This window comes from Rhizobium sp. RHZ02, assembly GCF_014851575.1.
Classification (GTDB): domain Bacteria; phylum Pseudomonadota; class Alphaproteobacteria; order Rhizobiales; family Rhizobiaceae; genus Rhizobium; species Rhizobium altiplani.
Genome location: NZ_JACUZX010000007.1, coordinates 173,015 through 230,152, shown reverse-complemented (window position 1 = coordinate 230,152; position 57,138 = coordinate 173,015). Strand labels below are relative to the sequence as shown.

At 58.8% G+C, this 57,138-nt stretch carries 53 protein-coding genes and 4 pseudogenes (1 of these 57 running past the window's edge); 34 read left to right on the top strand and 23 right to left on the bottom strand.

Translation table 11 applies throughout. The features are described 5' to 3' along the window. The 5 genes in view from IB244_RS14350 to iolE are tightly spaced (at most 23 nt apart) and all read right to left on the bottom strand, a layout consistent with a single transcriptional unit that may run on beyond the window. On the bottom strand, window positions 1-163 hold the 5' end (the start) of the coding sequence (locus IB244_RS14350; RefSeq protein ID WP_025659235.1) for a carbohydrate ABC transporter permease. The gene continues 656 nt to the left of window position 1, outside the view; only the first 163 of its 819 coding nucleotides appear in the window; the start codon lies at window positions 161-163; the stop codon falls past the left edge of the window. Continuing rightward, entirely contained in the window at window positions 160-1,068 is a 909-nt protein-coding gene (locus IB244_RS14345; protein ID WP_169680680.1) for a carbohydrate ABC transporter permease, read from the bottom strand. Before IB244_RS14345 ends, IB244_RS14350 begins: the two co-directional genes overlap by 4 nt. Before the next feature lie 23 nt (window positions 1,069-1,091). Beyond that, window positions 1,092-2,420 (bottom strand): extracellular solute-binding protein, encoded by a 1,329-nt coding sequence (locus IB244_RS14340; protein WP_025659233.1) that lies wholly within the window; start codon window positions 2,418-2,420, stop codon window positions 1,092-1,094. Next, window positions 2,417-3,517 carry an ABC transporter ATP-binding protein gene (locus IB244_RS14335; RefSeq protein ID WP_025659232.1) on the bottom strand — a complete coding sequence of 367 codons (1,101 nt, stop codon included), beginning with the start codon at window positions 3,515-3,517 and terminating at the stop codon, window positions 2,417-2,419. Before IB244_RS14335 ends, IB244_RS14340 begins: the two co-directional genes overlap by 4 nt. Before the next feature lie 10 nt (window positions 3,518-3,527). Further along, window positions 3,528-4,460, bottom strand: coding sequence for a myo-inosose-2 dehydratase (gene iolE / locus IB244_RS14330; RefSeq protein ID WP_192304655.1), 933 nt, complete (start codon window positions 4,458-4,460; stop codon window positions 3,528-3,530). Window positions 4,461-4,815: 355 nt separating this feature from the next. Here iolE and IB244_RS14325 point away from each other — a divergent pair, with 355 nt between their 5' ends. Then, on the top strand, window positions 4,816-6,303 hold the full coding sequence (locus IB244_RS14325) for a PLP-dependent aminotransferase family protein (RefSeq protein WP_169680682.1): 1,488 nt from the start codon (window positions 4,816-4,818) through the stop codon (window positions 6,301-6,303). Window positions 6,304-6,404: 101 nt separating this feature from the next. Next, entirely contained in the window at window positions 6,405-7,640 is a 1,236-nt protein-coding gene (locus IB244_RS14320) for a DegT/DnrJ/EryC1/StrS family aminotransferase (protein ID WP_169680684.1), read from the top strand. A 40-nt stretch (window positions 7,641-7,680) separates the two neighbouring features. Here the strand turns inward: IB244_RS14320 and IB244_RS14315 are convergent, their stop codons facing one another. Then, window positions 7,681-9,156: a PLP-dependent aminotransferase family protein gene (locus IB244_RS14315; RefSeq protein WP_246733607.1), complete on the bottom strand. Its 1,476-nt coding sequence runs from the start codon at window positions 9,154-9,156 to the stop codon at window positions 7,681-7,683. A gap of 141 nt (window positions 9,157-9,297) precedes the next feature. Here IB244_RS14315 and IB244_RS14310 point away from each other — a divergent pair, with 141 nt between their 5' ends. The 6 genes and pseudogenes from IB244_RS14310 to purU all read left to right on the top strand — a co-directional run. Further along, complete coding sequence (locus IB244_RS14310) at window positions 9,298-10,413, top strand: Gfo/Idh/MocA family protein (RefSeq protein ID WP_169680688.1); 1,116 nt, start codon at window positions 9,298-9,300, stop codon at window positions 10,411-10,413. A gap of 140 nt (window positions 10,414-10,553) precedes the next feature. Beyond that, a complete protein-coding gene (locus tag IB244_RS14305; protein WP_025659226.1) occupies window positions 10,554-11,576 on the top strand; it encodes an extracellular solute-binding protein in 1,023 nt (340 codons plus the stop codon). Between the two features lie 103 nt (window positions 11,577-11,679). After that, window positions 11,680-12,849, top strand: a complete 1,170-nt coding sequence (locus tag IB244_RS14300) for an ABC transporter ATP-binding protein (protein WP_169680690.1) — start codon at window positions 11,680-11,682, stop codon at window positions 12,847-12,849. After that, the gene (locus tag IB244_RS14295; RefSeq protein WP_169680692.1) at window positions 12,846-13,685 is read left to right on the top strand and encodes an ABC transporter permease; all 840 of its coding nucleotides are present in this window, start codon (window positions 12,846-12,848) and stop codon (window positions 13,683-13,685) included. Before IB244_RS14300 ends, IB244_RS14295 begins: the two co-directional genes overlap by 4 nt. Window positions 13,686-13,687: 2 nt before the next feature. Beyond that, a complete protein-coding gene (locus tag IB244_RS14290; RefSeq protein WP_169680694.1) occupies window positions 13,688-14,491 on the top strand; it encodes an ABC transporter permease in 804 nt (267 codons plus the stop codon). 342 nt (window positions 14,492-14,833) lie between these two features. Beyond that, window positions 14,834-15,096 (top strand): annotated as a pseudogene (gene purU, locus IB244_RS33110) (formyltetrahydrofolate deformylase); the annotation flags it as partial. Between the two features lie 112 nt (window positions 15,097-15,208). On the opposite strand, the gene IB244_RS14285 reads toward purU, so the two are convergent. From IB244_RS14285 to IB244_RS14260, 7 genes are all read right to left on the bottom strand, one after another. Continuing rightward, a complete protein-coding gene (locus IB244_RS14285; protein WP_192304653.1) occupies window positions 15,209-16,387 on the bottom strand; it encodes a sensor domain-containing diguanylate cyclase in 1,179 nt (392 codons plus the stop codon). A gap of 218 nt (window positions 16,388-16,605) precedes the next feature. Beyond that, window positions 16,606-16,758, bottom strand: coding sequence for a zinc-binding dehydrogenase (locus IB244_RS33105; RefSeq protein ID WP_409564066.1), 153 nt, complete (start codon window positions 16,756-16,758; stop codon window positions 16,606-16,608). A 175-nt stretch (window positions 16,759-16,933) separates the two neighbouring features. Beyond that, window positions 16,934-17,710 (bottom strand): MetQ/NlpA family ABC transporter substrate-binding protein, encoded by a 777-nt coding sequence (locus tag IB244_RS14275; protein WP_062375259.1) that lies wholly within the window; start codon window positions 17,708-17,710, stop codon window positions 16,934-16,936. A gap of 41 nt (window positions 17,711-17,751) precedes the next feature. Then, a complete protein-coding gene (locus IB244_RS14270; protein WP_192240476.1) occupies window positions 17,752-18,420 on the bottom strand; it encodes a methionine ABC transporter permease in 669 nt (222 codons plus the stop codon). Further along, on the bottom strand, window positions 18,410-19,441 hold the full coding sequence (locus IB244_RS14265) for a methionine ABC transporter ATP-binding protein (RefSeq protein WP_169680978.1): 1,032 nt from the start codon (window positions 19,439-19,441) through the stop codon (window positions 18,410-18,412). The genes IB244_RS14270 and IB244_RS14265 overlap by 11 nt, the downstream gene beginning before the upstream one ends. Before the next feature lie 382 nt (window positions 19,442-19,823). Next, the gene (locus IB244_RS33100) at window positions 19,824-20,174 is read right to left on the bottom strand and encodes a VOC family protein (RefSeq protein WP_348648526.1); all 351 of its coding nucleotides are present in this window, start codon (window positions 20,172-20,174) and stop codon (window positions 19,824-19,826) included. Between the two features lie 5 nt (window positions 20,175-20,179). Then, window positions 20,180-20,692, bottom strand: a complete 513-nt coding sequence (locus IB244_RS14260; protein WP_192240475.1) for a helix-turn-helix domain-containing protein — start codon at window positions 20,690-20,692, stop codon at window positions 20,180-20,182. A 637-nt stretch (window positions 20,693-21,329) separates the two neighbouring features. On the opposite strand from IB244_RS14260, the pseudogene IB244_RS14255 reads away from it, so the two are divergent. Then, a pseudogene (locus IB244_RS14255) lies at window positions 21,330-21,973 on the top strand (glutathione S-transferase family protein). Window positions 21,974-22,071: 98 nt separating this feature from the next. On the opposite strand, the gene IB244_RS14250 reads toward IB244_RS14255, so the two are convergent. Next, window positions 22,072-23,091, bottom strand: a complete 1,020-nt coding sequence (locus IB244_RS14250) for a LacI family DNA-binding transcriptional regulator (protein WP_192240474.1) — start codon at window positions 23,089-23,091, stop codon at window positions 22,072-22,074. A 142-nt stretch (window positions 23,092-23,233) separates the two neighbouring features. Between IB244_RS14250 and IB244_RS14245 the strand changes: the two genes are divergently transcribed. The 5 genes from IB244_RS14245 to IB244_RS14225 all read left to right on the top strand — a co-directional run bounded on the left by IB244_RS14245 (window position 23,234) and on the right by IB244_RS14225 (window position 29,649). Continuing rightward, window positions 23,234-25,567, top strand: coding sequence for an alpha-L-rhamnosidase (locus tag IB244_RS14245; RefSeq protein WP_169680702.1), 2,334 nt, complete (start codon window positions 23,234-23,236; stop codon window positions 25,565-25,567). Window positions 25,568-25,636: 69 nt separating this feature from the next. Further along, entirely contained in the window at window positions 25,637-26,917 is a 1,281-nt protein-coding gene (locus tag IB244_RS14240; protein WP_409564064.1) for an ABC transporter substrate-binding protein, read from the top strand. A 63-nt stretch (window positions 26,918-26,980) separates the two neighbouring features. Beyond that, window positions 26,981-27,844, top strand: a complete 864-nt coding sequence (locus tag IB244_RS14235; protein ID WP_018856326.1) for a carbohydrate ABC transporter permease — start codon at window positions 26,981-26,983, stop codon at window positions 27,842-27,844. After that, on the top strand, window positions 27,841-28,665 hold the full coding sequence (locus tag IB244_RS14230; RefSeq protein WP_169680704.1) for a carbohydrate ABC transporter permease: 825 nt from the start codon (window positions 27,841-27,843) through the stop codon (window positions 28,663-28,665). Before IB244_RS14235 ends, IB244_RS14230 begins: the two co-directional genes overlap by 4 nt. Before the next feature lie 3 nt (window positions 28,666-28,668). After that, window positions 28,669-29,649 (top strand): ABC transporter ATP-binding protein, encoded by a 981-nt coding sequence (locus tag IB244_RS14225; RefSeq protein ID WP_192304651.1) that lies wholly within the window; start codon window positions 28,669-28,671, stop codon window positions 29,647-29,649. Between the two features lie 216 nt (window positions 29,650-29,865). Here the strand turns inward: IB244_RS14225 and IB244_RS14220 are convergent, their stop codons facing one another. Beyond that, a complete protein-coding gene (locus IB244_RS14220; protein ID WP_169680708.1) occupies window positions 29,866-31,053 on the bottom strand; it encodes a galactarate dehydratase in 1,188 nt (395 codons plus the stop codon). Window positions 31,054-31,065: 12 nt separating this feature from the next. Next, window positions 31,066-32,280, bottom strand: coding sequence for a mandelate racemase/muconate lactonizing enzyme family protein (locus IB244_RS14215; protein ID WP_192304649.1), 1,215 nt, complete (start codon window positions 32,278-32,280; stop codon window positions 31,066-31,068). A 446-nt stretch (window positions 32,281-32,726) separates the two neighbouring features. Here IB244_RS14215 and IB244_RS14210 point away from each other — a divergent pair, with 446 nt between their 5' ends. The 8 genes from IB244_RS14210 (at window position 32,727) to IB244_RS14175 (ending at window position 40,520) form a co-directional block, all read left to right on the top strand. Then, on the top strand, window positions 32,727-33,440 hold the full coding sequence (locus IB244_RS14210; protein ID WP_192304647.1) for a ribonuclease activity regulator RraA: 714 nt from the start codon (window positions 32,727-32,729) through the stop codon (window positions 33,438-33,440). Next, the gene (locus IB244_RS14205; protein ID WP_192304645.1) at window positions 33,437-34,156 is read left to right on the top strand and encodes a FadR/GntR family transcriptional regulator; all 720 of its coding nucleotides are present in this window, start codon (window positions 33,437-33,439) and stop codon (window positions 34,154-34,156) included. Before IB244_RS14210 ends, IB244_RS14205 begins: the two co-directional genes overlap by 4 nt. Before the next feature lie 118 nt (window positions 34,157-34,274). Then, the gene (locus IB244_RS14200) at window positions 34,275-35,225 is read left to right on the top strand and encodes a dihydrodipicolinate synthase family protein (RefSeq protein WP_192304643.1); all 951 of its coding nucleotides are present in this window, start codon (window positions 34,275-34,277) and stop codon (window positions 35,223-35,225) included. Window positions 35,226-35,285: 60 nt separating this feature from the next. Beyond that, window positions 35,286-36,872 (top strand): ABC transporter substrate-binding protein, encoded by a 1,587-nt coding sequence (locus tag IB244_RS14195; protein ID WP_169680715.1) that lies wholly within the window; start codon window positions 35,286-35,288, stop codon window positions 36,870-36,872. Between the two features lie 6 nt (window positions 36,873-36,878). Next, window positions 36,879-37,976, top strand: coding sequence for an ABC transporter permease (locus IB244_RS14190; protein ID WP_192304641.1), 1,098 nt, complete (start codon window positions 36,879-36,881; stop codon window positions 37,974-37,976). A 5-nt stretch (window positions 37,977-37,981) separates the two neighbouring features. Next, window positions 37,982-38,917, top strand: a complete 936-nt coding sequence (locus IB244_RS14185; protein ID WP_169680717.1) for an ABC transporter permease — start codon at window positions 37,982-37,984, stop codon at window positions 38,915-38,917. Then, a complete protein-coding gene (locus IB244_RS14180; RefSeq protein WP_192304639.1) occupies window positions 38,914-39,771 on the top strand; it encodes an ABC transporter ATP-binding protein in 858 nt (285 codons plus the stop codon). Before IB244_RS14185 ends, IB244_RS14180 begins: the two co-directional genes overlap by 4 nt. Then, the gene (locus IB244_RS14175) at window positions 39,768-40,520 is read left to right on the top strand and encodes an ABC transporter ATP-binding protein (protein WP_169680721.1); all 753 of its coding nucleotides are present in this window, start codon (window positions 39,768-39,770) and stop codon (window positions 40,518-40,520) included. The genes IB244_RS14180 and IB244_RS14175 overlap by 4 nt, the downstream gene beginning before the upstream one ends. Window positions 40,521-40,632: 112 nt before the next feature. Here the strand turns inward: IB244_RS14175 and IB244_RS14170 are convergent. Then, window positions 40,633-40,797: pseudogene (locus IB244_RS14170) on the bottom strand (GntR family transcriptional regulator); the annotation flags it as partial. Between the two features lie 422 nt (window positions 40,798-41,219). On the opposite strand from IB244_RS14170, the gene IB244_RS14165 reads away from it, so the two are divergent. Then, a complete protein-coding gene (locus tag IB244_RS14165) occupies window positions 41,220-42,284 on the top strand; it encodes an AraC family transcriptional regulator (protein WP_113470372.1) in 1,065 nt (354 codons plus the stop codon). Between the two features lie 158 nt (window positions 42,285-42,442). On the opposite strand, the gene IB244_RS14160 is transcribed toward IB244_RS14165, so the two are convergent. Beyond that, the gene (locus IB244_RS14160) at window positions 42,443-42,694 is read right to left on the bottom strand and encodes a hypothetical protein (protein ID WP_169680724.1); all 252 of its coding nucleotides are present in this window, start codon (window positions 42,692-42,694) and stop codon (window positions 42,443-42,445) included. 745 nt (window positions 42,695-43,439) lie between these two features. Here IB244_RS14160 and IB244_RS14155 point away from each other — a divergent pair. Next, window positions 43,440-43,736, top strand: a complete 297-nt coding sequence (locus IB244_RS14155; protein ID WP_246733608.1) for an ATPase inhibitor subunit zeta — start codon at window positions 43,440-43,442, stop codon at window positions 43,734-43,736. A gap of 258 nt (window positions 43,737-43,994) precedes the next feature. Continuing rightward, complete coding sequence (locus tag IB244_RS14150) at window positions 43,995-44,234, top strand: hypothetical protein (RefSeq protein WP_169680726.1); 240 nt, start codon at window positions 43,995-43,997, stop codon at window positions 44,232-44,234. 57 nt (window positions 44,235-44,291) lie between these two features. Here the strand turns inward: IB244_RS14150 and eutB are convergent, their stop codons facing one another. Both eutB and adhP read right to left on the bottom strand, forming a co-directional pair. After that, entirely contained in the window at window positions 44,292-46,646 is a 2,355-nt protein-coding gene (gene eutB / locus IB244_RS14145) for an ethanolamine ammonia-lyase subunit EutB (RefSeq protein WP_169680990.1), read from the bottom strand. Between the two features lie 208 nt (window positions 46,647-46,854). Further along, a complete protein-coding gene (gene adhP, locus IB244_RS14140) occupies window positions 46,855-47,880 on the bottom strand; it encodes an alcohol dehydrogenase AdhP (RefSeq protein WP_169680728.1) in 1,026 nt (341 codons plus the stop codon). Window positions 47,881-48,195: 315 nt separating this feature from the next. Between adhP and IB244_RS14135 the strand changes: the two genes are divergently transcribed. The 7 genes from IB244_RS14135 to IB244_RS14105 all read left to right on the top strand — a co-directional run bounded on the left by IB244_RS14135 (window position 48,196) and on the right by IB244_RS14105 (window position 52,375). Next, window positions 48,196-48,408 (top strand): cold-shock protein, encoded by a 213-nt coding sequence (locus tag IB244_RS14135; RefSeq protein WP_169680992.1) that lies wholly within the window; start codon window positions 48,196-48,198, stop codon window positions 48,406-48,408. 457 nt (window positions 48,409-48,865) lie between these two features. After that, a complete protein-coding gene (locus tag IB244_RS14130) occupies window positions 48,866-49,315 on the top strand; it encodes a BA14K family protein (RefSeq protein WP_169680730.1) in 450 nt (149 codons plus the stop codon). A 15-nt stretch (window positions 49,316-49,330) separates the two neighbouring features. Beyond that, window positions 49,331-49,537: a hypothetical protein gene (locus tag IB244_RS33095; RefSeq protein WP_409564063.1), complete on the top strand. Its 207-nt coding sequence runs from the start codon at window positions 49,331-49,333 to the stop codon at window positions 49,535-49,537. A 192-nt stretch (window positions 49,538-49,729) separates the two neighbouring features. Then, on the top strand, window positions 49,730-50,647 hold the full coding sequence (locus IB244_RS14120; protein ID WP_169680732.1) for a hypothetical protein: 918 nt from the start codon (window positions 49,730-49,732) through the stop codon (window positions 50,645-50,647). Then, complete coding sequence (locus tag IB244_RS14115; RefSeq protein ID WP_169680734.1) at window positions 50,619-51,155, top strand: DUF4334 domain-containing protein; 537 nt, start codon at window positions 50,619-50,621, stop codon at window positions 51,153-51,155. The genes IB244_RS14120 and IB244_RS14115 overlap by 29 nt, the downstream gene beginning before the upstream one ends. 633 nt (window positions 51,156-51,788) lie before the next feature. Then, the gene (locus IB244_RS14110; protein WP_062375180.1) at window positions 51,789-52,061 is read left to right on the top strand and encodes a BON domain-containing protein; all 273 of its coding nucleotides are present in this window, start codon (window positions 51,789-51,791) and stop codon (window positions 52,059-52,061) included. Between the two features lie 107 nt (window positions 52,062-52,168). Next, window positions 52,169-52,375 carry a DUF72 domain-containing protein gene (locus IB244_RS14105; protein WP_210258192.1) on the top strand — a complete coding sequence of 69 codons (207 nt, stop codon included), beginning with the start codon at window positions 52,169-52,171 and terminating at the stop codon, window positions 52,373-52,375. 27 nt (window positions 52,376-52,402) lie between these two features. Here IB244_RS14105 and IB244_RS14100 read toward each other — a convergent pair whose 3' ends face one another. The 3 genes from IB244_RS14100 to IB244_RS14090 all read right to left on the bottom strand — a co-directional run bounded on the left by IB244_RS14100 (window position 52,403) and on the right by IB244_RS14090 (window position 55,957). Beyond that, window positions 52,403-53,755: a Do family serine endopeptidase gene (locus IB244_RS14100; protein WP_246734414.1), complete on the bottom strand. Its 1,353-nt coding sequence runs from the start codon at window positions 53,753-53,755 to the stop codon at window positions 52,403-52,405. 205 nt (window positions 53,756-53,960) lie between these two features. Further along, window positions 53,961-55,589 (bottom strand): chaperonin GroEL, encoded by a 1,629-nt coding sequence (gene groL / locus IB244_RS14095; protein ID WP_192304635.1) that lies wholly within the window; start codon window positions 55,587-55,589, stop codon window positions 53,961-53,963. A gap of 53 nt (window positions 55,590-55,642) precedes the next feature. Further along, a complete protein-coding gene (locus tag IB244_RS14090; protein WP_058325139.1) occupies window positions 55,643-55,957 on the bottom strand; it encodes a co-chaperone GroES in 315 nt (104 codons plus the stop codon). 344 nt (window positions 55,958-56,301) lie between these two features. Here IB244_RS14090 and IB244_RS14085 point away from each other — a divergent pair. Together IB244_RS14085 and IB244_RS14080 are read left to right on the top strand one after the other, a co-directional pair. Then, window positions 56,302-56,694 (top strand): annotated as a pseudogene (locus tag IB244_RS14085) (Hsp20/alpha crystallin family protein); the annotation flags it as partial. Between the two features lie 65 nt (window positions 56,695-56,759). Then, a complete protein-coding gene (locus IB244_RS14080) occupies window positions 56,760-57,026 on the top strand; it encodes an NADH dehydrogenase ubiquinone Fe-S protein 4 (RefSeq protein ID WP_113472164.1) in 267 nt (88 codons plus the stop codon). The last annotated feature ends 112 nt before the right edge of the window (window positions 57,027-57,138 follow it).

The window sequence follows — 57,138 nt, the reverse complement described above, 5'->3', positions numbered from 1 at the left end:
GCCGCAGATAATTGTCGAAGGTCGGTACATGGGGGTAGAGCGTGCCTTCCTGCGTGATTTCCTTGTTGGACTTAAGCGATGTCGAGACCAGCCAGTAGATTGGCACCAGGACGATGAACACGATGAACGACGTCACACTGGCCCTTGCGAGACGGGAATTCATTCCTGAGCCTCCTTCTGAAGAAGACGAACGGCCGTAAGCGCCATGGCGAGCACGATCAGTCCGACAGTGACGAACATTGCCGAGGCGTATCCGGTTTGTTGAAACTTGAAGGCGGTATCATAGCCGTAGATCGAGACGAGCTTGGTCGCTTCGCCGGGGCCGCCGCGGGTCAGCACGAAGACTTGGTCGAAGGTCCCGAAGGCGTCGATCGTCCTGAGCACGATGGCGATAGCTAGCACCGGTCGCATCATCGGCAGCGTCAGATCGACGAAGCTGCGCCAAGCGCCCGCACCGTCGACGCGGGCCGCTTCGAACGGTTCCTGCGGCAAGGATTGCAAACCTGCGAGCAGGATGAGGAACATCAGCGGCGTCCATTCCCAAACGTCGAGAACAACAAGACCGATGAAGGCGTTGACCGGATCGCCAAGGATCTGGACCTGACCGCCGCCAATCGCCACGGAGAGGGCCGTGATCATGCCGGCGTCGCTGGCATAGATCAGACGAAACAGGATCGCCACCACGACAGGTGTGATCACCATCGGTATGATGAGTACCGTTCTGAGAAGTCGGATGCCTTTGAATTCGCGGAGGCAGAACAATGCCAGCGCAAAGCCGAGCACGGTCTCGATTGCCACCGCCAGGAAGACGAACCTGATACTCACCCACAGAGCGTTGAGGAACTGGTCGTCGCTCCAGAGGCGCACATAGTTATCCAGCCCGGCCCAGCCAACCGCCGTGCCGTAGCGGTAGGCTTGCACGCTGGCGCGCAAGCCGTCCCAGAATGGATAGACCAGGACGCAGAGCACGACCAGGACCGCGGGTGCCAGCATCAGGTAGGGCAAGGCAAGATCTAGTCCGGCGCCCTGAAGCCGTTGTTTGGTCAGGATCTGGCCCTTCGGGTTCATTGATAGTATCCCGCCCTTCGGGTTCATTGATAATATCCCGCCTGAGCGAGGTATTCCTTGACCTCATTGGCCGCTGCGTCCATCGCGGCTCCGCCGCCAGAGCCGGCCTGAAGCGCTTTGTTGAGCTCGATGCCGAGCAGCTCCTCAACCTTTGCCCATTCCGGCATACGCGGCCGGGGCAGCGCGCCGGCGTCAAGCTGCTGGAGCGCGACCGGGATCAAACGATTGCCGGGCTTGGCGATGCCAAACGCGCTGCGCTTGACCGGGATCATTCCGGCTTCGGCGACCTTCGCCTGGGTATCTGCGCTCGTATACCACTTGAGGAATTCGATCGCGTTCGCCTTGTTCGGCGCCGACTTCGGTACGCCGGCTATGAAGATCCCGAGCTGTGAAATGGCCTTCACCTGCTTCGGAACAACCCCGAAGTCGAGTTTGCCGACCACCTTGGACTGGGCCGGATCGTCGGACTTCAGTGCATTGCCGGAATATTGGATGATCGCGCCGGCATCGCCGCCAAGGATGGCCGCCCCTTCCTGATCGGAGTCGAATTCGACCACGCCCGCCGGAGCGTTCTGCTTCATGGTGCCGACGAAGAAGTCAGAGGCGGCCTTACCGGCTTCCGAGTTGAACGTCGGGTTCCACTTGTCATCGAAGAACTCGCCGCCGAACGACAGGAAGATCGAATACCAGCTGGTGACGATCGAGTTGCCGGCGACGCCGCGGAAGACGACCGGATACTTGATCTTGCCCGACGCGACGCCTTCCTTACCTTTGGAGATCACCTCGTCCCAGGTCTTCGGCGCTCCGTTGGTATAGACATCGTTGCGATAGGTCAGCGTCTGCAGATCGCCGATGAAGGGCGCGCAGATCAGGGTCGGCGTTGCATCCTTGAATGCGGCGACACGCGGGCCGCTTCGTGGCGGCCAGAAACCCATATCGATTAGCGGGCCGATCCAGTCCTTGTCATCGACGCCAAGGCCGGCGGCGCCCAGATCCTCGAGCACATTGGCTGCGCCGAATTGCGGTACCCACGGATCGTCAAGCAGATAGAGGTCGTATTGCCCCGCGCCGTTCTGGGCGTCGGCGAACCACTTCTCGAGGGTCACGCCGTATTCGTCTTCCAGGAAGTCGATGTCGAAGCCTGCTTCCTTGGCAAGCGGGATGATTTTCTGCTTGAAGGGGGTCAGGCCGCCATCGGCGAACGCGCCGATAATAACTTTCTTGCCGGCAGCCTTAGCAGGCGCCGGAATGATCAAGGTACCGATGCTGGTGGAGGCGAGTGCCAGCAAAACCGTTGCCTTGAGTAGGGAACGGCGGGATGTCGTCAGGTAGGATTTCTTATCGTCCGTCATGCTCTGTTCCTCTCTGTTTTTTCCACTCTATGAACAGCGGTTTTGCCAGCCGTATCGAAGAAGCAGGCATTGCCGACATCGAAGGAGACGCCAATGTGGTCTCCCACCGACGCCCGGAAGCCGCGATCGGCGCGCACTGTCAGCCGCCCGCCGTCGACACGCACATCGACCAGGGTTTCGTTGCCCATCGGTTCGACCACGTAGATTTCACCGGCCATCGAGCCCGTGACACCTGGCTCAGTTAAATGCAGATCTTCCGGCCGAATGCCGAGTTCGGTAACACTGGCTGCGCGGCAGGCCTCAAAGCGCTCACCCCTGATCGCGAGGCGGGCGCCGCCGACCCGGATGTCTGTTCCGTCCGCCTTGACCGGCAGGACGTTCATCGGCGGATTGCCGACGAACGTGGCGACGAAGCGGTTGGCCGGGCGGTCATAGACTTCGGCTGGCGCCGCCAGCTGCTGCAAATCACCACCGTGCATGACGGCGATCAGATCTGCCATCGTGAGGGCTTCGGCCTGGTCGTGGGTAACGTATATCGTCGTTGAGCCGAGGCGCTGGCAGAGCCGTTTAATCTCGCCGCGCATGGTCAGGCGCAGACGGGCGTCGAGATTGGACAATGGCTCGTCCATTAGGAATGCCGTCGGATTGCGGACAATTGCACGGGCAAGGGCAACACGTTGCCGCTGGCCGCCGGAAAGCTGGCGAGCGCGCCGGGTCAGTAGATGGTCGATCTCCAAGATCGCGGCAACCTCAGCGATCTTGGCCTTGCGCTCGTGATCGGGCATGCCGCGGAGCCACAGTGGGTAGCCGATGTTTTCCTCAATTGTCATCTGCGGGTAAAGCGCATAGCTCTGGAACACCATGGCGATGTCACGATCGCGCGGCTGCAACCGCGTGACATCGCGTTCGCCGATCAGCACCTGGCCGGCGGTCGGCATTTCGAGGCCAGCGAGAATGCGTAACGCCGTAGTCTTGCCGCAGCCCGACGGACCTAGCAGTGCAAGGAAGGCGTGGTCGGGCACGCTGAGGTTGAGGGATTTCAGGACGTTGAACGCCCCGAAGCTCTTGACGACACCGTTGTAGCGAACGGAACTCATGGCCACCTCGTCAGGTTGTTTGGCAATTGGAAGCCGGGATACCTCGATCCGCGACGGTAAGCCCGGCCTCGATCGCCATGGCGCGAAGGTTGCGGTAGCCCATCGTTGCATAGGTGAGGGGATGGGCCTTGGCGGGATCCTGTTCAGCCTCGACAACCAGCCAGCCGGAGTAACCGGCATCGGCCAGGATCTTGAGTAGCGTCGGATAATCTTGCGCGCCGTCTCCCGGCACCGTGAAGATGCCTTCCATCACGGCGTGCATGAAGCTCCAGTCTTCGGCGCGGGCGCGCTTCAGGATCTCTGGCCGGACATCCTTGCAGTGCACGTGGACGACGCGGGCGAGGTGGCGCTGCAGCAACGCTTTCGGGTCGCCACCGGAAAAGGCGCAGTGACCGGTGTCGTAGAGCAGGCCGAAGGCCTCGCCGGTATTGGCCATCAACTTGCCGATCTCGTCGTCGGTTTCGACGATCGTGCCCATGTGATGGTGGAAGGCCATCCGCACGCCGAAATCGGCAAAGCGTTCCGACAGCGTGGTGATCTTGGCGCCGTAAGCTTTCCACTCGTCGTCGGCGAGATGCGGACGTTGCGAGATCGGGTCGTGGATGGCGCCGTGGCGGCCACGCGAGGTGTCGGCGTAGACCACATGCTTGGCGCCGAGGTCGCGCAGCAGCGTCAGATGCGGTAGGATCGCCTCGAATTCCTGATCGATGTCGTGGTCGAGGATGCGGCCATCGTACCAGCCGGAGACGAGGTCGAGCTGATGCTGCTCGAGGATCGGGCCAAGCTCAGCGCTCTTGCGCGGGAACTTGCCGCCGAGCTCCGTGCCCGCAAAACCCGCCTTGCGGGTTTCCGACAGGCACACCTCCAGGGGGGTGTCTCCACCGAGTTCCGGCACGTCGTCATTCGTCCACGTGATCGGATTGATGCCAAGCCTTACTGTCATACGAGTTGTCTTTCCAATAATAGATGCTTCACTTGACGCTCCCTCTTCCTCGCGGTTGAGGGTCGCCCTACTACGCTGGCCGGAGCGCCGCATATCGAAACCCGGTGCGATTCGACCAACTGCAGGCAAGGATGGTGGGGAGATACATCTGAAGGTGCACGCCGAACCCTCCCAGCCGCGCTACCTCAATGCGAGTGTAGATCCCCCTCCAGAAATCACCCTCGATCTGCGGTTAGACTACACCTATCTGTAACCTGCACGAGTTCCAGTTTGGCGGAAAAATTAGGAACCAGTTGTCAGTGGTCGTCGGAAGACGTAGCGTGGCACATCGTCTGGTCCACGTCAGGAAACGCCTGTGTCATCCGCACGCTGTCTCCGCCAATCTTTTCCCCTCGACATGATTGCTGTCGATCGAACCAGCGAGATGTCCCTGCATCGGCAGCTGCACCGCGCGCTGGTGAAGATGATCCAGGACAGGACGCTTGCCGCCGGTACGGCCTTGCCGTCGACGCGCGAACTCGCTGCCGATCTGGCTTTGGCCCGCAACACTATCATCGCGGCCTATGACCAGCTCGTCACCGAGGGCTATCTCGTCAATCGACAGGGCGCTCGCTATGTCGTAGTGGATCTCCCTCTGTTGCCGAAATTGCAGACCCCGTCGCTGATCATCCCAAGCGAGCGGACTCTGTCGGTGCGAGGCATGGCATTGATGCACCAGCCGTTCCACCATGGATCGCCGGGATGCTTCGCCTTTCATCCGGGCATGCCCGACGCTCATAACTTTCCCTTTGGCGTCTGGGGTCGCCTGCTGGCGCGGCGGGCCAGCTTCGCCGGAGACAGCTTGTTCGGGACCTACCACGTAACAGGCTTGCCTGAACTGAAGGAGGCGATCGTCGGCTACCTGGCCTCCTCGCGCGGTGTCATCTGTACCAAGGAGCAGATCGTCATAACCACAGGCGCACAAGCGGCCTTCGATCTTCTGGCGCGCCTGCTGCTCGATCCCGGCGATCGGGTGTGGATGGAAGAGCCAGGCTACTACGGTGCCAAGGCGGCCTTCACTGTCGCTGGCGCCGATGTCCGTCCCATGCCGGTCACCCTCGAGGGATGGCAGATGGGCCGGCCTCCGAAAAACATCCGGTTGATTTATGTGACACCGGCCTGCCAGCATCCCCTTGGAACGTCAATGCGCATGGAGCAGCGGCTGCAGCTGCTGGAGCTCGCGGAAAGAAGCAATGCCTGGATCATTGAGGACGATTTCGACGGCGAATATCGGTTCCAGGGCCGACCGGTTCCCGCCGTGCATGGAATGGATCGCTCCGGCAACGTCATCTACGTCGGCACCTTCGCAAAACTACTCTTTCCGGCGCTTCGTCTCGGCTTCATGGTCCTACCACCGGGCCTCTGCGATCGCATCCACCCCGCCCTCAGCACAACAGGACAGTTTCCGCCGCTCTTCCTGCAGGCAGCGCTCGCTGACTTCATCGTCGAGGGACACATGAGCCGACACCTGAAACGCATGCGGCGGATCTATGCTGGCCGCCGGCAATTCTTCTATTGGATCTGCGAGGAGCGGCTTTCCGACTACATGCAGTTGCTGAACGCCGAAGCGGGCATTCAGGTCGTTGGGCACTTGCGCAAGGGCCTGAGCGACATCCAGATCGGCGAAGCCGCGACAAGGCTCGGCATCAATGTATCACCGCTGTCGAAATACTATCAGCATGAGACACCCATCCAAGGGCTCGTGCTGGGATACGCCGCCTGTAACAAGTCGCAAACGGAACTGGGGATCGGCCAGCTGGAACGAGCGTTCGAGGAACATGTCGGCGTTCCGTCCCATTCCTAGTGATAGTGGTACCATCAAACTTGTTTGAAACGGCACTTCTGAAGATACCGAAATCTGAGTAGCTTTCCTTCAACAGCAGTCGCTTACATGGGAGAGTTGCGATGTACTACTATGGGCAGGAAGAAATCGATGCACTGGCAAATGTCATCCGATCCGGCGTCCTTTTTCGGTATCACGAAGGTAGCCAGTGCGAGAAGTTCGAGAGCCGTTATTCCAACTTTCTCGGGGTCAAGCATTTCTCGTTGGCGGTGAGTGGCTCTTATGCGCTGTCGGCCGGACTGATGGGCCTCAACATTGGTCCGGGTGATGAGGTGATCATTCCCGCCCACACCTATATGGCGACCGCAACGTCGGTTCTCGCCGTTGGCGCGATCCCGGTAATCGTCGACATCGACGAGAGCGTGACGATCAGCCCTAAGGCCATCCGCGCAGCCATTGGGCCGCGAACGAAGGCCATCATCCCCGTACATATGTGGGGCGCCGCCTGTAACATGGATGAGATCATGGCTATCGCGGAGGAGTTCAACCTCTTCGTGCTGGAAGATTCGTGCCAGGGCGTCGGCGGCTCTTACAAAGGACGAAAGTTCGGCTCGATCGGCCATGCTGGCGCATTCAGCTTCAACTACTTCAAGAACATGAGTTGCGGCGAGGGTGGTGGTCTTGCCACCAACGATCCCCAGGTCGCCGAAAGGGTGCGATGCGCCATCGATCCGTGCCACTACTATTGGCAGGGCCGAACCGACAGCATAAAGCCGTTTGCAAGTAATGGCGCCCGTGCCTCGGAATTCATGGGGGCGCTCCTCAACGTTCAACTCGACCGCATCGACGGGTTGATCTCGAGCATGCGCAGGGAGAAGAAACGCATCATCGCCGGTACTGCGAGCCTCGACAATCTCGGCCTCAGATTAAGCCCGATGAACAGTCCGGACCACGATTGCGCAACACACGTCATGTATCTTCTGCCTAACGCCGAGGCAGCAAACCGGTTCGTCGAGGTCTTCCCGGCCGTAATCGCCGGTAAGACCGGCCGCCACACCTACACCGAATGGGACCAGGTACTGCAGCACGAGGGCGCTTTCCACCCGGTCCTCAACCCCTACAATCTGATTGAAAACCGCGAATGCCGTCGTGAATATTCGCGAGACATGTGTGCCTCGTCGCTGGATATCCTGGCTCGCACGGTCATGGTCCCGACCGATCCGCTCCGAGTACCGGAAAAGACCGCCGATATCATCCATGACATTGCGGAAGCTGCACGTATCGCACTCACCAACGCTGCCCCGGCGTCTGCCACCGTTCGCACGTCCGGCGCCGTCGACATTCAGAAATACACCTGACGGGGCTGCATTCCAGCGGGGCTGCGTTGCTTAATCACATTCATGCAACGCAGCCCCTGTCTTTTGACCGCAGGCTTTCCTGGAACGCGGCCCTAAGCCGCTCCAATCCTTTTTGCCGTTCGGTTGAGCCAACACCGGTATAGCCCATGATGATGCCCTGTTCCGGCGGCGAATGACGGTAATGCGGCGAAAGCGGGCTGACGTCGACCGCGTGCGCGGCCGCCAACCCGCAGAATTCCACGTCCGACATCGGCATCTTGAACCGGCCCACAACTTGCATGCCGGTATCGATCTGTTCGACCGACAGCCATTCGCCGAGATAGGCGTTGCATTCCCGGACGAATTCGGCCTGACGCTCGGCATAAATGCGTCGCATCTTTGCGAGGTGCTTTGCAAAGAAGCCCTCCTCGATAAAATCCGCAAGTGTCGCCTGCAGCAGAAGAGGCGGGTGTTTGCCGGTAATGCTGACGGCCGCGTCGAACGCTTGGCTCAGGCGCGCCGGCACGACGACAAAACCGATGCGGAGAGCAGGGAACATCGTCTTGCCGAAAGTGCCGACGTAAAGAACCGTGCCGTTTTTGTCGAGGCCCTGCATGGCAGGGATCGGTTTGCCGCGATAGCGATACTCGCCGTCATAGTCGTCTTCAATAATCCACGCGTTCAGGTTTTCTGCCGCGTTCAACAACTCGAGGCGATTTTCAAGACGCATCGCGAGCCCCATCGGCCATTGACAGGATGGCGTGACAAAGAAGAGCCTCGGATTCAGCTCGAAGGCGGTGCGAACGGACCATCCATCGCGGTTGACGTAGAGCGGGATCGGAACACCGCCGGCCGCCAGCATCGCGCTGAAGGCGCCGGAATATCCGGGCTCCTCGTAGCAGAAGGCGTCACCTTCATCGAGGAGAAGGCGCGCGCAGAGGTCGAAGGCCGACTGCGCCCCGGTAACGATGATAACTTGCGACGGCGTGCACTCGACGCCGCGCGAAACCCCAAGATAGTTGGCAATTGCCGTTTGTAGTCTCGGGTGACCCGAGAGCGAATGATAGCCAAAGATCTCCTCGTGGGGGTAACGGGCATGCCTCTTCAACAGGCGGGCCCAAGTGGAAAACGGAAACTCCCGAATATCGGGAAAGCCCGGATGAAAAGCGATTTGCCCGGGAACGGTCTGATCCTTCGGCTGGCGGACAATGACGTTGCCGCGCCGCGACAGTTGCGGAAGATGCAGTTCGTCCTGCTGGGAGTCCGGTTTCTTGGTCGGTTCCGGCAGATCGCTGATCCACGTTCCCGAGCCTGACCTGCATTCGACATAACCCTCCGCCAGCAAGGCGTCATAGGCGGCGATCACAGTATTGCGGCTGATGTGTAGCTCGTCGGCAAGCGTGCGGCTGGAGGGCAGCCGCGTGTTAGCCTTGAGCTTCCCGCTCAGGATCAGACGGGTTAGTTCGTTGTAAAGCTGGCGGTGGAGCGCCGTCTCGGCGTCGGCGTCAAGCGTCAGCAGATCTAGGGAAAACTGCATTCGCTTTCGCATGAAGTGGCACCATCAAAAATCGCGAATTTGTCCCTTTTGCTGGGGTCATTATCGACGTTAAATTTTCTACGTCAACTATTCAGGTCCCGCCCAGCGCCGAGCCGGGTCGGCAAAGCCGGGGGGTACAAAATGAAAGTAGCCATTGTCGGGACGGGCGGCATTGCCAAGGTCCACGCACGTGCGATCCTGCATCTTGGTGGAGAAATCGCCGGCGTCTGCGGCAGTTCACTGGACTCGGCCAAGTCCTTCGGCCATGGCCGGCCTTACGGCGACATCGAACAAATGCTAGCCGAGGTAAAGCCTGACGTCGTTCACATCTGCACGCCGAACCACCTCCACAAGATTCAGGCGATCGCTGCTTTCGAAGCGGGGGCGCACGTTCTATGCGAAAAGCCCATCGCTGCTTCTATCGACGACGCCTCGCTGATGATCGAAGCTGCCGCACGTGCGGGCCGCGTCGGTGCCATCATGTATCACAATCGTGGATATCCGCTCGTGCAATTGATGCGCGAGCGCATTGCCTCTGGGGAGGTCGGGCGGCTGCTTCGCGTCGGCGGATGCTACATGAACGACGAAGGCTTGTCCCCCGATCGGTTCACCTGGCATTTCGTTTCGAAGCAGGTCGGGCGCTCATTCGCGATGATGGATATCGGCGTCCATTGGCTGGATCTAGTCGAGCATGTGACCGGCCGCTTTATCTGTGAGGTGACCGCACAGTTCAGCACCCATCACCCGAAACGCGTCTGGTCCGGCCACCCGGGGCAGGGACCGCGCCCACCCGGACGGGAGCTCGAGAACGGTGTTGAAGTGGACGTGCAAGTGGAGGATCACGCCGAGATCATGGTGCGCTTCGATAACGGCGCCTCCGGCAGTGCCACAATCAGCACGGTGTCGGCCGGCTACCCCAACCGGCTGGCGATCTCGGTGGACGGCACCAATCTCGGTTTGGATTGGACGCAACAGGAACCGGAGTGGTATCTGGAGCGGCGAGGCGAGGGCCTTTTGAAACGCTTCCGTACGCCTAACGACCTTTCGCCTGACAAATCCTACATGACGTTCCTGCCGGCGGGCCACGCCGAGGGACACGGGGAGGCGTTCAGAAACGTCATTTCGCAAGCATGGCGCGGCATGCGGGGAAAGCCTGCGGAATTTCCAAGCTTCGAGGATGGGCTGCGGGGCTTGCGTCTCGTCGAAGCCGCAATTCGGAGCGCTGCGGAACGTCGCACCATTGCGGTCGCGCCATGAGTGGCAATCTGAGGGTCGGCAAAGTGGCACCATCAGGATTGATGGAAGCGGTGCTTTGCTGCGAATGCGATGCCTCTAAAGTACCGGCATCGAGATGAACGAAGTCCAACTGAAGTCACGCAGATACTTGGGAGGGTAGCATGATGAATAGACGACAATTTCTCGGTTCCACGGCGGGTTTTGCGCTGCTCGCGAGCCCGTTTGTAGCCAGAGCTGCCCAGCGGGAGCTTCGGATCGCGGTCTGGCAAGGCTATGCCGAGCCCGAATGGGTCAAGCCCTTTGAAGAAGCAAACGATGTCAAGGTCAACATCACCTACTTGACCTCCGACGAAGAGTTCTTTGCCAAGATGCGCGGATCGCAGGGAGCGGGTTTCGACGCTTTCTCCATCAACACGTCGCTGGTGCCGCGCTATCAGAAACTCGGTCTCGTCAAGCCGATCGACCCCACCAAGGTTGCGCGCATGGACCGCCTGAGCCCGGTCTACAAGAACGTCACTGACTTGAACATCGACAGTCAATTGTGGGGCATTCCCTTTGCCTGGGGCTCGCAGCCGCTAATCTACGACACAGCGCAGTTCGACCAGGCTCCCGACAGCTGGCACGTGATGTGGGATGAGGGCAATGCTGGGCAGCTCATTAACTTCGACGATCCGGGTACAATCACACTCGCTGCGTTGCTGCTCGGCTTTCCGAATCCTTACAAGCTCGAGCCCGATCAGTTGCAGGCCTGCAAGGCGAAACTCATCGAGCAGAAAAAGCTCCTAATGACCTACTACACCGGCTTCGACGACGGCGTGAAAATTTTTGCCGAGAATAAGATCAAGGCGATGCTGTCGATCGGAGAGCTGCAGCTCGTCAACCTCAAGAAGCTCGGTGTGGACGCCATGCTCACCATCCCGAAGGAAGGGGCAACCGGCTGGCTCGACTGCTGGGTCGTTTGCAATGGGGTCAAGGACGTCGATCTCGCGCACGCCTGGATCAACAACTGCATGGCCGACGAGGTTGGCACGGTACTTTCCACCAAGTTGAAATACGGCAACACGACCAACCAGAAAGCCAATGAGGACAATGGCCTGACCTACGCCGACAAACTGTTCTTCGCGCAGCAGGCGGAAAACCAGGAGGCGCGAACAGCCTTGTGGAACGAGATCAAGGCGGCTTAGAAAATCGACGGGGGGTGATGCTCATGCATCGCCCCCGATCCTCTTTCGCAATACCGCTCGGCGGTGCACGTGGTCGTTAGACGCAAGAAGGGAAAGCGGCGCGATGTCGTCTCTTGAAGGAGAGCAGGATCTTGTCCTGCGCGGAGTGAGCAAAAGATATGGACATTTGCAGGTCCTGCAGCCGACCGAGCTTCATGTCCGATCGGGTGAATTCCTGACGATCGTCGGATCTTCGGGGTCCGGCAAGACGACCCTCTTACGGATGATCGCAGGCTTTACCAACAATACCTCCGGGGAGATTCTTTTTCAGGGACGCGACATCACCAATGTGCCGACCCACAAACGCCCCTTCAACACGGTCTTCCAGGACTACGCGCTTTTTCCGCACATGACGGTAGCCGAGAACATCGGTTACGGGCCGATGATCCGCCGCCAGCCGCGCGAGGCGATCACCCGCAAGGTCAACGAGGCGCTGTCGATCGTAGGCTTGCAGAAAATGATCGACCGTATGCCGTCGCAGCTCTCTGGCGGGCAGAAACAGCGTGTCGCGCTTGCCCGTGCACTCGTTTGTGAACCTAAGGTGCTGCTGCTCGACGAACCTCTTTCCGCCCTCGATGCCGAAATGCGCTATCAGATGCAAACCTTCCTCAAGGATCTGCAGCGTCGTGTTGACACCACCTTCATTCTCGTCACACACGATCAGGAGGAGGCGATCACGATGTCCGATCGCATTGCGGTGATGAGCGCAGGCCGGATAGAACAGGTCGGCGACCATCGCGAAGTCTACTACGCGCCGAAAACGCCGTTTGTCGCGAGCTTCTTCGGCGATACCAATCTAATCGCCGGGACCTTGACTCCCGATGGTGGCCTTCAGACGCCGCTTGGACTGCTTGCCGACGTCGCCGCAAGGGGACCGCGCAAGGGAAAGGTAATCGCCTCCCTGCGCCCAGAGGCCATCCAGCTTAGCGCGGCAGGCAGAAGGGATGCTGGTATTCAGCGCGAAGGCGAGAGAATCTGTATTTCCGCGCGGATTCAGAGAACCATCTTCGCAGGCCCGCTGACACGCGTCGTTGCAACCTGCGACGATCATCCCGAGATCGAATTTCTGGTCAAGGTCACGAGCGGCGATTTGCCGGTGTCGAGCGTGCCGGGGACTTCGGTTCGACTTCGCTTTTCTGCGAAGGATCTGGCAATTGTTCCGGTCGACGGTGACGAAGCCGCATCCGCTCCCGGACATCTTAAACTTGTCGCGGCTTCGGAAGGTGCGAGATGAGGTTGGGAGCACGCCTTTTCCTGTTTCTGATCGCCGCGGCAGGACCGGTTCTGTTGGTGCTGCTGCCGCTCAGTGGCTTTGTCTTGAATTCGTTCTATTCGATGAACGGCAGCGAAATCGTGCGAGGTTTTTCGGCCGGCAACTACGCCGAGTTCGCCAACAACAAGGCCTATGTCGGGGTCCTTTGGCACACGATCTGGCTTTGCGGCCGTGTCGCCCTAATCTGCCTATTGCTGGCCTATCCGCTGGCCTGGTACGTCTGGCAGCAACCGGAGGCCAAACGCTTTCCATTGTTGCTGGTGATCATCTTGCCGCTGTTCATGAGCTATATTGTCAAGCTGTTCACGATGCGCTCGCTTCTAGCGGTAACCGGGTTAATGAATGAGCTGTTGCTCGACGCCGGTTTTCTCGCCAAGCCGACGACGGCGTTTATGTTTAATGAAAACGCTATCCTCCTGACGATGGTCGCGATGTACCTGCCGTTCGTGTTCCTGCCGATATATCTGGCCTTGGAACGCATTCCCGAATCTCTTGTACAGGCATCGGCCGATCTCGGCGGCACGCAGGCGACTACCTTCCGCCACGTGGTTTGGCCGCTCTCCGTTCCTGGCGTCATATCCGGAGCAATCTTCGCTTTCGTCCTGTCGCTCGGCGATTACGTGACACCGCAGATGGTCGGTGGTCCGAACGGCTTTACCTTCGGACGCGTGATCTTCTCTCAGTTCGGTGCCGCCTATAACTGGCCGCTGGGTGCTGCACTCGCGGTCGTCCTGGTGATCGTCAGCGGTGCGGCCATCCTGTCGGCAGGGCTAGTTTCCAAGAAGGGTGAGGCATAGCAATGAGGTCCAGCGGAGGAGAGAAATTTGTCTACGGGCTTTGCGCGGTCCTGTTTGCATTGACGGTGTTGGTTCTCTATGCGCCGATCCTCGTCAACGCGTTGCTTTCGGTGGTGCCGCGCAAAGCTGGCTCGCTGCATTGGGCGGAAGCCGGCGGCGGTGCCTATCTTGAGCTCTTCGGCAACGTTGACCTCATGCAATCGCTGTTTGCCAGTGTCATCGTCGCGGTTTCGGCTTCGGTCCTGTCGAGCGTGATCGCGGTCGTGATGGCGCTCTATCTCGACAGCAGGTTCGCTTTCGGTCGCCGGGCCATCGAGACGCTGATCTATCTGCCCTTCATCATGCCGTCGATGATCACCGGGCTGGCGCTTCTCATCTATTTCACCGCTTTGAAGGTGCCGCTCAGCCTGGCGACAGTCACTCTCGGGCACACGATATTCGTCCTGGCAATAGCCTATCGCCTGACAAGTGTGCGGCTCACCAATCTGTCACCTTCGTTGCGCGAGGCGTCAATGGATCTCGGCGCCAATGGCTGGCAGACCTTCCGCCATATTATCTTCCCACACCTTCAGCCTGCCATCCTGTCGGGCGTGCTATTCGCAGCGGCGATCTCCATCGACGAAACCCTGATTACACTGTTCCTGTCTGGGGATCGCATGACGCTTCCCATCCGTCTTTGGTCGATGCTACGCGTCGGCTTTACGCAAGAGATCAACGCCTTGGTAACACTCGTCATCGCGGGCACACTTGTGGTGGCACTGTTCGGCCTGCGCGTCTGGAAGAAGGACGGAAAGCTTGAATTTTGAGACTGAGTGGACCTGTTCCTCCTTTACGGTCCATTCACGTCCGGTATCCATCGTCGCGACCGTCAAGCGATGACCTGTATTTTGTGAGCGCGAAACACGGCACAATCGATACTCTATGACTGCTCGCCAGCGAGATCGGGCGGCGGGTCGTTCCGAGGCTTGGCGCCGACTACCGAAGCGGTCAAATATGAAAAACAGCACGCGGGGCTATGTGCCCGCTCAAGCACCGTTACTTGTTTTCTGATGGGACGACTATCCAATTTGATTGTGTCTACACGTGTAATTGGAGCAGGCTCTGCGCGCTGGTTTGTCACCGGAGGATGCTACGAAGCCTAACCGGTGGAAGTTGGCGCGTTGCCGATTGATATCGTTGGCGTCGTGTCGAACCACACTCGACTACCCGACGAGGGGCAGATCATCGAACAGGATGCCGCCGCGTCATCCCATGCCGGATCGTCGTGCGACCAGGTAGTGATCGGCCGCCCTGCGAGAGCCAGTTCCTGGCGCGGGCAATCCATGCACCTCCATCACAGTCTCTTCATGAACGGGAAGAAAAAGACAGTCTTTCCGCCAAGCCCGGATCCTTCAACGAAGAGCGTATGAGGTGGGGGGCCGCGCCTCCTCGGATTTTGCGATATAGTCTCACGGAGGAGGTGAAGCAGCCGTTGCTCTGGATGCCGAGTAAACTGAAAATCCGTCCGGTCCGAAGGCCTGTTCTCATGTCACCAACCGAATATCCGGCGACGCAGAGCGGGCTTGTCTAACGCAATCTCTCCCGGCTCGCTTTGCTTCGTAAAGCGCCATGTCGGCCCGGCGCATTGCGTCGTCAAGGCTTTCTCCGACGGGAATTTCGGCAACACCGAAGCTGGCACTGACGGTCAGTGTTGGAGGCAACCCCTCCACAGTGATCCCCGTCGCTCCGCGTCGTACAGAGCTGGCAAACAGCATGGCCGTTTCGACCGTTGTGTTCGGCATGAACACGGCAAACTCCTCGCCTCCAATGCGCCCGACGATGAAATTCGGCGCGGCGCCGGATTTCAGGAGGTCAGCAAAGGCGCGGATCACCTTGTCTCCGGCATGGTGACCGAACGTGTCGTTGATGCTTTTGAAGCGATCGATATCGCAGGTCATGACGGAATGCCGGACGGCGGGGGCGACAAGGCGGGCAGCGGCGACACCGTTCTCGAAACCGCGGCGGTTGGCAAGATCCGAAAGTACATCCCTTTCGGAATTGCTGCGTTCATCGGCCATGATATCGAGGACGAGGACCGAAAGCAGTGTCAGACCAACTGCCACGATCAATACGGCAGTCGATCCCTGTGAAATCAATGCGTAGTTTGTATGAATATAGTCAGTTGCCGCCGCGCCGGCACCGGCGGTCACTGCCAGACCAGCCTTTGCAAAGAAATGTAGACCGGTTGCGGTAAGCAGATAGCCGAGGACCCGATCGATTCTTGCGCGGCGCCGTGACGCGAAGACCGCAGCAGCGCTGGTGAGAATGACCAGCGCAAAAGGTGTTTGATAAGATAAGGCGTGCCGAAGCGTGCTACGCGGCAGGCCATAGATAAACAGATCAAGTAAGATGCAAAGGGTGAAAAAAGATATCGCCCAGAATGGCGCGATCCGCACGCCGTAAAGCTCGCCAATACCAAAGCGCAGCAGGATCATGCCACCAAGCACAGTTGCAAATGCCAAAACGGCGAAGAGCTTCGACAAATCTGTATACGCAACGAAGAGTTCACTGATGGCAGAAAGAGAGGCGACAGCAAAACCTGCCGAGAACCATAGCGCAGCCTGGCGCGACTGGCCGCGCACCGCCACGACGGCGAACACCAGCGCAAAGCAGATTGCGATGATGAAATTCACCACAAGGAAGAAAACTGCTCCATTCACCATTGCACAAGAATCCGCTGCCAATCCCGCCGAAGCTTCAGTACAAGTGTCTTAATAAACTGTGAAACGCGACATTGTTAAGTGGGTGGCTTTCCGGACATTCTCGGCGTGACCTGCGATCCGCCTCACGATACCTGAGCTCTGGCGAAGATCGACCCGATCACCAGTCGGGGTGGGGGGCGATGCCCCCGGCTAGAAAACCGGCAACTATGGGGACCGTTTCAAGGTTTCGCAGGTCCGATGATGATGATCTTCCCAACGACAGTTCCCCGCTCCAGAGCGATATGAGCTTGCGCCGTTTGGTCCAGCGGTAGAGTGAGCCCGATCATCGGGCGGCAGGCATCATCTTCAAGACAGTCTGTAATGTCGGCGATCGCGGCTTCCTTAAATGTGATCGGACTTTACCGCCCAACATCGATCTTCGTCACGGTAACACAGCCTTCGGTGAACGCCGGTCCTATTTTGGCGAAGACAAAATGCCCCTGATCAACGAAAAACGGCCCGGCGGAGCCGAGCCGTTTCACTGTGTTGGCCCGATAAAGCAGGATCTTACCAGGACGGGATCAGGGCGCCCTTGAACTGCTCGTTGATGAACTTGCGGATGCTTTCATCATGGTAGGACTCGACCAGTGTCTTGGCCCAGGGCGCGTCCTTGTCGGCGGCGCGGACGACGATGACGTTGGCATAGGGTGACTTTTCGCCTTCGATGGCGATGGCGTCGGTCTTGGGATGCAGGCCGGCTTCCATGGCGTAGTTGGTGTTGATGACGGCGGCATCGACGTCTTCAAGCGAACGCGGCAGCTGGGCGGCATCGATTTCGGCGAACTCGATGTTCTTCGGGTTCTCGACGATATCGGCAACCGTCACCTTGATGCCCGGGTTTTCCTTGAACTTGATCAGGCCCTTGCTAGCCAGAACCAGAAGCGCACGACCGCCGTTGGTCGGGTCGTTCGGGATGGCAACGGTAGCGCCGTCCTTCAGTTCGTCGAGGCTCTTCACCTTCTTGGAGTAGACGCCCATCGGCGTGGTGATGGTCGTGCCGATGCTGACGAGATCGAACTTACGGTCGGCAATCTGGTTGTCGAGATAGGGCTGGTGCTGGAACGAGTTGGCCTGGATGTCGCCGTCGGCCAGCGCCTGGTTCGGCACGACATAGTCGGAGAACTCGACGATCTCGATATTCAGACCCTTGGTCTTGGCGACTTCGGCGACCTTTTCCATGATCTGGGCGTGCTCGCCTGGCGTGACGCCGACCTTGATATCCTCGGCGAAGGCCGAGCCGGCTGCAAAGGCCGCAATCGCGGCAGCGATGATGAACTTTTTCACGGGAGTCTCCTTGGTATGTTATTGGATATGCGAACTAGAGATCAGTTATTCCGGTTACGCTTGTCGAAGCGGCGGGCGAGCCCGTCGCCGGCGCTTTGCACGACCTGCACGAGCACGATCAGCACCGCGACGACGAGTACCATCATCTCCGGATTGAAACGCTGGTAGCCAAAGCGGATGCCGAGGTCGCCCAGGCCTCCGCCGCCGACGGCCCCGACCATGGCCGAGTAGCCGATCAGACTGACGATGGTCATCGTCAGCGCCATCAGGATGCTGGGTCGCGCCTCTGGAAGCAGCACTTTGTAGACGATCTGGGATGGCGTTGCTCCCATGGCGCGGGCGGCCTCGATCAGGCCCTTGTCGACCTCGCGGATGGCAGATTCAACGAGGCGCGCGAAGAACGGAATGGTGGCGATGGTCAGCGGCACGATCGCTGCCCAAGTGCCGATAGAGGTACCCGTCAAAAGGCGTGTCAGCGGCACGATGGCAACGACCAGGATGATGAACGGCGTCGAACGAGCGGCGTTGACGACGAGGCCAAGCACGCGATTGGTTTTCGGTGCCGGAAACAGCTCACCCTTGCCTGATGTGGCGAGAAAGACACCGATCGGCAGGCCGATGATCGAGCCGACGATGCCGGCAACGAGGACCATTTGCAGGGTCTGCATCAGCGCCTTGGAGAGGAGGCCGAAAATCATATCAGGCGACATAGCCGAGCACCTCCGTTGTAAGGCCCGTTTCGGCATAGAAGCGGTTAGCCCGGGCGACGACATCCGGCTCCGCCGAATAGGAAACGACAAGTGAGCCAAAGGGCTCGCCCGATATCTCCTCGATCGCGCCAGCGAGAATATTGACGTCCGAGCCGAGCTCGGCGACAAGCCGGCCGGTCAGAGGTTGAAAGGCCGTGTCTCCGAAGAACACCAGCCGGACGAGCACACGGTCGCCGGCCGATGGCTGCGACTTGACGGCGGAGCGCAGCCAGTTCGGCAGTTTCAGGGCCGAGGCGAGCAGCGTGCGCGTCGTCTCGTGCTGCGGGTTGGTATAGACGTCGAAGGTACGGCCGGATTCGACGATGCGGCCGGCATCGATGACAGCCACATGGCTTGCGATGGTTTTCACCACCTCCATCTCGTGGGTGATCAGGAGAACGGTGAGACCGAGATCGGCATTGATCCGCTTCAGGAGCTCGAGGATCGACTGCGTTGTCTCCGGGTCGAGCGCCGAGGTCGCCTCATCGGAGAGCAGCAGCTTGGGGTCCGTCGCCAGCGCGCGGGCAATGCCGACGCGCTGCTTCTGGCCGCCCGAGAGTTCGGAAGGATAGCTGCCGGCCTTGTCACCGAGGCCGACAAGGTCGAGCAGCGGCCCGACCTTGGCACGGATCGCCTTCTTTTCGACGCCTGCAATTTCCAGCGGCAGCGCCACATTGTCGAAGGCGGTGCGCGACGACAGTAGATTGAAATGCTGGAAAATCATGCCGATCTGGCGGCGCAGGCCACGCAGACCGTCCTCACCAAGCGCGCCGACGTCGACACCATCGACGAGCACCTTGCCCGACGTCACGCTCTCGAGCCCGTTGACCATGCGGATGAGCGTCGATTTGCCAGCGCCAGAGCGACCGATTATCCCGGTGATGGCGCCGCGTTCAACTGTCAGATCGACGCTTTCGACGGCGGTGAAACCACCTTCGCCCGCGGGCCCGTAACGCTTCCCGGCGCCCTGGAAGGCTACCATCGGTACCGAATGTGCCACGGCGACCGGATCGCTTCCGGTTTGGCCGTCCGGCGCGGCGTATGTAGCGCCTGCGCGGCCCGCATGTTGGCTTGTCATGCTATGCTCTCAGATGTTGGTCTTCACAAACTGGGGGCTCTATAACCGCAAATGTACAAATTAGCCAATCCGCTGCACCTTCGAATACAAACACGTTCTGACAGATGGTTTCAGCAATGAGGATGCTGTTTTCTTCTGAAGTCGAGGCCGAAAGCTTAGGTTTCGGCGTCTCGGGATGGCGCCCAGACTTTACCGGCACGGTGCCTAGCCGCGTTGGCCGCCACTAGCAAATGGACGAGATATCGCTCGCGCATGTGAAATTGCGCGAGCGGACGTTACTCGAACTCTACGCCTCAAGTAGTTCGATCTTATGACCTTCAGGGTCCCTAATAACGCAACTGGTGCCCCAATCAGATTTGGAAGGGGGAGATATTATATCCACGGCGCTGCCCAGATTACTCAAGACTTTTGAGATCGAAGGGACTCGAAACCCTAGGCGAACCGCGGTCGTGTCTAAGCTCTCGGTGCCTTTGGGATAGATTTCAAAGACCGAGCCACCTGTCTTCGACGCGAGATGTTCGGGGCCTGAACCGTGCTTCTCCCTTTGGAACTGAAAACCAAGAGTTTGGTAAAACGAAGCGAGAGAACCAGGCTCGCTTGCCCTGAGGACGACTAGATTTAAAGTTGGAGCCTGCATTGGCATCATCCTACCTGGGAAGTTGGAATCTCTAGCCGGGCTTCCATTTCGTCGAAGACAACGCGCATCTCAAGGCGGCCACCCATCGCGGCCACATGCTTCGCCAGAGTTTCGAACTTGATGTTTTCCCGCTTCTCGATTCTGTTGACCGACGGTTGCTTGATCGAAAGAGCCTTAGCGAGCTCTACCTGCGACAGGTTGTTGAGCTTCCGCATGTCCACGAGAGTGAGGTATCCAATAGATCCCGACTTTTCGAACTGTCTGAATAACTGATCGACCCGATTAGCAGCCTTTTCCGCGTTTCGGTAGACCTCATCAGGTCTCTGTCCGTACGCATCGTCGGAAATGAATAGCCCTAGTCCAGCATGCGGGCGGAAGGAGATTTGCGTGGAGAAATCGTTCCTTGTGATGTCCAGAAATGTCTCGCCGTTCGGATCATCAGGAGCGTCAGTTTCAACGGCGAACCCAAGCTCTTGGAGGTGAGCGACTGTATCAGTCAAAAGGCTAGTTGCTGTCATATCGCCAATCCTTCTCCATTCGCGCCCAGCTTTTCGAGAATTACAGTTTTTTGAAACCCTATTGTTTCAATCCGTATAGCGCCATTTGCTCCGATGATCGTGTTGTGTGCTCTGGATCGATACTGGATGGCCCGGTACTTTCCGGGCGTTGTCAGCTTGTGGAGGGTACATTCGTCCATCCGTCTGAAAAGCTGAGGGGTTGGAGGCAATGCCGGAAATCTCGTCTTCAACGCCGTCGAGGGTCTCGCGGATAAGTTCAAACGCCTCATCATGTGTTCCTGCTGCCTCCGCGCCGGCCAGCCGCTCAACGAAGAGCGTGAATCGCTCTTGCTTAGTCCTCATATAATGCCATCAAATATACTCTGCAAGGTATAATATGGTTCTTTTCTTAATGTGCCTACAGCGCGGGCGATAGGCCTAACGCGCTAAACCTGACCTGGCCGCGCCTCGCCGGACGAGGACAAAACCCTTGTGCCATTGGCTCCCCAGGGCGGGCGGAGGAGAAAACGTGCTTCGCGCCGTCACTACACTTCTGTGGGATAGCTATGTCGCGGGCCCAGCAGAATTTTCATCGCCATGTCGAAAGGCTCGGTCGTCGTTCGTCTTTTGCTATGAAGACGGTGGAGGCAAAGACCTAATGAAGATTTATTTCAGCAGAAACCCCAATCCGCGACTCGCTGTCGCCGTGGCGCGGTTCTTAAAAATGGACGTGGAATTCGAGTTTGCCGCACCAATGGCCCCAGGGCAGTCGGAGCGATTTTCTTCACTCAACCCAAACCTTCTGTTGCCTATCTTGGAGCATAGCGGTCGCACACTTTGGGAGACCGATGCGATCGCGTGCTGGTTTTCCCGTCGTGTCGGCTCGAATTTCTGGAGAACCGACGATCTGAGCCGGAAATGATACGCTGGATCAGCTGGGCGAAGGAGAATTTCGTCAAGGCCTGTGACGTCGTGCATTGGGAGCGAGGCACGAAGTTGCGTTATCGCATCGGAACCTGTGACGAGAGGATGGTTGAAGAGGGTCTTGGACGATTCCACAAGGCCGCCGGCATTCTCGAAAGCCAGCTTGCTGATCGATCGTGGTTGGTCGGCGAGACGATTTCCTTTGCAGATTTTCGGATGGCGACATTCTTGCCGTTCAACGACGCCGCGCGCCTCCCGATTGATCGGTATCCCGCGATAAAACGGTGGGCCGACCGTCTCGATGAGATCGATGCATGGCGCGATCCGTTTTCCGGATTGGAGGCGCCAGATTTGCCGCCGATTCCCAGTCCGTCCTGAGATCCGTCTCAGCGCCAACGAAAATCGCAGTGGTTGCTGCAGCCGCTAGCGGAGCCTAGGCACCAATTGAACGAGACCCAAGCTTTTTCCTGGAAGCTTCACGTGCTGCCGCGCCATTCGATACGGGGTTCGATCAGGACGTGGCGAGCGTCCTTGCGTCCTTCTATTCGGCTAAGCAGCGCGTCGCTCGCGGTCCTGCCGAGTTCAGCGGCGTTCTGGTCTACACTTGTCAGGCCGACGAGCGGTATGGCCGCCATCGGCGAATTGTCGTAGCCGACAATTGCAAGATCTTCTGGGACCCGTATGCCACTCATGCGCGCGGCATTGATGAGTGGCACAGCATCGAGATCGGACCAGACGAAGACCGCGCGGGGACGGTCATTCAGGGCCAGAAAATCATTGATAGCGGCCCGGCGGTCGGATCCCACAAGCGGCAGACGGATGATGCGGGCCTCCAGGCCCGCAGCCTTCATGCCGTCAAGATAGCCCTTCTCGCGCTGGAGGGCGACGATGGTGGGCGGTGAATCGGCAAGGTCATAACCGAGCATCGCGATGTCGGTGTAGCCGGACCGCAACGCTGCCTCCACGGCGAGGCAGGCGCCCCGTCGATCGTCGGAATTGACCGTGTCATAGGTCTGCGCGTGCGGCTCATGGTGCGCGATGACGACGATCGGGATCTGGCGCGCATAGCGCTCCAGCACCTTGCTCGATATCCTGGGAGCGATGATGAGAACGCCATCCATGCGGTTGTCGATCATCGATTCGATCATGGAAGCTTCGATCGGGCTCGTGGAACGGCCGATGCCGATCAGTGCCTTGAAGCTGCTTTTCGCCAGCGTGGCATTGGCCTCCTCGATGACACCCGCCAGGAACGGGTTCGACAACTCGATCACCAGGACGCCAACCGTCTGCGTGCGGCCACGCATGGCTCGCGCTGCGACAGAAGGTCGGTAGTTCAATTTTTCGATCGAGATCTCGACCTTGGTTCGCAAGACCTCGCTCACTCCGTAAGCATTACGCAGAACTTTCGAGACCGCAGCGACGGAGACACCGGCATCGTGGGCCACGTCACGGATAGTGACCCTGTCTCTTGTCGCGTTAACGGTCTGATTTTTCATTCCAAATCGCCTCATTCCCCGGTGTTCGGAAAATTATAGACACAAAAGCTCTTGCGCGGCAATCGATAGTGTAGAATGATATACATAGAACGATACACACAAAGCAATCGCCGGAGGAATTGGCGATTGGGGGAGGTTCTAGATGAAGACTGTTTCGGCCCACGGCCTTGCCGGGGAAGACGGCCTTGCCGGTTCTGCGTTCCATTTTACAGCGTCGATGATCGGACCCGCCTGCGACGGTGGCCAGGCAACACAGGGCACATTCGTCGCGCGGGAATTCTCGCTCGATGTGGTTCCGGCCGAAGCAGTTCTTAGCATCTCGGCCCTGGGTCTCTACCGCGCCTTCCTCAATGGAAAACGCGTGGGTACCGATCTCTTGACCCCCGGCTGGACCTGCTACGACGACCGGATTGCCTATCAGGCCTACGATGTCGCTAAGCTCTTGCAACCCGGCAACAATCGCATCGAAATCTGGCTTGGCGACGGCTGGTATCGCGGCCAGTTGATGTGGGCATCCAACCCGATACTCAATTGCTGGGGCGACCGGACGGGGGCGATCGCAGAACTGCGCGCCGGCGGCGAGGTGCTCGTGAAAACCGACGAGAGCTGGAAGAGCGGCTTCACACCCGTAGTTCGCAACGGCATCTACTATGGCGAGGATTATGACGCCCGCATTCGTCCAAAGGACAGCTATGGCGTCGATGTGCTCTCCTTCGACAGGGCCTTGCTCGTCCCGCATGAGACTGGTGCGGTCAAGGAACTGGACGCTCTCTCACCGACCGACAGCTGGACGGAGGCCGATGGCCGCACTGTCTTTGATTTCGGACAGAATGCCGGCGCCTATGTCCGGCTGCGCCTTAAGGGTGTCGCCGGTGCAAAGGTGCGCGTCGAGCATTCCGAAGTGCTCGGCCCCGATCGCTTCTTCGACAATCGCAATTATCGCAGTGCGCGTGCTGAAGTCTCCTATACGCTTTCCGGGCAAGGCGAAGAGGTCTATGCGCCGCTCTTCACCTTCTTCGGCTTCCGTTACGCGCGCATCACTGTGACAGGTGAGGCCGAACTCACCGCCATCACGATGGTTCCGATAACCTCGGTACCCCTGACTGCCGGCGGGTTTACCTCAGGTGTTGCGAGCGTCAACCGATTGATCGAAAACACGATCTGGTCGCAGCGCTCGAATTTCATCGAAGTGCCGACCGATTGCCCGCAGCGCGACGAGCGCCTCGGCTGGACCGGTGATGCGCAGGTTTTCGCCGGAACGGCCTGCTGGCTTGCCGACAGCCACTCCTTCCTCAAGAAATACCTGCGCGATGTCATCCACGATCAACGGGCCAATGGGGCAGTGTCGCATTTTTCACCTGATCCGACGCGGCTCCATCCAATCGATGGCCGCGGTGACTGGGCGGGATCGACCGGCTGGGGCGATGCGATCGTCATCATTCCCTGGCAGCTTTACCTGCATTACGGTGACAGCGCTGCCTTGGAAGAGTGCTTCCCCGCAATGTTGCGCTGGCTCGATTATCTCTGGGGCATCTCTGATGGGCCGATCATCCGGCCGCCCGCGGTCTGGGGCGCGCACGGCTTCACCTTCGGCGACTGGCTTCAGCCGGTCGGGGATAACAGAAAACCCCGCCCGACCATAGCAGATGATTGCGCAGCTACCCTTTATCACTTCATCTCAACGCAACTGACGGCAAAGATCGCCCGTATTCTCGGTGAGACCGTCGAAGCCGCTCGGCTCGAGAAGCGTGCCGAGGAGATTAAGACAGCATTCAGACACGAGTTCTTCGCACCCTCCGGCCGCATTGCCCATAATGACCAGACCTCGTGGGCCCTGGCCTTCCTCTATGGCCTCGTTCCGCCGGAATACGAGGAAGCCGCGCAAGGCTACTTCCGTAGGGTGGCGGAGGAAACGGATGGCGTCATCGGTACGGGCTTTATCGGCACTCCCGCCCTGCTGCCGGCGCTGACCCGGCTTGGTATGGTGGACGTTGCCGAGAAGATGTTCCTGAACCGGAAGGTTCCCGGATGGCTCTATCAGGTCGACCGCGGCGCGACTTCGATCTGGGAGCGATGGGATGCACTTTCCGAAGATGGCACGATCTATGATCCTGACATGAACAGCTACAACCACTATGCCTATGGCGCGGTCTGCCAATGGCTCTTCGAAGACGTTGCCGGGATCAAGCCGCTGGAAGACAAGCCCGGTTTCGAGGAAATTCTCTTCGATCCCGCAATCTTGCCTGCTCTCTCGCCGGTTTCGGCATGGCATGATACGCGCTTTGGTCGGATCGAGGCTGGATGGACCCTGGAGGAAGGTTTCGTCACATGCAGCCTGGTGCTGCCGGAAGGTGTCACTGCGCGTCTCGAGGGGAAAAGCGAGCGCAAGTCGCTACAGGCCAATGGCGCCAATGTAGAGCAAGGCAAGGAAATCAAGCTCGGCGCGGGGGAGCATAAGATTACGTTTTCCAACTGATGCAATTTGCCTGCAGGTCTTCGATTTGCGGGCAATCAGCTTACGCATTCCGGTCTTCAAGAGGAGGAAATGACTATGCGAATGACGAAGTGCAGCATCCTTGCAGCCAGCATCATGGCTCTTGCCGCTGGAGTGGCACATGCGGATGTGACCCTCAGTGTGCTGATCGATACCAATCCGGAATCCATTGCCTCGTTCGATGCGGTTTCAAAGGCCTATACGGAAAAGCATCCTGACGTCAGCTTCGACGTCGAGCAGCGCGCGGGCGGCTCCGAAGGCGACAACATCATCAAGACCCGGCTCGCGACCGGCGAGATGGCGGATATCTTCCAGTATAATAGCGGTTCGCTTTTCCAGGCTTTGAAGCCGCAGGAAACGATAGCCGACCTTGCCGACCTTCCCTCGGAAGCTGGTATTCTTGACACGTTCAAGAAGGTTGTTAGCGGCCCGGACGGCCATGTCCGCGGCATTCCCTTCGGTCCGGCCATGGGTGGCGGCATATTCTATAACAAGAAGATCTACGCCGATCTCGGCCTCACCCCGCCGAAGACCTGGGCGGAGTTCATGAGCAACAATGAGAAGATCAAGGCGGCCGGAAAGGTCGCGGTCGCCCAGACCTACGGCACGACCTGGACGTCGCAGCTCTTCGTGCTTGCCGATTTCTATAATGTTCAGGCCGAGGTCCCGAACTTCGCCGACGACTACACTGCCAACAAGGTCAAATATGCCAACACGCCTGCGGCACTGCATGGCTTCGAACACCTGGAGGAAGTGGCCAAGGGAGGGTACCTCAATGCCGACTTCGGTGCTGCGACATTTGACGACGGCATGCGCATGGTCGCGACGGGTGAGGCCGCGCACTATCCGAACCTCACTTTCGGTATCGGCAATGTCCAGCAGAATTTTCCGGACAATCTGAAAGATCTCGGCTTCTTCGCTCAACCGGGCATGGATGCCGGAAAGAATGGCCTGACGGTCTGGATGCCTTCAGCGCTCTATGTTTCTGCCAAATCTGAAAATGTCGAGGAAGCCAAGAAATTCCTTGACTTCGTTGGCTCCAAGGAAGCCTGCGACCTGATGGCAAAGGCCGTCCCGTCGGGTCCGTATCTCGTAAAGGGGTGCGAGCTCCCGAAAGATATTCCGCCGGCTGTTTCCGACATGCTCCCTTATTTTGACACTGAGGGCCGCAACGGCCCGGCACTCGAATTCCTCTCGCCCGTCAAGGGACCTGCACTAGAGCAGATTACGGTTGAAGTCGGAACCGGCATCCGCTCCGCCAAGGACGCGGCTGCGCTCTACGACCAGGATGTCGAGAAGCAGGCCAAGCAGCTTGGCCTGCCGAACTGGTAACCTCCCAGCCGATGCCCCATCCAGGTCAACCGATCTGGATGGGGGACGCTTCAAGGTATCCGTATGACAACACGAAAGTCTGCCTATCCCTATTGGTTTGTGCTGCCAGCGGCAGTGGTCTTCACTGTTCTGTTTCTGGCCCCGACGATCGCGTCCTTCTGGTTCAGCCTCACGCGCTGGGACCTGTTCACGACACAGTTCATCGGGCTGGAAAATTACCGGCAGTTCTTTCGCGAGCCCTTTCTGATACAGGGTCTCGTCAACACGATCATTTATGCCGTCCTGACCTCGGGCACGAAAACCGTTCTCGGTCTGCTGCTCGCCGTATTGCTGACCTCCGGGCTTTGGGGACAAGGCCTGCTGCGTACCGTGATTTTCTTTCCGGTTCTCGTCTCGACGATTGGCGTCGGCATCACCTTCTCGGTGCTCATGCATCCGACACGCGGGCTGATCAATGTGGCACTTGCTGCGATCGGTATCCATGGTCCGGGCTGGCTGACCGACCCCGCGCTTGCGCTTTACTCCATCATCTTCGTCGACCTCTGGAAAGGGATCGGGCTTGCGACAGTCATCTATATCGCAGGTCTCGCATCAATCAGCCCGGACTATTATGAGGCCGCCCGCATTGATGGGGCGACTGGCCGCCAGATGTTCTTTCGTGTCACCGTGCCGCTTGTCAGACCCGCCACCGTCACCGTCGTGACGCTGTCCCTCATCGGCGGGCTAAGAAGCTTCGATCTTGTCTGGGCGATGACGCGCGGCGGTCCGGGCTTTTCGTCGGATGTGCTGGCAAGTGTCATCTACAAGCAATATCAGGCGGGTTTCTACGGTCTCTCGACTGCCGGTAACGTGATCCTCTTCCTCCTCATCGGGCTGATCGTCCTGCCGCTGACGGCCTGGTTCAATCGCAAGGAGGTGGATCTATGAACCGCCGCCAGATCTATACCGGGATTGCGGCCTTGGCTGCTTGCGGCGTGATCTTCGTGCTGCCATTCATGTTTATCTTCATCACGGCCGCCAAGACGAAACAGGATGCGGCAACGCTGAAATTCAGCTGGCCGGCCGACTGGCAGCTCTGGCAGAACTTCATGGAGGTCGTCCAGACGCGCAACTACATGCTGCTGCTTGCCTATTTCAATTCGACCGTCATCACTGTGGCCGCCGTCACATTGCTGGTGCTCTTCGGCGCCATGGTCGGCTATGTGCTGCAGCGCCGCCCCTCACGCTGGAACGCGGTCATCTACGGCTGCGTGCTAGCCGGCCTGATGATCCCCCCGGCCGTTGTCCCGACCATCTGGGTGTTGCAGATGCTCGGTCTCTTCAAGACGCTATCTGGCATGGTTCTGATCCAGATTGCCTATGGCCTTGGCTTCACGGTTTTGCTGTTTCGCAGTTTCATCGCAACCATTCCTCGGGATCTCGACGAGGCTGCAATCATTGACGGTGCAAAACCGTTACAGATCTTCTTTCGCGTCATCCTGCCGCTGCTGAAGCCGGTCACCGTTACGGTCATCGTCGTCCAGTCAATCGCCATCTTCAACGATTTCACCAACCCGCTCTATTATCTGCCGGGCCGCGAAAACGTCACGGTACAGCTGACTCTCTATAACTTTCAGGGACAGTTCCAGACGCAGTTCAACCTGCTGTTCATGAATATCGTTCTCGTGACCATTCCGCCCCTGATCGTCTTCATTTTCTTCAACCGGCAGATCGTTGCAGGGATGACCGCCGGTGCAGTCAAGGGATAAGCCATGACAAGCGTTGTTCTCGAAAAAGTCCGCAAGAGCTTTGGCAGCCTGGAGGTGATGAAGGGTGTCGATCTCACCGTTGATGCCGGCGAATTCTGCGTCTTTGTCGGTCCGTCCGGTTGCGGGAAGTCGACGTTGCTGCGCATCATTTCCGGACTGGAGACACAGACATCGGGCAAGGTCTTCATCGACAGCAAGGATGTCACAGATGCCGAACCCTCCAAGCGCGGCATTGCTATGGTGTTTCAATCCTACGCGCTTTATCCGCATCTGACGGTCGCAGAAAACATCGGCTTCGGCCTCTCGCTTGCCAGGCGGCCCAAGGCGGAAATCGCCGAACGGGTGAAGCAGACTGCCGATATCTTGCAGCTCTCGCATCTGCTCGACCGCAAGCCAAAGGCGCTCTCCGGGGGCCAGCGCCAACGCGTCGCGATCGGCCGTGCCATCGTGCGCAACCCGAAAGTCTTCCTGTTCGACGAACCCCTGTCAAACCTCGACGCGTCGCTCCGCTCGCAGATGCGCATCGAACTGACCGAACTTCATGCCAAGCTCGGCGCCACTATGATCTACGTCACGCACGATCAGGTGGAGGCGATGACAATGGCCGACAAGATCGTCGTTTTGAACGGCGGGGCCATCGAGGAGGTCGGGACACCGATGGCGCTCTACAACAATCCGGCCACTCCGTTTGTCGCGGGCTTTATCGGCTCGCCGAAGATGAACCTGTTTGAAGCGGAGATTGCCGCGCGGGAAGGCTGCCGGATCTATGGTATCCGGCCCGAACATATCGCGCTCTCATCCACGGAAGGAAAATGGCAAGGCAAAGTGCGTCATATCGAGCGGCTCGGCGCGGATACGGTCATCCATCTTGATGTACCGGAATTGCAGGTGCTCGTCGTACGCACGGACGGCGACCGGCAAATTTCGGTCGGCGAGAGCCTCTTCGCGTCCCCTGTCAACGGAAAGGAGCATCGGTTCTCCTGACACGTGGGATGCGTTGCTCTTCTTTCCTTTCCTTTCAAGTCGGGCATTGCTTCGCGGATAACAGCATCATTCAGTCGCAGCATCCGACGACGGCCAACTCAAACTTTACACAACCAATCCACTATCGATTGGCTGACCGCTTTCATCGGCGGCGTCAAATACCGCCGATGCCATTGACAGTCTGCCCTTCAGGGCTGGACGGCGCTCGATGAGCACTTACGCAAAAGCGTAAGAGCCGTCCGGCCGTTTGGGAACGCGGCGTTGCCAGTGCACATAGCCTTCATGAACCATTGCTTCTTCGTCCATCTCAACGCCCCAGCCTGGCCTGTCCGGCCTCAGCTCGAGATAGCCGCCCTTGGGCAAATAGGGATCGATGACGTAACGCGTTTCGCCCTGTCGGCTCTCAATATCAAGGCCGCCGTAGACATACGCCTGCCCCTTAGGCAGCCGATACTCCAGAATACGAAAATTCTGTGCGGCGGCGGAGAAGTGAACATTCACGGCCGTGGCGAGTGGTCCCATGGGATTGTGGGGCGCCACGCCGACGAAATGCGCTTCGGCAAGTGTTGCGATGCGCCGCATCTCGCTGATGCCGCCGACCACGCAGATGTCGGGCTGGATCAAGTCGGCGCCCTTGACCTGCAGAAGGCGCAGGAACTCGTTTCGATTGTACAGCGATTCACCTGTTGCGAGCACGCAGTTCAGCCCCTGCTTGAGATCGCCCCAGGCCTCGATGTTTTCGGGGCGAAGGGGCTCCTCGTAAAACAGCGGATCGTAGGGAGCAAGCGCATTGCCGAGCTGGCGTGCGGCGACAGGCTCGAAGATCTTTGCATGTGCGTCAAATGCGATCTCGTACTCGTCCCGCACGGTCTCCCGCAGAGAGCGGAAATAATCCGCCGACGCCTTGACCACGTTGCCCCAGCGATGTGCGTGCATGTCGATGCGCCAGGGGCTGAGCTTGAATGCGGTAAAGCCCCATTCTTCATTCAGCCGATCGAACTCATCGCGCGCAGCTGGTGCATCGGGTGCTGTATAGACGCCGGCATAGACCTTGACACGATCGCGAACTTCACCGCCAAGCAGCTTGTAGACGGGAAGGTTGGCAGCCTTTGCGGCGAGGTCCCAAAGGCAGTGATCAAGCGCCGAGATCGCAGCCAACCCAAGGGCGCCCGGTGGGAACCGGCTTTGCTGGATCAACAGATTGACCAGATAGTCGACACGCGTTGGATCCTGACCGGACAGAAAACCATAGAGGTAGTCGAGGAGGGGAGGGAGCGCCTTGTCGGGACCGTGGTTGTAGCATTCGCCCCAGCCCGTCAGACCGTCGTCGGTGTCGAGTGCGACGATGACGCGGGGACGGTCCTTGTCGCGGGTCATGAACACCCGCATGCGGTCGATCTTCATTTCTCTTTCCTTCTAGCGATTGAAATAGCGGTGACGCGACAGGCGCGTCTGGACGTAAAGATGCTCGTTATAAGCTCCGGGATTGTAGGAGCCGGCACTCGCGGGCACCGGCACGGAGACATTGCCGCCGCTTGGAAAGCGCGCCACGAATGCTTCATCGATATCACAACCAAGACCCGGCGCGTCCGGGACGGCAATCGATCCGCCGACCTGTTGTGGATGGGGCAAAATCGTCAGCTTTCGACCGTCCCAATCGTCATCGATGCGTTCGAGGATGAGCGCGTTCGGAATAGCCGCCAGCACGTGCAACGCAGCGTATTCGGCGACAGGACCGAGCGAGCCTGAATGCGGCGCCATCTGGATGTGATGGGCCTCGGCCATGGCCGCGATCTTCTTCATCTGCGTAATGCCACCGGCCCGGCCGGTATCGGGCTGGATGATGTCGACCAGTTCGTTTTCGATCAGTTCGCGCTCCCCAAAAATCGTCGCCGAACGTTCGCCGGCTGCCAAGGGAACGTGGGCGGCATCGCGAATGCGTCGGTAGCCATCGATGTTTTCCGGTGCGATCGGATCCTCGACCCAGAAGAGTTCGTAAGGCTCAAGCGCCCTGACCAGTCGGCAGGCATCGGCCGGTGTTAGCCAGGGCGGGCCATGAAGATCGATTGCAATGTCGATCTCGTTGCCGACTGCTTCGCGCAATGCGGCAACCTTGCGCACCGGGTCGGCAACCCCGCCGCATTTGATCGCCTTTATCCCGCGTTCCTTGACGGCAAGTGCCCGCTCGGGCGTGTTTGCATGGGAGTAGATCGGAATCCGGTCACGAACCTTGCCGCCAAGCAGCATCCAGATTGGCACACCGAGCGACTTTCCCTTGATGTCCCACAGTGCCATGTCTATGCCGGTCATGGCGCCGGCGCCAACCGTTCCCAACATGCCGTGACCCATCATGGCGACATGCATCTTCTGCCATAGCCGCTCGATATGGGCCGGGTCCTCGCCGATGAGGAGCGGCGCAAGATCGTGGATCGCGGTCTCGATGACACGCGGCCATCCGGAGCATTCGCCGATACCTGTTATGCCTTCGTCCGTGTCGATTTTCAAAAACAGCCAGTTTCTTGTGCCTGGCAGCCTGGAGGCGCCATCGCCTGACCGTTCATCGGAAGCCCATTTGGAGGGATCGGGCTGGCCGGCATGCATGAGAAAGGTTCTGATCCCGGTAATCTTCATTGTAAGAAACTCCAGTGCCTCAGATGTCTGTTAGATGCAGCGAAAATGCCGCAAGCGATCCCGCTGTCGCGGATCGAGGCGCGCTCTGATGGGATTGATTGTCCGACGCCAAACAGCGGCGCTGCAGCCCTTGTCTCCTTCGTGACCTCGACGAACATGCAGCGCTTTCCCGTCTGATCCCTAGGCATGTCCGTCAAGGTGGCAAACTCCGGCATGCGATGTCGCGCAGACTGATTCCGCATCACTTCCTCCCACATTGCCCAAAAGGCGGACGGCAGGACGAGCTCCGGCCCCGCCTCAAAGCGCTCTCCCTGGCGCCGGCGCTGACGATAGGCATGGTTTCAAATAATTACAAGAGTTGACAGATAATTACAGATTTTGTAGCGATGGTGATGAGGAAACGCCTGCTGTCATCTCTAAACGACCGCCCAGGAAGGCATGGGGATATGAATCTGTCAGATGCTGTGCGAACCAAATTGAGAGCGGTCTCGACCGCAACGCTGACGACGGTGTTGATGAAGCGCGGCTTGAGAAATGTCTTCATCCGCGGCATCCACAAGATCAATCCGCAAGCGCCTCGCCTGGTCGGGCCTGCCTTCACGCTGCGCTACATTCCTGCGCGGGAAGACATCGATCATCTCGGCGTCTTTAGCGATTTGAATCACCCGCAGCGCCGCGCCATCGAAGAATGCCCGCAAGGCGCCGTGCTTGTTATCGATAGCCGCAAGGATCATTCGGCCGCTTCTGCCGGTGGAATCCTGATTACGCGTCTCTTCAAGCGCGGTGCGGCAGGCGTTGTTACCGATGGGGGTTTTCGCGACACGCCAGACATTGCCTCCCTGCCGTTTGCAGCCTATCACGCAGCACCCTCGGCGCCGACGAACCTGGTGCGCCACCATGCCCTCGATATCAATCAGCCGATTGGCTGCGGTGATGTGCCCGTCTATCCGGGCGATCTCATGGTTGGCGACAATGAAGGCGTGGTCGTCATCCCGGCAGCGATGGCAGAAGAGGTCGCCAACGAGGCTTTCGAGCAAACCGTTTTCGAGGATTTTGTCGAGGAACGGGTGCGCGCCGGGCAGGGGATATTTGGTCTCTATCCGCCCAACGAGGGCACCGCTGCGGAATTTGCGGTCTGGAGGAAAGAAAAGGGACGATGACGAAACTTTCCGCCGCCATGGAGCCTAGCAAGGGCGCAACCCGCTTCAGCGACATCATCTACGAGAAGATCGTCGGGATGATCGCAGACGGAAACTTTCCGGTGAACGAACGGTTGCCGCCGGAATCGAAGCTTGCCGCCATGTTCGGTGCTTCGAGGCCGGTCGTGCGCGAAGCACTTGAACGATTGAGGACCGATGGCCTTGTCGTCTCACGCAAGGGTTCCGGCTCCTATGTCCGACAGCGGCCGGACTCATCGATGCTGAAGATGGTGCCGGTCGGATCGCTCGCCGACGTTCAGCGCTTTTTCGAATTTCGCGCAGGTCTTGAAGCGGAGGCAGCCGAGCTTGCCGCCCGCAACTGGCAGCCGGAGGACAAGGAGCGGATCATGGCCGCACTGCAGGCAATCGAGGAATGCTTGCGCGATGGCGAGCTTGGAGCCGATGAGGATGAGGCGCTGCATGACGCGATCGCCATTGCCACCGGAAACCAGTTCCACATCACGGTCCGCGAGTGGTTCAGGCCACATTTTGCTGTCGGTCATTCCGTGACGCGAAGTCTTAGTCTCAAGCGCACGCCTGCGCAGATACGCAGCGTCCAGGATGAGCACGCGGTGATCGTGGCGGCGATCCTTGCGCGGAACGAAGCCGAGGCCCACGACGCGATGAAGCGCCACATCCTGAACGCACGCGCTCGAATGTTCCAGGGAGTCGATTGATGAGCCGACTGACCGCAGTGGCTGTTTCGAGGCCGGTGCCGCCACTGCTCTTGATGTTGATGGCGAGCGCCTGGCGCCTATCCGCTTCACGAATTGATCGACAGGTAGGGGAGAGAAAATGAGCATCGCAACCATGCGCCAGGCCCTGATGGGCGTGTCCGGCGTTCCCGTGACGGCCTATGACAAAAACGGTGAGGTCGAACCCCGTTCGACTGCAATCATTTATCGCCGGGTGGCGATGGCTGGCATCCACAACATCGTCGCGGCTGGAAACACCGGCGAGTTCTATGCCTTGACCGTGGAGGAGATCCGCAGCGTACACGAGGCTGCGGTCACAGGTGTCGATGGCAAGGCGCCGGTGACGGCCGCGATCGGCAGATCACTGCGCGAGGCAGTCCGAATGGCAAGGGACGCAGCTGCGATCGGCGCATCTGCCGTCATGGCGCATCAGCCCGTCGATCCCTTTGCGGCACCATCGGCGCAGATCGACTATTTCTGCAAGTTGGCGGATGCTTCGCCCCTGCCAATGATTGCCTATGTGCGAGCCGACGGTTTTAATGTCGAAGACATGGTCCGCCTTGCCCGCCATGAAAACATCGCCGGCATCAAGTTCGCGACACCGGATCTAATGCTGCTTTCGCGGGCGATTTCAGCCTCCGATCCCGCAGGCACCCTCTTTGTCTGCGGCCTCGCTGAAAGCTGGGCTCTGTCGTTTACCGCTGCCGGCGCACGGGGCTTTACCTCCGGACTCGTCAACGTTGCGCCAAAGCTCTCGCTTGCAGTGCACGAAGCGCTTGCCAGCGGTGATTACGACGGTGCTCGCGCCATCCTCAACAAGCTCGAGCCGTTCGAACGCATGCGCACGAAATACCGCAACGGTGCGAATGTGACGGTCGTCAAGGAGGCGGTAACCCATTCCGGCCTGAACGTCGGTCCGGTTCGCGTGCCGGGATTGCCGATGCTCGACGAGAGCGATCGTGAAGAACTGTTTCGCCTGCTTCGCGCGTGGGAGGCTGCCGGCGACATCCAACGGCATGAAGCGCCGGTCGACGCGAGGGCGGCGGGCTGAGTTCGACATTCATCTATTAAGCCAGGGCGATTTGACGCCCCAAGATTGGGAGGTCTTGAAATGCTGAGGAACCTGTTGGCAACGGCCGCAATGGCCAGCGCATTGATTGTCGCGCAACCTTCACTTGCGGCATCCCCGCCGAACATGCTGGTGATCGGTACCAATCTGACCGGCATCAGAACGCTTGATCCGGCGCAGAACAATGCGCGGACAGTCTCCGAACTGATCTCCAACCTCTACGATAATCTCGTGCAGTTGTCGCCGGACGATCTGAAAACGTTGAAGCCGATGCTCGCGACGAAATGGAGCGTGTCGGACGACGCCAAGGTCATCAGCCTGACGTTGCGCGACGACGCTGTCTTCCAAAGTGGCAATCCTGTCACGGCAGAAGATGCTGCCTGGTCGATCCAACGCGTCATCAAGATGGGTCAGGTCGGTTCGACCGATATCGCGCTATGGGGCTTTACGCCTGACAACGTCGAGAAGCTTGTACGAGCCAAGGACGAGCGCACGCTCGAGATTGAACTTCCACGACCCGTCAATACGGATCTGGTACTCTATTCCCTTGCCGGATCGTCGATCGGCATCGTCGACAAGAAGACGGTACTGTCGCACGAGGCGAACGGCGACCTTGGGGGCGCTTGGCTGTCGGCCAACTCGGCGGGAAGCGGGCCGTTTGCGCTTGCCCAATGGCGTCCAAACGATGTTGCGATCTTCAACGCGCAGAAGGCCTATTGGGGTGGTGCCCCGGCCATGGCGCGAGTTGTTGCACGTCATATTCCCGAATCCGGCAATCTCAGACTGCAGCTTGAAGCAGGTGACGTCGATGTCGGGCAATATCTGGCAAGCGGCGATCTCGATGCCTTGTCCAACAACAAGGAGATGGTGATCGACAACGTTCCGGGCCTCGGCTTCTACTACATTGCCCTCAATCAGAAGGATCCGGATCTTCAAAAGCCCAAGGTTCGCGAGGCCTTCCAACATGCGTTCGACTGGAAGGCGATTTCCGGCAATATCATGCGCTACACGGGCTTCCCGTGGCAGTCGATGATCCCGCGCGGGATGATTGGCGCTCCCGATGAAGCGGCGTCCCGCTATGACTACGATCCCGCCAAAGCCAAGCAACTGCTTGCAGAGGCAGGGTATCCCAATGGATTGAAGAAGGTCCTCAATCCGTCCGGAGCGGCAACCCTGCCGTTTGCCGAGGCGCTGCAGGCGAGTGCGCGCGTCGCCGGACTTGACCTTGATCTCGTGCCTGGCGAATTCACGCCGGCGTTCAGGGAGCGGAAATACGAAGTCCTGCTCGGAAACTCGGGTGCCCGTCTTCCCGACCCATTCGCTGTTGCCACCCAGTACGCCTACAATCCCGACAACAGCGATGAGGCACGTCTTGGGAGTTACTATCTATGGCGGGCCGGAATGAAGGTGGACGAACTTAACACGCTCGTCGATCAGTCGATGAAGGAACGCGACACCGGCAAACGCACGGAAATCTTCAAGAAGATGGATAGCGTTTATTCCGGAATGGATGCCCCGCTCGTCATCTTCTTCCAGCGGACGGACCCTTATGTCATGCGTTCCGCAGTCAAGGGTTACCACGGCCACACGACCTGGTCGACGCGCTGGCACGACGTAACCAAGGAGTAAGGGGTCGTGGCGAATGCCGATCTAGTATCCAAGCGAAATTCCGACACCACTTTTAGCGAAGAAGAAGTGGCCTATGTCGCGCCGCATCCACTCGCAATCATTCTGAGACGGCTGGCAGGGCGCGTGGTGGCGATCGTGACCACGCTGCTCGGCCTGCTCTTTCTTACCTTTTCGATGGGGCGGTTGCTTCCCGCCGACCCGGTGCTTGCCATCACCGGGCCGGAGGTCAGCAAGGAGGTCTATGATCGTGTCTACAACGAGCTGGGACTAGGGCAGCCGATCCTCGTGCAATTCCTGAGCTATGTCGGAAGGGTCGCGACAGGCGACCTTGGAACATCGGCAACGACCGGACAGCCGATCCTCACCGACCTATTGGCGATCTTTCCTGCGACAATCGAGCTTGCAGTCATCGCCATGATCGTCGGAGCGCTCGTCGGTGTACCACTCGGCATCACCGCTGCCGTCAGGCGCGGCACCGTCATTGATCACGTTGCACGGATCGTTGCGCTGGCCGGTCATTCCATTCCGATCTTCTGGACCGGCCTGATGGCGCTTTTCGTCTTTTATGCAAAGCTTCAGCTTGTCGGCGCATCGGGACGCGTCGACGTATTCTATGAGGGGCTCGTCACACCTATAACCGGCTTTCTTTTGATCGACTCTGCGGTCGAGGGGCAGTGGGACGTGTTCCAGAGTGCGCTTGGTCACATCATCCTTCCGGGCGCCATCCTTGGCTACTATTCCGTGGCCTATATCAGCCGCATGTCGCGCAGCTTCATGCTCGAGCAGCTCAGTCAGGAATACATCGTCACGGCCAGGGCAAAGGGGCTCGGGCGCCGCAAGGTCGTCTGGCGCCACGCCTTCAGGAACATTCGCGTGCAGCTGTTGACGATCATGGCGTTGACTTTCGGGGGCCTTCTGGAAGGCGCAGTGCTCATAGAGACCGTTTTCGGATGGCCGGGACTTGGCCAGTATCTGACGCGTGGGCTTCAGATGAATGACATGAACGTCGTGATGGGAGCAGTGCTGACAATCGGCGCCGTCTTCCTGACGATCAACATCCTTTCGGATGTGCTTTACCGCATCCTTGATCCGCGAACACGGTGACGCCGATGACGATGTCCACAGAACAAGCCGACCGCATCGACGGCAGCCGCTTTCGCAAATGGCTGCGCGCGCCCGAACCCCAGGGCTGGTTTCAATCGAGCGCGCAGCAATTCCATCAGGGCTGGCTGAAGTTTCGCCTTCACCCGCTCGGCCTGGCAGGGTTGGCAATCATTGTCCTTTTGATCCTTGTTGCGCTCGCCGCGCCACTCCTGACGGCTTACGATCCGATCGTCCAGGACATGGCCGGACGCCTTTCGCCACCATCCGCGGAGCACTGGCTCGGGACCGACAATTTCGGCCGGGATGTCTTCGCCCGTATTGTCTACGGCGCCCGCACGACGCTCTATATCATTATTCTCGTCTCCGTCATCGTCGCTCCAATGGGACTTTTAATCGGTACCTGCTCGGGCTATTTCGGCGGAATTGTCGATGAAGTGCTGATGCGCATCACCGACATCTTCCTGTCATTTCCGGGGTTGGTGCTGGCGCTCGGGTTTGCGGCAGCACTTGGTCCGGGCATTACCAATGCCATCATCGCGATCTCGCTCACGGCATGGCCACCGATTGCACGCCTTGCGCGCGCAGAAACGCTCAGCCTGCGAAAGGCCGACTTCATCGCCGCCGTGCGGCTCCAGGGAGCAACGCCTGCAACGATCATCACCCGTCACATCCTGCCGATGTGCATTCCCTCCGTCATTGTGCGCGTGACCCTGAATATGGCGGGCATCATAATTACGGCAGCCGGCCTCGGCTTTCTTGGCCTTGGCGCGCAGCCCCCCTGGCCCGAGTGGGGGGCGATGGCAGCGACCGGCCGCGAATTCATGCTCGACAGCCCATGGGTCATTGCAGCACCCGGCATTGCAATCGCCCTCGTCAGCCTTGCGTTCAACCTCGTCGGCGACGCGCTTCGCGACGTTCTTGATCCGAGGGGTTCGCAATGAGTACGTCACTTATCGATATTCGCAATCTCGAGATCGCCTTCGGGCACGGAACAGTGAGGGCCGTGCGCGGCGTCACCTTTTCACTCGCACAGGAAAAACTCGGCATCGTTGGTGAGTCCGGATCGGGAAAGTCCACGGTTGGTCGCGCGATAATGAAACTGTTGCCACCGACCGCAATCGTCAGCGCTCAGCAGATGACCTTTCAAGGCGTGGATCTGCTCAAGGCCGACGAGCGCGCGATGATGACGATCAGAGGACGGCGGATCGGGTTGATCTTGCAGGACCCGAAATATTCGTTGAACCCGGTCATGCGGGTGGGCGAGCAGATCGCCGAAACCTATCGATTTCACTATCCCAAAGCCACGGCGAAACAGGCCTTCGAGCAGACGCTCGCGATGCTGGATGCGGTCAAGATCCGAGATGTTGAAAAGGTGGCTCGCCTCTATCCGCACGAAATATCGGGCGGCATGGGCCAGCGCGTGATGATCGCCATGATGCTGATTGCCGAGCCCGAGGTTTTAATCGCAGACGAGCCAACCTCGGCGCTTGATGTCACAGTGCGGCTTGAAATCCTGGCATTGCTGGATGAGCTCGTTGCGCGCCGTAACCTCGGTCTGATTTTCATCAGCCACGATTTGAACCTCGTTCGAAATTTCTGCGACCGTGTCCTTATCATGTATGCCGGCAGGGTCGTCGAGGTCCTCAAGGCCCGCGAACTGGAATCCGCAAAACATCCTTATACGCAGGGTCTGCTTGCATCTCTGCCCTCGATCGACAACCCGCCCACCCGCTTGCCGATCCTGAAGCGTGACCCGGCCTGGTTAAATGACAACGTGCTGGAGTTGCCGCGGTGATTGAAATCAGCAACCTCACAGTCCGCTTCGGTGCCAGCCTAAGGCCGGTCGTCAAAAATCTCAGCCTTGCTGTTGGAAAGGGCGCCGCGTTTGGACTCGTTGGCGAATCTGGCTGTGGAAAATCAACGGTTCTACGCGCCATGTCCGGCCTCAATCCACAATACGAGGGACGGATCAGACTGGACGGCGAAACGCTGGACCGCCGGCGCGACCGGCCATTTTTCCGGCGCGTCCAGATGGTGTTTCAGGATCCTTACGGATCACTCCATCCCCGCAAGACGATCCGCTCGCAGATCAAGGAGCCGCTCCGCAATCAGGGGCTTGCTACCAATTCGATTGATGTCGATGCAGTTCTCCGCTCGGTTGGGCTCGACCCGTCACTCAGCTACAGATTCCCACATCAGCTCTCTGGTGGGCAACGCCAGCGTGTTGCGATTGCCCGCGCCTTGGTTCTTGACCCGGCCGTTCTGCTTCTCGACGAGCCGACCTCGGCGCTTGATGTCTCGGTCCAGGCGGAAATTCTCAATCTTCTGGACGATCTGCGGAAAGATCGCGGCCTGACCTATCTGCTCGTCAGCCATGACCTGGCTGTCGTCTCCCACATGTGCAGCAGGGTCGCAATCATGGAAGCTGGCGAAATTGTTGAACAAGTCGAGATCGAGCGCTTGCGGCAAGGTGCGGTCGAGCATCCGTATTCGCAGCGTCTGCTGCGGGCAAGCAGGCTCTATGGCAAACAGGTCACGCCATGACGTAGGGCTGTGCTGACAAGCTCCTGGGCTTGCGGGCTCCGAACACATGATGCCGGCGGATGCGTCATATTATGACCCGGTCCGATAGCCGCTATGCTTGAGATCGTCGTGATCACTCAGCAGCTTTGAGCGGCCCCAGTGCCACGTCGGTCGTGTAGTTCTCGCGCATGAAGTTGATGAAATTCTGCTGGAACTGACGGGTGTGCGCATGCGCAAGCTCATCGGCAAGTTCGACGTTGCGCTCACGGATCGCCTCTAGCATCTGCCCGTGCTTATCCTAATGAGGTCGCGGCGCTGGAGCCGCCGCCACTCGGTCTGCGCGCTCCTCCCAGAACGCCTCACCGTGGACGCTGCGATGACGACACGAGCGGCGGCGACATCCCGGCGGCGACCATACCCCCCACCTGGTCCGCCGGGAAAACTGATGGACTGCCAGATGCATCTATCAATCCATCCCACGAGCAGCGCACGAAACCGGTACCCCTCGACTGTGAGGCGGCGTTTCAATCGTGCGATCGACATTTACCCGTTGTCGGCGGTTATATTGCGTTGAGAAGCGTTCGGCTTGTGATCTGGTGACATTAATTTGCGGGCAGCTGCCACATTTCTCAGGTGCGAGAAAACGGAAATGCCACCGGTTGAAGTTTGCGAACAAGAACAAACAATGGTAGCATTACAGCTTCGGGGGGGACACCGCTCATGGCCGGGCAACGCGAACCTGACATTCAAAACCTGATCAATGGACCAACTTCATGGGGACTGGCCACGCGCCTGGCAGTTCAGCATCTGGAACGTGCTGGAATTGAGGTTGCGCCTTTGCTGTCGCGGTCTGGCCTTTCAAGCGCAGCGATCGCAGAGCGCCGGCGAATTCATGTCACCGCGCAAATGCATTTCCTGCAGTTGGTCGCGCATGTTTCGAAGAATGCTTGGATGGGTCTTGCCTTGGCCAAGGAATGCGACTTGCGTGAAATGGGGATGCTTTACTACGTGATGGCCTCGTCACACGATCTGAATGACGCTTTCACGCGCCTTGGAAGATATGTCCGCCTTGGAAACGAGGCACTCGTCGTGCGGCTTAAGGAGAAGCCCGCATGTTCTGTCGAAGTCTCCTACACGGGGGTGCAGAGGCATCGCGACCAGCACAACATGGAGTTGCTGTTATTTGCCCTTGTGCGCCTCTGCCGCAAACTCGTCGGACGGGATCTTTCGCCGCACAAGGTGAGATTTGTTCATCATAGAACTGGCGACCTGACCTATATCCGGCGAGTATTTGGATGTGAGGTTGAATTCGGAGCAGAAACGGATGAAATCATTTTCAACGCCGGAACGTTGGAGCTCCCGGTCGTTGGAGACGACCCATTTCTCAACGAACTGATACTGAAGATGTGCGACGAGGCGATGACAACCCGCATGGCCAATACCAGCCGGTTCCGAACGATCGTGGAAAACAATATTGCGCCTCTGTTGCCGCATGCCGAGGCGTCCATAGGAACCGTTGCAAAACGACTTGGTTTGAGCGAGAGGACATTTGCTCGTAAATTGGCGGCCGAGGGCCTAAGCTTCAGTGAGGTCCTGGATCAAATGCGCCGTGAGCTTGCGATGCGTTACCTCGAAGACGATCTTCAGGCGTCCCAGATTGCCTGGTTGTTGGGGTTTCACCATCCGAGCTCCTTCAGTCACGCTTGCCGCCGTTGGACAGGCAAGAGCCCGCTTGAATTTCGGCGCGCTCCTGTCCAAATCCCGACAGTCGAAGCAACAGCATGATGCTCTTCTTTTTATACGCAAACTCGGACCGCACCTCTCGTTCCTGTCAGGCTCATTCATCCCGGTGACATACGCGCGACATGCCAGTCGGCCCTTGTGACGTGCCGTTGTCGCATGGCGCCGACGTCGCCATCTGATCTGCTTGCGCAATGGCCCAGCTATTCCGTTGCTTTCGCGCAGATGGCGGACAGCGTGGAGGGCGGCTGCGTCGAGCTTTGGGTCAGCCTGCCGGGCTCCTGTCGCATTGCTTCGGCGCGGCGCATGAAGTCTTCGGCCGTGCCGACCGAGGGGAAGTCGGCGGCGAAGCTGCGGGCCACGAGCAGAGCCTGCTCGCGACCGCTGTTGTTCCACGACACCCACACGAAGCGCGACAGGTGCTCGAATTCTTCCCGCAGCGTTCTCGCTGACATCAGTTCCTCCTCCAGAGGCGTTTTTGCGGGCGGGCGCGATGGCGAGACTTCCCGGTCTCCTCGGGGCAGCACATTGGCCGCATCCTCGACCGTCAGCCGTTCTGCACGGGGGCACTTTTGCAAGTTGCACTTTGATTGAACGGAAGCACCCATCCGGCCACAGTACGACCGGCAATGCAACCAGATCCCAGCCCTCCGGTCGCATTGCCGTGCATTGACACTCAATTACTTCGTCTCCGCGCAAAACCAGTACCGTTTTCGACCGGTCAAAATCTTGCTGCCCGAAGACAATTGTTTGCGTTAGGCTGCCACGGGTTCACAGTGTGCGGATTACGCACTCCTGTTCAGGCAGAAACGCTGATGGATCAGGCTTAGATAGTCATCCGCACCGCCGACCCTGGGAGGGCTGTTGTGGCTTCGGGCCATCGGTATAACGATACGCGGCGATGGTGATCGCGAGTTTAATCAAAACCTCTGGCATCGGATCAGGTTGGTCATGCAAAAGGGCCCCGCCTGAGCACAAGCGGGGCGAGGAGAGCGTTTGGACATCAAAAGAAACGGCAACGAAAAAAGCCGCCATTCCAGCCTTCAGCTGGCGCTGCGTCCAGATAAAGTTCGCCGAGCACGCAGCGTATCATTCAAGGGCCAGTTCCATTCATCGTCTTTGTCGGGATCGCAGACAAGGATATGATGCAGGCAGACACGCAACGGAGGGTTTTCGATGGCTAGCCTTCGGATAGATGTGATGAGAATGGTGAGGCGCAACAAGCTGGTTGGCATGTGGGCGGCGGAAAAACTGGCGCTCGCCGACGAAAACGCGAAAGCATACTCGGATGAACTTGCCAGAGGGGCGGTTGACGTCAACCGCAACGATATCCTTGCCATCATCCGGAGAGACTTCGACGCGGCTGGTGTGGATCAATCGGATGAGGATATTCTGGCAGTTATGAACGTCTGCTGGCTTGAGGCTGGAAATCAATCAGAGACGTCGGATGCCAGTGACGGTGCGCTTGTGCAGATTGCGCGCAACCTGGTGAAGTAAAATCTGGTTACACTCTGGCCGGGGAGGCGGTGGAGAGGCGAAGGTCCCGGTGGTCTAAGGCGCCGCGAGGGATGGTATTCTGTGACCGTCCGTTGTTTCGCACACGTCCTGATTTGGTTCACCGGGGGAAATTGGCGAACCGATCCATAAAATGGCAGTCGGCGCGCTTATGTCCATTGCCGCCCATTGGAGCTGGCTTCGATCTTTTCCCAAAAAGGCCTCCGGTGCTATTCGGATTCTGAGGACTACGGCGATTACGTGATATTGACGGACGACGGAGGCGCCGAAATCCACCTGACGAAGGCGGCCGAGGACTGGCTCGTTCCCGGCAAGAGCCCGTTCGGCATCTACTTCTACGCTGACGATGTCGAAGAACTGGCGGCCCGGCTAAAAGGCAGGCTTCTTTATCCACCAGTCAAGCAGCCATGGGGCATGTTCGAATTCGCAGTGTCCGATCCGGACGAACACCTGGTGCGCGTGGGCCGGAGGATCGATTGATCGGGTCTGGACCTGCGGCCCTGATAACGGGGAGAGGAGCACCCGTACACCGCCTTTCTATTCCCCGTAGCGACGGCTGCCGTTTACATTCCGTCCGACGATTTCCCTGATGATGGTCAGTGTTTCTCTGGCGGCTTCGTTGGGCGGCAGGGCCGTGTCCGCGACGTTGCTGACAAGCCTGGTGATGTCGTGATCGATATCCTTTTCGGACCATCGTTTGCCCTTGGCGACAGTAATGTACACCGAATAGGCGTGGTGCATCGTCCCTGGCCGTTCGCCGATGATGTGAAGAATCCCTCGGAAGCTGTTGGGATTTGTCCTTGCGAAAAGTACCTCGCCGATCCTGTATCCGGCTCTCACCCTTCCGCTGGTAACAACAATGTTCTTGTTGCTCATTGCGACGCCAGCTGTGGCCAGCAGCCGGCGCATCTCCTCGAGATAGGGCGCAAGATGTCCATCATCCATGATGGCCTTTGCATTTAGTCCGTCGGAAATAACGATCTGACCTTGAGGGATATCGTCTCCCCAGGCATCTCTCAGTCTTTCGACGTCCCGCAATCCTTCCGCGTTCAACATCTCGCCACTCATGGGATGGGCTATGTAGTCATTGCGATCCCTGGACTGTGTGTGCACTGAAACGGCATCGGGAATGCCGGCGATAAACTCGGGCGTGAATTCGGTCCAGAGGGACTGCTTCGCATCCTCGTACAAGCCTTTGACCTTGGTCGAAAGCGTCTGATTGAGATCCCATCTGTTCCTTCCATGCCCTGTGGCAATGTCGACCCCTCGCTTCTCAATCTCCCGCATCTTCTGCCGGCCTTCCGCATAGACCTGCTCACGCGATCTTTTGTCGCCCTTGGCCAGGCGATATTGGAAGTACACCCAAAGGGGATTTCCATAATTCGCCGTGTAGCGGTTGTCCTTGCCCACCACGCCGAGCCGCTTGTAGAAGTCCCAAATCGCATCGTTGACCCGAAAGCCGAACTTTTCGCGCAAGCGCACGTGATCCTGAAACGATGTGGTGAGGTAGCTCAACATCGGGTCGTTCTTCGTTGGCAGCGCGATCAGATAAGCGGGATTGGCCGGCATGATCTGATCCTGGCACCAATCCAGGTCATCAAGGCTCACTGTCATGTGCAATGTCGTACAAATGTCCAGACCGATGGTAAGGCCATGGAGCTTGCCCATGACCAAGTCTTCGAGACAGCATCTCACGAGTTGGTCGCGGCTCTTGAATACCTCCGGCCCGATAAAACCGGCGACATCATTGACGTGAAGCCAGGCGCCCTTGGGCTGCACCTTGGCAAGCTCCAATCCTACAGCCCTGCTGAAGCCGTATTTTCGTGACTCAAGAACCATCATGTCGACGCCGTTCGCCGCCCCATTGGTGAATTCCGAGCCCTGTCCGGTTTCAAAGTAGAGGCCATATCGCTGCCCCTTCTTCGCCCGCGCATATTTCAGGATCTTGTCAATCGTGATGTCGAAGATCTTGTTACAATCGTCAGTTCCAGCAAGGCTCTGGAACATCGTGGAGACGGTTTTGGGGAAGCTGTCGCCTACTTCGGCCTGGACATCGATGTGCGAGAGGACGCACCACGGGATCACATCCTGCAGCTTGAAGGTGTCGACAACGTCCTTGAGCGCACGTTCGACAGTGGCGACGCTGTTGACCGTACTGTCAACTGGATTGGTGCCGATGACGATGTCGCCCGTGGCATACGAAAATGCGTCGAAGACCTGCCAGATTATGTCGTCGGGATGGTCCGTCGGTGAATTGGGCTGGATGCGTGCGCCCATGTATCCCTTCGCGCCAAGCTTGGTGCCAGGCATTGCGTTAAAGATCTTTCGGCTGACGGAGACGAGCTCTTCATTGCTCATCAATTTCGGCACGCAGCCGATGGTGTCGCTGGTCAGGCCATTCATGACACCCCTAATCTCGTCCTCTGGCTCGGCGAGAAGAAATTCCTTCAATTCGCCCATGGTCCAGTCCTTGACCTTTTCGTACTGGGCCTGGTCGGTGGTCTGCCAGATGAGTTGTTGCAGATCATCCTGAGATAATGGTCTCGCGTAGAGGTCCGCGAGCTTGGTATTCGTCAACAGAATGCGCGCATTTCGTCGCGTCGCATCGTTGTCGGCGCCAACGCCGATTGCTTGATCTCCTTCCTTGAACTCATTGGCAGCACCGATAACCTGCTGGTATAAAGTCGGTTCAAAGCCGCCCTTCATTCTTGAGATGTAGGTAAAAATATCCTCGCCTTGTTTCACGTCCTTGATGGAGAATGCATCCGGCTGGGACGCGGACTTGGCGCCATTGCTGTAACTGGCGATCGTCGCGGCGGCGGTTCCCGCCACCAGCAGAAGATCTCTTCTGGATAGTCCGTCACGCGCATCAGACAACAAGCCCTTGTTCATGGCGATACCTTTCCGTGGGTCAAAGGTCATTGGCTCTGCTATGCCTCGAACCGGCTGTCGGAGTGAAAACCTCCCGCAGCGGCACGGTTCTGAGCTACCTAAGGTCGTTTCGCAACTGAGCGGATCCCCCCGCAAGATTTCCGATCGCAATGCCGCCTTGCGAACCCTGTTGTCCAAAATCGGAACCGCCGGTTGGCTGGTACAAGTGTTACAATCTCATGACGATGCGACCGTCGATCTTTCCCGCTTCCATACGGTGGAAAATGTCATTGATGCTCTCGAGACCCTCCCAGGAGAAATGAGGTGTGACTTTTCCTTCGGCCGCGAATTGCAGCGATTCCTCCAGATCCTGGCGCGTACCGACGATCGATCCCCGAACTGTTATGCGTTTCAGGACTGTTTCGAACACCGGCAGCGATATCATCCCCGGCGGCAGGCCGACGAGTGCCATCGTCCCACGCGATCGCAGGAAGCCAAAGGCCTGCTCCATGGCGGCGGGGGAGACCGCCGTAACGAGAGCCCCATGTACACCGCCATCGGTCGCCTTCCGAACCTGCTCGACGGCGTCGCCAGCCTTGCAGTTGATCGTGACGTCCGCCCCGAGTTGTTTTGCCAAAGCCAGTTTCTCTTCGAAGATGTCGGCGGCGACGACATGCATGCCCATCGCCTTTGCATACTGGACGGCCATGTGACCCAAGCCTCCCACGCCCGAAATGGCAACCCATTCGCCTGGGCGCACCTCTGTCTCTTTCAATCCCTTGTAGACAGTGACGCCCGCGCAAAGAACCGGGGCAGCGGGGCCGAACTCCAAATGGTCAGGCAGTGTGCCGACGAACTCAGGATCAGCGAGCCCATACTCGGCGAAGGTGCCATTAACGGAGTATCCGGTGTTCGACTGCGAGGCGCAGAGTGTTTCCCAACCGGTTCGGCACTGCGGGCAGTAGCCGCACGCGCTGTGTAGCCAGGGCACGCCAACACGGTCGCCCTCCTTCACTCTCGTGACACCGGCGCCGATTGCCGAAACATAGCCAACGCCCTCGTGCCCGGGTATGAATGGTGGGCTCGGCTTCACCGGCCAATCCCCATTGGCTGCATGGAGGTCGGTATGGCACACGCCAGTCGCTTCGTATTTGACGAGTATCTGCCCCGGTTGCGGAGATGGCACGGGCACATCTTCGATCACGAGAGGTGTGCGGAACTGTCGAACGACAGCGGCCTTCATCATCTGACCCATGAGTTTCCTCCAACTGGAAACGAGACGCCGGTCAATCTGAAGCTGCGTCGTGAGCCAACGATGCGCGGGATTGCCAAGAGACCGCGCCTGGTCCACAACGCAAAACACAGTAAGTCACGTCCCGATATCGTCGCAAACGTAAACCTCTTCCGATCGGTCGACAACAATGAAGCGGCGAGGGGGCCTTCGGCAGTCATAGGTCGGGCGAAATATCCTGGCAGAGAGCAGCCTCTGGACCAGCGGCTGAGGCCCATATTTCCGCTTGCGTAGGCTGCGCGTCGGCTCCATGTTGATCATATTCTTGGTCGGGAGGTTATAATGGTAACGGGCACGGTGAAATTCTTCAACGAAGACAAGGGGTTCGGTTTTATCAGTCCCGAGGGGGGCGGCAACGATGTGTTTCTGCACATCTCGGCTCTTCAGGCGTCTGGGATCCAGACCATCCGCGAGGGGCAGAAAGTCTCATTCGACACGGAACCGGATAAAAGAGGAAAAGGCCCCCAGGCTGTCAATATTGAACTGCGGTGACGGATCGTCTGTCATTGGCCCGCCTACCGTATGGTGACAAGGATATATCGTCGTCGATGCCGATGCCGGTATTCTGCAAATCGACGGGTTTGTTACTCTGGGCTGTCCCGGCTGGAAGGTGAAGACGTAGCTGACCTGATGACGGTCACGACGTGGTATCTTTGAGAGGTGCGGCTCAAACAGGGCGCAACCGGACACCCAGCATCCTGCACAGGACGAAATCTCCCATGCCAGAGGGGGAGAAGCTTAGCTCTTTTTAGGCAACGCCTGCGCTTCTCTCGCGATCGCGGGCCGCTTTGGATTACAGGGCTCTGGCCATGCTGGCATTGAGCGATCAATGTCGCAGTGAGGTAAAAGGCAGCCCTTCTGGACCGTTCACCGCCCACTGGAAATCAAGTGCGACATCGTCCTTTCCGCGGTATAATGGTGGACTGCAAAGTTGACGGAAGGGAAGCCGATGAAAAGGCTAGCATTCGTTGCCGTGTTGCTTGCGACGGCGTTGACGAGCGTCCCGCCGGCAATGGCATTCCCCACCATCGTCGCCCCGAAGATCGATTCCCCGCAGGCGCAGCCGGTGGACTATCATGGCGGCCACGGCGGTTACTACCACGGCGGATACTATCACCATCATGGCGACGGCGGGTGGGGCTGGGCGCTCGGCGGCCTCGCGGCAGGCGCAATAATCGGCGGATTGCTGGCGCAGCCGAACTATTATGCACCTGACTACTACGACCCGGGTTACTACGGCCCGTCTTATTATGCGCCTCGATACTATCGCAGAGCGTATTACGGTGGCAATGCGCATACGCGCTGGTGTTATGCGCGTTATCGATCCTACAGGAGTTATGACAACACGTTCCAGCCCTATTATGGCCCACGACAGGCGTGTGTCTCGCCCTACTACTGATGGCGCGCACGGCCCTTGGCGGAAGCGAAAGGATTTGCGCATGATGTCTGCCAGCTGATGGCGCGCGATACCCCCCGACCTCCATCTTATCAAGATGACCAAAAGCCTTCGGAACGGCAAAATTTCTTTCTTGACTATCTACGAAACGATCGCATGGCGACGGCCGTGGCGCGCCTCTGTCGCCGCGGGCGCGACCAGGCGGTACCATCTCTATGCCGCTGACCTCGGCACAAGCAGACGTCCGATCTCGACCCGGCGCGGTTCACTGTTCGAACGGTGCCTGTGCTGCTTGCGAAAAGCTCAGCCTGGCAGGATTATTGTGATGGTGAGCGACCGCTTGAAGAGGCAATCAAGCGTCTCGGAAAAGCAAAACGGCCAGCATGAGTTGCCAGATGTGTCTTAAGGCCACGGCACATGGACAAAGAAGCAAAAACCACGGCCACCCGGCCTTGGCGTGTCGGTGCAACGACTGATCTGCCGCACGACCGGATAACGGTGGAGCGGTTTCGAGAAGCGTTTCCTCGTGCGCGGTGGAGCGACAGCCTGAACGCCTGGTTCGTGCCCGGTCGTACAGCGGAAAGGCGTATCAGCCGATGGTTCGCCGAAGTGGAGGCTGAGGCAGATGCATTCGCTGACGAAAAGGGCAGGGACGCGTTTGCATTCGATCCGATCGAAAGCCGATATCTCGAAGCCGCGACGGCGACGTTCCAGATCCGGACGCCCTATTCACGAAGTGTCATCAAGGAGATCCGCGAGATCCCTTATGCACGCTGGGACGTTGATCGCCGCTTATGGACTGTTCCTTACCGGTCGTTCGAGGACCTCCGCAGTCGATGGCCGGCGATCGAAGCGGCTTCCGAGCGCAGTGAGCCCGAAGCGAGGCGCGCGCGGCGGGAGGCCATCAAGGGAACGGAAGAAGAGGGCTTGTCCAAGGCGAGGACACGGGAGCGCCGGCGGAAGCGATACCCTGTTCCCGCACATGATGGCCCGCCTTTCGCGCGCGCGATCGGGACGCATGTCGGAGTCGTCTGTTTCATCGGCACTGACGGCGAGTTGGCGGACCGGCCCACGGTCAGCGCGTTCTATTTTCCCGCAACTGAAAGCGTAGAATATGTCTGGGCGTCGTGGCGCGCAGGCACACTTGAAGAACTGGTCACGACATGGCCTGCGCGAACACCACCCAACAAGAGTGAGCTCGATCGGGGCTGGTGGATGCCGACGCTGGAGGAGTTGCGACCTGCGCGACGCGACGCGAGATCCAGACGGCTGGCGAACGAGCGTAAAAGCAAGGACAGGTCATCGAATGAGAGAACGGCAAACCGCCGCCTTTGAGCAATTCCGAAGCCTGCCGCCGGTCGAGCCGATCGAAATCGTCGGATTGTGGCAGGGGCGCGGCATCCCCGCCGGGCACCCGCTCGACGGCGTGCTGGAAAATCTTGGCTGGTTCGGAAAGCGGTTTAGGGCGGACATGCGTGCAGACGCATTACTGTTTTGGACGCGAGAGCGGCGTCTGATTGCCATCGATCCAGCACAGATACCGGTTTGCCTGGCACTTCGTTTCCACAAGCTCGGACGCACGGGAGCGGCGCGGATCCTGTTCTCCTATCTGCGCCGCGGTTTTCAGGCGAGTGGTCCGGTGGCTTGCCTGAGGATCATGCGGTTTGCCGGCGCCGAGAGTGCGGCGATGGTCTATGACGAGCAGCCGATTGTCGACTATTTCCGCCGCGTCGATGAAAGAAAGATCATGGGGGTGATGACGATCAAAGGCGAAGACCAGATCTACTTCTTTGAACTCGAACGGACGGAAGAGCTTGAAAAAGAACAGGCGCACACCAAATAACGCCCCACTACCCGTTTCGATGGTCCTTGCCGTGCAGATTTCTGCCGCCTGCGGTCGTCCGGGTTTGGCAGGGCGCTCCCCGCAAGGGTCGAGCGCCCTGCCTGTTTTAGTCTGCATTTTCTCGGCCATGGACAACAACATTGTCCTGGATCTCACGGCTCTAATGCATGGCGGAGCGTGGCATTGACAATCGGCGAAACTTGATCTGCGCGATCAAAGTCGGCTGAGCGAAGGCTAGTCTTCCTGCTTGAGGGTCGGCCGGCCATTTAGCCTTCAGTCTATCGACGCCACTAAGCCATGGAAGCCTGCTTGCGTAGCTTTCCTAACAGTGGAAGTATTCGAGATAAGACATTGAAATAAAAAACAATATTCTCTTGGATCTCTTTAACTCAGGTCATCCTTTCATTGCCGCTAAAATGAATCTCTCGACTTGCGTAGGCGAATGCGAACCACTCCAAGTGTGGCCCGCCACAAACGCTAGAGCATTGCCTCACTGACAACGCTCGCGTTTTCTGACCCTAAGCCTCATGGAGGTAAGCGATGGATCGTCGCCTCTCAATCAGACCTAAGTCCAACGCCCGAACTTAATGATCCTTCGACTGTTTCTTAAGGGAGCCGGAAGGAGAAAAGACGATGAAGTTCGGATCAGACAGCTTTAGCCATGAACAGCATTGCACGAGCGGTCATAGTTCGGCTGCGACTATTGCATCCGTTGAAGCGGCAATGTCCGCCGACCCCGATCTGGATAGCTCTGCCATCACGATCAAGATGCTGGGTCCTGTCATTCTGCTAGAGGGATACATCAATAACTACGCCGAGCGGGAACGCGCAACTTCGATCGCCGCGTTAATAGTCGGACCAGAAAATGTCCAAGATCGAATGCTAGGTCGCATTATTGAACACTAGGATCATCAGTCGTGGTTCTCGGTTATTTGTGATGCGCATATTTCGCAGGCCCGGAAAGTGGATGGGCGTGCGGGAAGCTTCCTCTTATCGTTTCTTACGATGACGCTTTGAAAACGTGGGCGGAGCGGGTTACTGCATGGGCCCGCGGCGAAGAGCCCGTTGACGCGGAACGGGTTACCGCGCCGCTTTCCCCGTCCAAAAAGGGGCGGGATGTTTACCTCTATTTCGACAACGACGTTAAAGTTCGAGCGCCTGCCGATGCGCATATGTTGGCGAAGCGTCTTGGGCTCGTGGTTGGGGCAGAAAAGAAATGATGTTTCGACGGGAGCACCTAAAAGGCATCACGACACGAAAGTGATGAATCTGTCCGACATTTGAGAACATACGGTGATCACGCTGCGAGGATGGATGTTTCGCGCCGCAGTGGCCTGAGATCGATGCTGTCCGACGGTCGCGATAGGCCGGCGATTGGCAGCAACGATCACATCGCCCATGCGCAGACCGGCTCGGGCCGCAGCACTTCCATCTTCAACGCTGGAAACAACCACGTTGCCGGCCGCATCCTGGAACTCAGCGCCCTCAAGGCGAGCGGGCATGGCTCCAGGCTTGGCAATTGCCTCGTCCGGCTCGATGTGCATTGACACCGTTTTGCGAACCCGATCGCGCAGAAATTCGATTTCGACTTCCGATCCGACCTGAGCCAGGCCGACACGATTGCGGAGATCTGCCGAGCCCGTGATTTTGCGATTGTTGACGGCGATGATGACATCGCCAGCTCGAAGGCCCGCCTGTGCCGCGGGCGAATCTTGCTCAACGCTGCCGACGACGGCGCCGTAGCTTTCCGCAATGCTCAGCGCCTCGGCCAGGTCGGGCGTCAGGTCCTGGACGAAGATGCCGATCCGGCCGCGCCGCACTTCGCCATGCTCGATCAGTTGCTCCATCACGGCCGACGCCATCGCGATCGGAACCGCAAAGCCGATGCCGACATTGCCGCCGGTGGGCGCGATGATTGCGGTGTTGACGCCGACCAGCATGCCGTCTGTTGTCACCAGTGCGCCTCCCGAGTTGCCGGGATTGATCGAAGCATCCGTCTGGATGAAATCCTCATAGCCCTCGAGATTGATGCCGCCACGGCCAAGGGCGCTGACGATGCCGGAGGTGACGGTCTGGCCAAGCCCGAACGGATTGCCGATCGCGACAACGGAGTCGCCGACCCGCAGCGCACCGGAATCGCCAAACGGAAGCGCCGTCAGCTTGTCAGCGTCGATCCTCAGCAACGCTATATCCGTTGCCTTGTCGGTGCCGACCAATTCGGCCGTGAAGCGGCGGCGGTCCTTCAGGGTTACCGCAATCTCGCCGGCGTCCGCGACGACATGGTGATTGGTGAGGATATAGCCTTTGTCGGCGTCAACGATGACGCCGGAGCCCGCGCTCAGCCGCTGCTCCTGCTCAGGCAGGTTGAAATAGCGGCGGAAGAAGGGATCGTTGTAAAGAGGATTGGTTTCGGCGGAAACGCGAGACCTTACTGCAATGTTGACGACCGCCGGCGTGACCTTCTCCAAGACATCAGCGAGCGGGGGTTGCGTGCTTGCCGACATCGCCGACTGCGGCCGCGCCGCCAGTAACGGCGCAGGAACCAGGATGAGGACGAGTGCGGCGAATACGCCAACATATTTCGACGAACGCGTGGTCATTTTTGGCCCCGAATTCTTCAGATCCTCCTTCGGTGCAGGGGGCGGGCCCTCGGGGCCAGCCTCATCGGAGCCACGATTTTGGCTCCTGCCAAACCAGCACCAGTCCGATATCGAAACGCCGCGCCGATTCAGGCGCAATGCATCTCTTACTTCACAAGTCTACCCAAAGCCCGCGCCCCGTCGGGGCGCGGACTTATCGTTGCAGTCAGAAGTCCATGCCACCTCCCGGCATCGGCGGAAGCGGTACATCCTTCTTCGGCTTCTCGGCGACCATTGCCTCGGTGGTAATCAGCAGGCCGGCGACCGAGGCCGCGTCCTGCAGCGCGGTGCGAACGACCTTGACCGGGTCGATCACGCCCTGAGCGTAAAGATCCCCGAATTCGTTGGTCTGGGCGTTCCAGCCATAGCCAAAATCGGTCTTCTCGCGCAGCTTGCCGACGATGATCGAGCCTTCGGCACCCGCGTTCTCGGCGATCTGGCGCACCGGCGCTTCGATCGCGCGGCGAACGAGGTCGATGCCGTGCCTCTGGTCGGTATTCTCGGTCTGCGTGTTGTCCAGTGCTTTGACGGCCCTCAGCAAAGCGACACCACCGCCCGGCAGCACGCCCTCCTCGACGGCCGCCCGCGTGGCATGCATCGCGTCGTCGACGCGGTCCTTGCGTTCCTTCACCTCGACCTCGGTTGAGCCGCCGACGCGGATGACGGCAACGCCACCAGCAAGCTTGGCCAGGCGCTCCTGCAACTTCTCGCGATCGTAGTCCGACGTGGTTTCCTCGATCTGCGCCTTGATCTGCGCGACGCGGCCCTCAATCTCCGTTTTCGAGCCAGAGCCGTCGACGATCGTCGTGTTATCTTTTTCGACGACGACCTTCTTGGCGCGGCCAAGCATATTGAGGGTCACGTTCTCGAGCTTGATACCGAGATCTTCAGAGATCGCGGTTCCGCCAGTGAGGATCGCTATGTCCTCCAGCATCGCTTTGCGGCGGTCGCCGAAGCCCGGCACTTTGACGGCAGCCACCTTCAGGCCGCCGCGCAGCTTGTTGACGACGAGCGTCGCCAGCGCCTCGCCTTCGACATCCTCGGCGATAATCAGCAGCGGCTTTCCAGATTGAACGACCGCTTCGAGAACCGGCAGCAATGTCTGCAGGTTCGAGAGCTTCTTTTCGTGGATCAGGATGTAGGGTTCCTCGAACTCAACCCGCATCTTCTCGGGGTTGGTGACGAAATACGGCGAGAGATAACCGCGATCGAACTGCATGCCTTCGACGACTTCCAGCTCCGTCACCGCGGTCTTGGCTTCCTCGACGGTGATCACCCCTTCGTTGCCGACCTTTTCCATCGCTTCTGCGAGGAAGCGGCCAATCTCGGTGTCGCCATTGGCCGAGATGGTGCCAACCTGGGCGATCTCGTCGTTCCTGGTGACTTTACGGGCGTTCCGCCGCAGTTCCTCGACCACAGCTTCGACTGCTTTGTCGATACCGCGCTTGAGGTCCATCGGGTTCATGCCCGACGCCACAGCCTTCGCACCTTCCTTGACGATCGCCTGAGCGAGAACAGTCGCGGTGGTGGTGCCGTCACCAGCGATGTCGCTGGTCTTCGAGGCAACCTCCCGCACCATCTGTGCGCCCATATTCTCGAACTTGTCCTCAAGCTCGATCTCCTTGGCGACGGTCACGCCGTCCTTGGTGATGCGGGGCGCGCCATATGACTTGTCGATCACCACGTTACGGCCCTTGGGACCGAGCGTAACCTTGACGGCATTGGCGAGGATGTCGACGCCGCGCAGCATCCTTTCGCGGGCGTCGGAATGGAATTTCACTTCCTTGGCAGCCATTTTTCTACTCCTTCCTCAGGCAGCATTCCTTGTCTGGCAAGTCCGGATCGGCACTAGGCTGCGTTTCTCGCTACGGCGTCGATCTCGACCACGCCCATCACGTCCGATTCCTTCATAATCAGGAGATCCTCGCCATTGAGCTTGATCTCGGTGCCCGACCATTTGCCGAACAGAATGCGGTCACCCACTTTCACATCGAGCGGTCGCAACTGCCCGCTGTCGTCGCGCGCACCCGGGCCGGCGGCAACGACCTCACCTTCCTGTGGTTTTTCCTTCGCCGTATCTGGGATGATGATGCCGCCGGCCGTCTTTTCCTCGGCCTCGATGCGGCGAACCAGGATACGGTCATGCAACGGACGGAACGTCATTTCGCTCTCCTCATCGACAAACAGATTTTTCAACGGGTCCTCGGCGCCGCATTCGGAGCGAACCGACGCGGGGCGCGCCGACCCTTTCGGCATCGCGCGCAAATCGATCTGGTTTTTGTCTTTTCGAGTTTCAAGAGGGAATCAGAAATTTTTTAGCACTCCACCAGGTCGAGTGCTACCGGCATGAATTCATGAGACTATTTCACGTCGCTGGTGGTTGGATGGTGTGGCTGCCTCTTGACGCAAGGCATCATGATCCCCACCTCATTCTCATCGACGCCCAAGTGGGTCGACACCAGTCCGGGAGCCCCAAGCTTCTTGGCGCTCCCTCGTACCTATGTTGAGACGAAGTCTTCCGCGGCTTCGGCCCGCCATCGTTGCTCGGTGGCACGTCGCCCTTCAATGGTTCGTGGCCGCACGAGGAAATCGAGGAGAATGACAACGAAATCCGCCTGATCGCGGAGGTACCAGACGTCGAACCAGACAACATCGAGGTGCTGCTGGAAGATGGCGTGCTTACGCTTCGCGGCGAGAACAAATCGGAGACTGAGGACAAGGATCGCCGGTTCAGCGAGCGCTACTACGGGCGCCTCGAACGGCGGCTGGCCCTTGGTCGCCAAGTCGATGAGGACAAGGTCGCCGCAACGTTCAAGAACGGTCTGCTCACCTTGACGCTGCCGAAGACCGAAAAGGCGCGAGCCAACGTCAAGCGGATCACGATCGACAGCACCAAATAATACCGACCGCCGCAAGCCAGCCGGGTGCCAACGTGCCCGGCTGGTTATTCGCGTGGCAAAAACCGATGACGTGGTTGACGGAACCCCTTGCACGCATTTTTCGCCCGTCACGCTCTGTGATGACTTCGGCGCGCGTCTCGGGGCGACCTTGGCTGCTGGTATTCGAACGGCAAGCCCCACCCGTCATCGACTATCTGATGGGCTACACTGGCGGGAGTGACACGCTGACTCAGGTTGAACTGCATTTCCCAACCCGCGATGCCGCCATTGCCTACGCAAAGCGACAGAAACTGAATTGCACCGTCGTAGACGACAGGAGCCGCCGTCCCTAGTTTTCGTTGATATCGCCGGCAAGCTCTACCATTCAATCCCCGTTGCTGCGCGATCGGCGCATCGATCGGCATCGCCAATTTTCGGAAGAGCCCGCCGCTGAAGCGGCGGGCC

Bases quoted from the DNA above. Each gene is read 5' to 3' on its own strand.
- IB244_RS14345 (WP_169680680.1), bottom strand. From the start codon at position 1,068: ATGAACCCGAAGGGCCAGATCCTGACCAAACAACGGCTTCAGGGCGCC.
- IB244_RS14340 (WP_025659233.1), bottom strand. From the start codon at position 2,420: ATGACGGACGATAAGAAATCCTACCTGACGACATCCCGCCGTTCCCTA.
- IB244_RS14335 (WP_025659232.1), bottom strand. From the start codon at position 3,517: ATGAGTTCCGTTCGCTACAACGGTGTCGTCAAGAGCTTCGGGGCGTTC.
- iolE (WP_192304655.1), bottom strand. From the start codon at position 4,460: ATGACAGTAAGGCTTGGCATCAATCCGATCACGTGGACGAATGACGAC.
- IB244_RS14320 (WP_169680684.1), top strand. From the start codon at position 6,405: ATGTACTACTATGGGCAGGAAGAAATCGATGCACTGGCAAATGTCATC.
- IB244_RS14315 (WP_246733607.1), bottom strand. From the start codon at position 9,156: ATGCAGTTTTCCCTAGATCTGCTGACGCTTGACGCCGACGCCGAGACG.
- IB244_RS14310 (WP_169680688.1), top strand. From the start codon at position 9,298: ATGAAAGTAGCCATTGTCGGGACGGGCGGCATTGCCAAGGTCCACGCA.
- IB244_RS14305 (WP_025659226.1), top strand. From the start codon at position 10,554: ATGATGAATAGACGACAATTTCTCGGTTCCACGGCGGGTTTTGCGCTG.
- IB244_RS14300 (WP_169680690.1), top strand. From the start codon at position 11,680: ATGTCGTCTCTTGAAGGAGAGCAGGATCTTGTCCTGCGCGGAGTGAGC.
- IB244_RS14295 (WP_169680692.1), top strand. From the start codon at position 12,846: ATGAGGTTGGGAGCACGCCTTTTCCTGTTTCTGATCGCCGCGGCAGGA.
- IB244_RS14290 (WP_169680694.1), top strand. From the start codon at position 13,688: ATGAGGTCCAGCGGAGGAGAGAAATTTGTCTACGGGCTTTGCGCGGTC.
- IB244_RS14285 (WP_192304653.1), bottom strand. From the start codon at position 16,387: ATGGTGAATGGAGCAGTTTTCTTCCTTGTGGTGAATTTCATCATCGCA.
- IB244_RS14270 (WP_192240476.1), bottom strand. From the start codon at position 18,420: ATGTCGCCTGATATGATTTTCGGCCTCCTCTCCAAGGCGCTGATGCAG.
- IB244_RS14265 (WP_169680978.1), bottom strand. From the start codon at position 19,441: ATGGTAGCCTTCCAGGGCGCCGGGAAGCGTTACGGGCCCGCGGGCGAA.
- IB244_RS33100 (WP_348648526.1), bottom strand. From the start codon at position 20,174: ATGCAGGCTCCAACTTTAAATCTAGTCGTCCTCAGGGCAAGCGAGCCT.
- IB244_RS14260 (WP_192240475.1), bottom strand. From the start codon at position 20,692: ATGACAGCAACTAGCCTTTTGACTGATACAGTCGCTCACCTCCAAGAG.
- IB244_RS14250 (WP_192240474.1), bottom strand. From the start codon at position 23,091: ATGAAAAATCAGACCGTTAACGCGACAAGAGACAGGGTCACTATCCGT.
- IB244_RS14245 (WP_169680702.1), top strand. From the start codon at position 23,234: ATGAAGACTGTTTCGGCCCACGGCCTTGCCGGGGAAGACGGCCTTGCC.
- IB244_RS14240 (WP_409564064.1), top strand. From the start codon at position 25,637: ATGACTATGCGAATGACGAAGTGCAGCATCCTTGCAGCCAGCATCATG.
- IB244_RS14235 (WP_018856326.1), top strand. From the start codon at position 26,981: ATGACAACACGAAAGTCTGCCTATCCCTATTGGTTTGTGCTGCCAGCG.
- IB244_RS14230 (WP_169680704.1), top strand. From the start codon at position 27,841: ATGAACCGCCGCCAGATCTATACCGGGATTGCGGCCTTGGCTGCTTGC.
- IB244_RS14225 (WP_192304651.1), top strand. From the start codon at position 28,669: ATGACAAGCGTTGTTCTCGAAAAAGTCCGCAAGAGCTTTGGCAGCCTG.
- IB244_RS14220 (WP_169680708.1), bottom strand. From the start codon at position 31,053: ATGAAGATCGACCGCATGCGGGTGTTCATGACCCGCGACAAGGACCGT.
- IB244_RS14215 (WP_192304649.1), bottom strand. From the start codon at position 32,280: ATGAAGATTACCGGGATCAGAACCTTTCTCATGCATGCCGGCCAGCCC.
- IB244_RS14210 (WP_192304647.1), top strand. From the start codon at position 32,727: ATGAATCTGTCAGATGCTGTGCGAACCAAATTGAGAGCGGTCTCGACC.
- IB244_RS14205 (WP_192304645.1), top strand. From the start codon at position 33,437: ATGACGAAACTTTCCGCCGCCATGGAGCCTAGCAAGGGCGCAACCCGC.
- IB244_RS14200 (WP_192304643.1), top strand. From the start codon at position 34,275: ATGAGCATCGCAACCATGCGCCAGGCCCTGATGGGCGTGTCCGGCGTT.
- IB244_RS14195 (WP_169680715.1), top strand. From the start codon at position 35,286: ATGCTGAGGAACCTGTTGGCAACGGCCGCAATGGCCAGCGCATTGATT.
- IB244_RS14185 (WP_169680717.1), top strand. From the start codon at position 37,982: ATGACGATGTCCACAGAACAAGCCGACCGCATCGACGGCAGCCGCTTT.
- IB244_RS14180 (WP_192304639.1), top strand. From the start codon at position 38,914: ATGAGTACGTCACTTATCGATATTCGCAATCTCGAGATCGCCTTCGGG.
- IB244_RS14165 (WP_113470372.1), top strand. From the start codon at position 41,220: ATGGCCGGGCAACGCGAACCTGACATTCAAAACCTGATCAATGGACCA.
- IB244_RS14160 (WP_169680724.1), bottom strand. From the start codon at position 42,694: ATGTCAGCGAGAACGCTGCGGGAAGAATTCGAGCACCTGTCGCGCTTC.
- IB244_RS14155 (WP_246733608.1), top strand. From the start codon at position 43,440: ATGAGAATGGTGAGGCGCAACAAGCTGGTTGGCATGTGGGCGGCGGAA.
- eutB (WP_169680990.1), bottom strand. From the start codon at position 46,646: ATGAACAAGGGCTTGTTGTCTGATGCGCGTGACGGACTATCCAGAAGA.
- adhP (WP_169680728.1), bottom strand. From the start codon at position 47,880: ATGGGTCAGATGATGAAGGCCGCTGTCGTTCGACAGTTCCGCACACCT.
- IB244_RS14130 (WP_169680730.1), top strand. From the start codon at position 48,866: ATGAAAAGGCTAGCATTCGTTGCCGTGTTGCTTGCGACGGCGTTGACG.
- IB244_RS14120 (WP_169680732.1), top strand. From the start codon at position 49,730: ATGGACAAAGAAGCAAAAACCACGGCCACCCGGCCTTGGCGTGTCGGT.
- IB244_RS14115 (WP_169680734.1), top strand. From the start codon at position 50,619: ATGAGAGAACGGCAAACCGCCGCCTTTGAGCAATTCCGAAGCCTGCCG.
- IB244_RS14110 (WP_062375180.1), top strand. From the start codon at position 51,789: ATGAAGTTCGGATCAGACAGCTTTAGCCATGAACAGCATTGCACGAGC.
- IB244_RS14100 (WP_246734414.1), bottom strand. From the start codon at position 53,755: ATGACCACGCGTTCGTCGAAATATGTTGGCGTATTCGCCGCACTCGTC.
- groL (WP_192304635.1), bottom strand. From the start codon at position 55,589: ATGGCTGCCAAGGAAGTGAAATTCCATTCCGACGCCCGCGAAAGGATG.
- IB244_RS14090 (WP_058325139.1), bottom strand. From the start codon at position 55,957: ATGACGTTCCGTCCGTTGCATGACCGTATCCTGGTTCGCCGCATCGAG.
- IB244_RS14080 (WP_113472164.1), top strand. From the start codon at position 56,760: ATGACGTGGTTGACGGAACCCCTTGCACGCATTTTTCGCCCGTCACGC.